Annotated in this window: 56 protein-coding genes and 3 pseudogenes (2 of these 59 running past the window's edge); 37 read left to right on the top strand and 22 right to left on the bottom strand. The window is 56.8% G+C overall.

Annotated features, from left to right (window positions below; all coding sequences use genetic code 11):
- Window positions 1-266, top strand: partial view of a phosphomannomutase gene (locus tag FHT77_RS20345; protein WP_183756711.1) — the end only. 1,159 nt of this gene lie to the left of the window's left edge; only the last 266 of its 1,425 coding nucleotides appear in the window; its start codon lies beyond the left edge, outside the window; its stop codon occupies window positions 264-266.
- 36 nt (window positions 267-302) lie between these two features.
- The gene (locus tag FHT77_RS20340; RefSeq protein WP_183756710.1) at window positions 303-1,730 is read left to right on the top strand and encodes a mannose-1-phosphate guanylyltransferase/mannose-6-phosphate isomerase; all 1,428 of its coding nucleotides are present in this window, start codon (window positions 303-305) and stop codon (window positions 1,728-1,730) included.
- A 17-nt stretch (window positions 1,731-1,747) separates the two neighbouring features.
- Here the strand turns inward: FHT77_RS20340 and FHT77_RS20335 are convergent, their stop codons facing one another.
- Window positions 1,748-2,440 carry a class I SAM-dependent methyltransferase gene (locus tag FHT77_RS20335; RefSeq protein ID WP_183756709.1) on the bottom strand — a complete coding sequence of 231 codons (693 nt, stop codon included), beginning with the start codon at window positions 2,438-2,440 and terminating at the stop codon, window positions 1,748-1,750.
- A gap of 503 nt (window positions 2,441-2,943) precedes the next feature.
- Between FHT77_RS20335 and FHT77_RS32295 the strand changes: the two genes are divergently transcribed.
- Entirely contained in the window at window positions 2,944-3,195 is a 252-nt protein-coding gene (locus FHT77_RS32295) for a hypothetical protein (RefSeq protein WP_405049520.1), read from the top strand.
- Between the two features lie 149 nt (window positions 3,196-3,344).
- Here the strand turns inward: FHT77_RS32295 and FHT77_RS20330 are convergent, their stop codons facing one another.
- From FHT77_RS20330 to FHT77_RS20315, 4 genes are all read right to left on the bottom strand, one after another.
- Window positions 3,345-3,908, bottom strand: coding sequence for a hypothetical protein (locus tag FHT77_RS20330; RefSeq protein WP_183756708.1), 564 nt, complete (start codon window positions 3,906-3,908; stop codon window positions 3,345-3,347).
- A 22-nt stretch (window positions 3,909-3,930) separates the two neighbouring features.
- Window positions 3,931-4,527: a hypothetical protein gene (locus FHT77_RS20325; protein WP_183756707.1), complete on the bottom strand. Its 597-nt coding sequence runs from the start codon at window positions 4,525-4,527 to the stop codon at window positions 3,931-3,933.
- Between the two features lie 131 nt (window positions 4,528-4,658).
- The gene (locus FHT77_RS20320; protein ID WP_183756706.1) at window positions 4,659-5,093 is read right to left on the bottom strand and encodes a SyrB-like regulator; all 435 of its coding nucleotides are present in this window, start codon (window positions 5,091-5,093) and stop codon (window positions 4,659-4,661) included.
- A gap of 223 nt (window positions 5,094-5,316) precedes the next feature.
- Window positions 5,317-6,402, bottom strand: a complete 1,086-nt coding sequence (locus tag FHT77_RS20315) for a YihY/virulence factor BrkB family protein (RefSeq protein WP_183756705.1) — start codon at window positions 6,400-6,402, stop codon at window positions 5,317-5,319.
- A 316-nt stretch (window positions 6,403-6,718) separates the two neighbouring features.
- On the opposite strand from FHT77_RS20315, the gene FHT77_RS20310 reads away from it, so the two are divergent.
- Window positions 6,719-6,913, top strand: coding sequence for a hypothetical protein (locus tag FHT77_RS20310; protein ID WP_183756704.1), 195 nt, complete (start codon window positions 6,719-6,721; stop codon window positions 6,911-6,913).
- 79 nt (window positions 6,914-6,992) lie between these two features.
- Here FHT77_RS20310 and FHT77_RS20305 read toward each other — a convergent pair whose 3' ends face one another.
- Window positions 6,993-7,196: a CsbD family protein gene (locus FHT77_RS20305; protein WP_183756703.1), complete on the bottom strand. Its 204-nt coding sequence runs from the start codon at window positions 7,194-7,196 to the stop codon at window positions 6,993-6,995.
- 521 nt (window positions 7,197-7,717) lie between these two features.
- Between FHT77_RS20305 and FHT77_RS20300 the strand changes: the two genes are divergently transcribed.
- The 4 genes from FHT77_RS20300 (at window position 7,718) to FHT77_RS20285 (ending at window position 11,093) form a co-directional block, all read left to right on the top strand.
- The gene (locus FHT77_RS20300) at window positions 7,718-8,581 is read left to right on the top strand and encodes an SDR family oxidoreductase (RefSeq protein ID WP_183756752.1); all 864 of its coding nucleotides are present in this window, start codon (window positions 7,718-7,720) and stop codon (window positions 8,579-8,581) included.
- Between the two features lie 339 nt (window positions 8,582-8,920).
- Entirely contained in the window at window positions 8,921-9,751 is an 831-nt protein-coding gene (locus FHT77_RS20295) for a phytanoyl-CoA dioxygenase family protein (RefSeq protein WP_183756702.1), read from the top strand.
- A gap of 156 nt (window positions 9,752-9,907) precedes the next feature.
- Window positions 9,908-10,423: a DUF4142 domain-containing protein gene (locus tag FHT77_RS20290; protein WP_183756751.1), complete on the top strand. Its 516-nt coding sequence runs from the start codon at window positions 9,908-9,910 to the stop codon at window positions 10,421-10,423.
- Between the two features lie 472 nt (window positions 10,424-10,895).
- Window positions 10,896-11,093, top strand: a complete 198-nt coding sequence (locus FHT77_RS20285; protein ID WP_183756701.1) for a hypothetical protein — start codon at window positions 10,896-10,898, stop codon at window positions 11,091-11,093.
- Window positions 11,094-11,135: 42 nt separating this feature from the next.
- On the opposite strand, the gene FHT77_RS20280 is transcribed toward FHT77_RS20285, so the two are convergent.
- Together FHT77_RS20280 and FHT77_RS20275 are read right to left on the bottom strand one after the other, a co-directional pair.
- Window positions 11,136-11,354: a hypothetical protein gene (locus tag FHT77_RS20280; RefSeq protein ID WP_183756700.1), complete on the bottom strand. Its 219-nt coding sequence runs from the start codon at window positions 11,352-11,354 to the stop codon at window positions 11,136-11,138.
- A gap of 495 nt (window positions 11,355-11,849) precedes the next feature.
- The gene (locus tag FHT77_RS20275; RefSeq protein ID WP_183756699.1) at window positions 11,850-12,080 is read right to left on the bottom strand and encodes a hypothetical protein; all 231 of its coding nucleotides are present in this window, start codon (window positions 12,078-12,080) and stop codon (window positions 11,850-11,852) included.
- A 705-nt stretch (window positions 12,081-12,785) separates the two neighbouring features.
- Between FHT77_RS20275 and FHT77_RS20270 the strand changes: the two genes are divergently transcribed.
- The 15 genes and pseudogenes from FHT77_RS20270 to FHT77_RS20200 all read left to right on the top strand — a co-directional run bounded on the left by FHT77_RS20270 (window position 12,786) and on the right by FHT77_RS20200 (window position 26,219).
- A complete protein-coding gene (locus tag FHT77_RS20270) occupies window positions 12,786-13,190 on the top strand; it encodes a PAS domain-containing protein (RefSeq protein WP_183756698.1) in 405 nt (134 codons plus the stop codon).
- Between the two features lie 312 nt (window positions 13,191-13,502).
- Window positions 13,503-13,826 (top strand): annotated as a pseudogene (locus tag FHT77_RS20265) (alpha-hydroxy-acid oxidizing protein).
- A gap of 387 nt (window positions 13,827-14,213) precedes the next feature.
- Window positions 14,214-14,564 (top strand): response regulator, encoded by a 351-nt coding sequence (locus FHT77_RS20260; protein WP_210280976.1) that lies wholly within the window; start codon window positions 14,214-14,216, stop codon window positions 14,562-14,564.
- A gap of 53 nt (window positions 14,565-14,617) precedes the next feature.
- The gene (locus FHT77_RS20255; RefSeq protein WP_183756697.1) at window positions 14,618-15,595 is read left to right on the top strand and encodes a PAS domain-containing protein; all 978 of its coding nucleotides are present in this window, start codon (window positions 14,618-14,620) and stop codon (window positions 15,593-15,595) included.
- Between the two features lie 6 nt (window positions 15,596-15,601).
- Window positions 15,602-15,991 (top strand): response regulator, encoded by a 390-nt coding sequence (locus FHT77_RS20250; RefSeq protein ID WP_183756696.1) that lies wholly within the window; start codon window positions 15,602-15,604, stop codon window positions 15,989-15,991.
- A 596-nt stretch (window positions 15,992-16,587) separates the two neighbouring features.
- Window positions 16,588-16,881 (top strand): hypothetical protein, encoded by a 294-nt coding sequence (locus FHT77_RS20245; protein ID WP_183756695.1) that lies wholly within the window; start codon window positions 16,588-16,590, stop codon window positions 16,879-16,881.
- Between the two features lie 32 nt (window positions 16,882-16,913).
- Window positions 16,914-17,081 (top strand): annotated as a pseudogene (locus FHT77_RS20240) (SDR family oxidoreductase); the annotation flags it as partial.
- Between the two features lie 76 nt (window positions 17,082-17,157).
- Complete coding sequence (locus tag FHT77_RS20235; protein WP_183756694.1) at window positions 17,158-17,796, top strand: UdgX family uracil-DNA binding protein; 639 nt, start codon at window positions 17,158-17,160, stop codon at window positions 17,794-17,796.
- A gap of 361 nt (window positions 17,797-18,157) precedes the next feature.
- Window positions 18,158-20,557: an FdhF/YdeP family oxidoreductase gene (locus FHT77_RS20230; RefSeq protein ID WP_183756693.1), complete on the top strand. Its 2,400-nt coding sequence runs from the start codon at window positions 18,158-18,160 to the stop codon at window positions 20,555-20,557.
- 26 nt (window positions 20,558-20,583) lie between these two features.
- Entirely contained in the window at window positions 20,584-21,174 is a 591-nt protein-coding gene (locus FHT77_RS20225) for a c-type cytochrome (RefSeq protein ID WP_183756692.1), read from the top strand.
- Window positions 21,175-21,185: 11 nt separating this feature from the next.
- Complete coding sequence (gene coxB, locus FHT77_RS20220) at window positions 21,186-22,154, top strand: cytochrome c oxidase subunit II (protein WP_312859762.1); 969 nt, start codon at window positions 21,186-21,188, stop codon at window positions 22,152-22,154.
- Window positions 22,151-24,058 (top strand): cytochrome c oxidase subunit I, encoded by a 1,908-nt coding sequence (gene ctaD / locus FHT77_RS20215; RefSeq protein WP_183756690.1) that lies wholly within the window; start codon window positions 22,151-22,153, stop codon window positions 24,056-24,058. Before coxB ends, ctaD begins: the two co-directional genes overlap by 4 nt.
- Window positions 24,055-24,657, top strand: coding sequence for a heme-copper oxidase subunit III (locus FHT77_RS20210; protein WP_183756689.1), 603 nt, complete (start codon window positions 24,055-24,057; stop codon window positions 24,655-24,657). Before ctaD ends, FHT77_RS20210 begins: the two co-directional genes overlap by 4 nt.
- A 286-nt stretch (window positions 24,658-24,943) precedes the next feature.
- Window positions 24,944-25,834 (top strand): cytochrome c oxidase assembly protein, encoded by an 891-nt coding sequence (locus FHT77_RS20205; RefSeq protein WP_183756688.1) that lies wholly within the window; start codon window positions 24,944-24,946, stop codon window positions 25,832-25,834.
- Window positions 25,835-25,853: 19 nt separating this feature from the next.
- The gene (locus tag FHT77_RS20200) at window positions 25,854-26,219 is read left to right on the top strand and encodes a c-type cytochrome (protein WP_246719956.1); all 366 of its coding nucleotides are present in this window, start codon (window positions 25,854-25,856) and stop codon (window positions 26,217-26,219) included.
- Here the strand turns inward: FHT77_RS20200 and FHT77_RS20195 are convergent, their stop codons facing one another.
- Window positions 26,220-27,134 (bottom strand): c-type cytochrome, encoded by a 915-nt coding sequence (locus FHT77_RS20195; RefSeq protein WP_405049522.1) that lies wholly within the window; start codon window positions 27,132-27,134, stop codon window positions 26,220-26,222.
- 313 nt (window positions 27,135-27,447) lie between these two features.
- Here FHT77_RS20195 and FHT77_RS20190 point away from each other — a divergent pair, with 313 nt between their 5' ends.
- The 3 genes and pseudogenes from FHT77_RS20190 to FHT77_RS20180 all read left to right on the top strand — a co-directional run bounded on the left by FHT77_RS20190 (window position 27,448) and on the right by FHT77_RS20180 (window position 28,770).
- Window positions 27,448-27,654, top strand: coding sequence for a hypothetical protein (locus tag FHT77_RS20190; protein WP_183756687.1), 207 nt, complete (start codon window positions 27,448-27,450; stop codon window positions 27,652-27,654).
- Window positions 27,655-27,693: 39 nt separating this feature from the next.
- Window positions 27,694-27,893, top strand: a pseudogene (locus FHT77_RS20185) (IS21 family transposase); the annotation flags it as partial.
- A gap of 688 nt (window positions 27,894-28,581) precedes the next feature.
- On the top strand, window positions 28,582-28,770 hold the full coding sequence (locus FHT77_RS20180; RefSeq protein ID WP_183756686.1) for a hypothetical protein: 189 nt from the start codon (window positions 28,582-28,584) through the stop codon (window positions 28,768-28,770).
- Between the two features lie 48 nt (window positions 28,771-28,818).
- Here the strand turns inward: FHT77_RS20180 and FHT77_RS20175 are convergent, their stop codons facing one another.
- The 3 genes from FHT77_RS20175 to FHT77_RS20165 form a co-directional block, all read right to left on the bottom strand.
- The gene (locus FHT77_RS20175; protein WP_183756685.1) at window positions 28,819-29,181 is read right to left on the bottom strand and encodes a response regulator; all 363 of its coding nucleotides are present in this window, start codon (window positions 29,179-29,181) and stop codon (window positions 28,819-28,821) included.
- Between the two features lie 18 nt (window positions 29,182-29,199).
- Window positions 29,200-30,453: a sensor histidine kinase gene (locus FHT77_RS20170; RefSeq protein WP_259186086.1), complete on the bottom strand. Its 1,254-nt coding sequence runs from the start codon at window positions 30,451-30,453 to the stop codon at window positions 29,200-29,202.
- Window positions 30,454-30,715: 262 nt separating this feature from the next.
- Window positions 30,716-31,138 (bottom strand): low affinity iron permease family protein, encoded by a 423-nt coding sequence (locus FHT77_RS20165; protein ID WP_183756684.1) that lies wholly within the window; start codon window positions 31,136-31,138, stop codon window positions 30,716-30,718.
- 1,195 nt (window positions 31,139-32,333) lie between these two features.
- On the opposite strand from FHT77_RS20165, the gene FHT77_RS20160 reads away from it, so the two are divergent.
- A complete protein-coding gene (locus FHT77_RS20160; RefSeq protein ID WP_405049519.1) occupies window positions 32,334-32,483 on the top strand; it encodes a DUF2382 domain-containing protein in 150 nt (49 codons plus the stop codon).
- A gap of 284 nt (window positions 32,484-32,767) precedes the next feature.
- The gene (locus FHT77_RS20155; protein WP_183756683.1) at window positions 32,768-33,013 is read left to right on the top strand and encodes a hypothetical protein; all 246 of its coding nucleotides are present in this window, start codon (window positions 32,768-32,770) and stop codon (window positions 33,011-33,013) included.
- Window positions 33,014-33,156: 143 nt separating this feature from the next.
- On the opposite strand, the gene FHT77_RS20150 is transcribed toward FHT77_RS20155, so the two are convergent.
- Both FHT77_RS20150 and FHT77_RS20145 read right to left on the bottom strand, forming a co-directional pair.
- The gene (locus FHT77_RS20150) at window positions 33,157-37,152 is read right to left on the bottom strand and encodes a PAS domain S-box protein (RefSeq protein WP_183756682.1); all 3,996 of its coding nucleotides are present in this window, start codon (window positions 37,150-37,152) and stop codon (window positions 33,157-33,159) included.
- A gap of 263 nt (window positions 37,153-37,415) precedes the next feature.
- Window positions 37,416-38,909 carry a murein L,D-transpeptidase gene (locus FHT77_RS20145; protein WP_183756681.1) on the bottom strand — a complete coding sequence of 498 codons (1,494 nt, stop codon included), beginning with the start codon at window positions 38,907-38,909 and terminating at the stop codon, window positions 37,416-37,418.
- Window positions 38,910-39,519: 610 nt separating this feature from the next.
- Here FHT77_RS20145 and FHT77_RS20140 point away from each other — a divergent pair.
- The 5 genes from FHT77_RS20140 to FHT77_RS20120 all read left to right on the top strand — a co-directional run bounded on the left by FHT77_RS20140 (window position 39,520) and on the right by FHT77_RS20120 (window position 44,144).
- Window positions 39,520-39,663, top strand: coding sequence for a hypothetical protein (locus FHT77_RS20140; RefSeq protein WP_183756680.1), 144 nt, complete (start codon window positions 39,520-39,522; stop codon window positions 39,661-39,663).
- A 312-nt stretch (window positions 39,664-39,975) separates the two neighbouring features.
- The gene (locus FHT77_RS20135) at window positions 39,976-40,209 is read left to right on the top strand and encodes a DUF6894 family protein (protein WP_183756679.1); all 234 of its coding nucleotides are present in this window, start codon (window positions 39,976-39,978) and stop codon (window positions 40,207-40,209) included.
- Window positions 40,210-40,729: 520 nt separating this feature from the next.
- The gene (locus FHT77_RS20130; RefSeq protein ID WP_183756678.1) at window positions 40,730-41,230 is read left to right on the top strand and encodes a ferritin-like domain-containing protein; all 501 of its coding nucleotides are present in this window, start codon (window positions 40,730-40,732) and stop codon (window positions 41,228-41,230) included.
- A gap of 74 nt (window positions 41,231-41,304) precedes the next feature.
- Window positions 41,305-43,464: a catalase C gene (gene catE / locus FHT77_RS20125; RefSeq protein WP_183756677.1), complete on the top strand. Its 2,160-nt coding sequence runs from the start codon at window positions 41,305-41,307 to the stop codon at window positions 43,462-43,464.
- Between the two features lie 155 nt (window positions 43,465-43,619).
- Window positions 43,620-44,144: a DUF2934 domain-containing protein gene (locus FHT77_RS20120; RefSeq protein WP_183756676.1), complete on the top strand. Its 525-nt coding sequence runs from the start codon at window positions 43,620-43,622 to the stop codon at window positions 44,142-44,144.
- A 246-nt stretch (window positions 44,145-44,390) separates the two neighbouring features.
- Here FHT77_RS20120 and FHT77_RS20115 read toward each other — a convergent pair whose 3' ends face one another.
- From FHT77_RS20115 to FHT77_RS20100, 4 genes are all read right to left on the bottom strand, one after another.
- Window positions 44,391-46,130 carry a GAF domain-containing protein gene (locus FHT77_RS20115; protein WP_183756675.1) on the bottom strand — a complete coding sequence of 580 codons (1,740 nt, stop codon included), beginning with the start codon at window positions 46,128-46,130 and terminating at the stop codon, window positions 44,391-44,393.
- A gap of 677 nt (window positions 46,131-46,807) precedes the next feature.
- Window positions 46,808-47,068 (bottom strand): hypothetical protein, encoded by a 261-nt coding sequence (locus FHT77_RS20110; RefSeq protein WP_183756674.1) that lies wholly within the window; start codon window positions 47,066-47,068, stop codon window positions 46,808-46,810.
- Window positions 47,069-47,223: 155 nt separating this feature from the next.
- Window positions 47,224-47,634: a MarR family winged helix-turn-helix transcriptional regulator gene (locus FHT77_RS20105; RefSeq protein ID WP_246719952.1), complete on the bottom strand. Its 411-nt coding sequence runs from the start codon at window positions 47,632-47,634 to the stop codon at window positions 47,224-47,226.
- 227 nt (window positions 47,635-47,861) lie between these two features.
- Window positions 47,862-48,143 carry a hypothetical protein gene (locus tag FHT77_RS20100; protein ID WP_183756672.1) on the bottom strand — a complete coding sequence of 94 codons (282 nt, stop codon included), beginning with the start codon at window positions 48,141-48,143 and terminating at the stop codon, window positions 47,862-47,864.
- Between the two features lie 818 nt (window positions 48,144-48,961).
- Here FHT77_RS20100 and FHT77_RS20095 point away from each other — a divergent pair.
- A complete protein-coding gene (locus FHT77_RS20095; RefSeq protein ID WP_183756671.1) occupies window positions 48,962-50,497 on the top strand; it encodes a sensor histidine kinase in 1,536 nt (511 codons plus the stop codon).
- Between the two features lie 193 nt (window positions 50,498-50,690).
- Here FHT77_RS20095 and FHT77_RS20090 read toward each other — a convergent pair whose 3' ends face one another.
- Window positions 50,691-52,463 (bottom strand): adenylate/guanylate cyclase domain-containing protein, encoded by a 1,773-nt coding sequence (locus tag FHT77_RS20090; RefSeq protein WP_183756670.1) that lies wholly within the window; start codon window positions 52,461-52,463, stop codon window positions 50,691-50,693.
- Window positions 52,464-53,583: 1,120 nt separating this feature from the next.
- Here FHT77_RS20090 and FHT77_RS20085 point away from each other — a divergent pair.
- Complete coding sequence (locus FHT77_RS20085) at window positions 53,584-53,886, top strand: hypothetical protein (RefSeq protein WP_183756669.1); 303 nt, start codon at window positions 53,584-53,586, stop codon at window positions 53,884-53,886.
- A gap of 74 nt (window positions 53,887-53,960) precedes the next feature.
- Here FHT77_RS20085 and FHT77_RS20080 read toward each other — a convergent pair whose 3' ends face one another.
- Window positions 53,961-54,371, bottom strand: coding sequence for a hypothetical protein (locus FHT77_RS20080; RefSeq protein WP_183756668.1), 411 nt, complete (start codon window positions 54,369-54,371; stop codon window positions 53,961-53,963).
- Window positions 54,372-54,473: 102 nt separating this feature from the next.
- The gene (locus FHT77_RS31440; protein ID WP_246712726.1) at window positions 54,474-54,656 is read right to left on the bottom strand and encodes a hypothetical protein; all 183 of its coding nucleotides are present in this window, start codon (window positions 54,654-54,656) and stop codon (window positions 54,474-54,476) included.
- A 1,419-nt stretch (window positions 54,657-56,075) separates the two neighbouring features.
- Between FHT77_RS31440 and FHT77_RS32290 the strand changes: the two genes are divergently transcribed.
- Window positions 56,076-56,219, top strand: a complete 144-nt coding sequence (locus FHT77_RS32290) for a hypothetical protein (RefSeq protein ID WP_348649630.1) — start codon at window positions 56,076-56,078, stop codon at window positions 56,217-56,219.
- A gap of 146 nt (window positions 56,220-56,365) precedes the next feature.
- On the top strand, window positions 56,366-56,956 hold the full coding sequence (locus FHT77_RS20065; protein WP_183756667.1) for a hypothetical protein: 591 nt from the start codon (window positions 56,366-56,368) through the stop codon (window positions 56,954-56,956).
- 18 nt (window positions 56,957-56,974) lie between these two features.
- Here the strand turns inward: FHT77_RS20065 and FHT77_RS20060 are convergent, their stop codons facing one another.
- On the bottom strand, window positions 56,975-57,058 hold the 3' end of the coding sequence (locus FHT77_RS20060) for a hypothetical protein (RefSeq protein ID WP_183756666.1). It continues 516 nt past the right edge of the window; 84 of the gene's 600 nt are visible here — the last part of the coding sequence; its start codon lies beyond the right edge, outside the window; the stop codon is at window positions 56,975-56,977.

Below are 57,058 nucleotides of genomic sequence, written 5' to 3'. Positions count from 1 at the left end.
TCGACACCAGCGGCCGCTTGATGGCGCATCTCCGTTCCGGGTCTTCCAACCTCGCGGCGTTTCTGGAGCCGATCGGCAAAGTTGGCAGCGTCAGCGATATCGACGGGCTGGGTGTCACGCTGAAGGACCGACGAATCATTCATTTCCGCCCCTCCGGCAATGCTCCGGAAATGCGCTGCTACGCGGAGGCGCAAAGCGAAGCAGCCGCTCAGGACTTGCTACATGCAGGCCTGGAACGAATCCTGTGGTGGGCGCAGGCGAATTGATTGGTAAAGCAAAGGTAGTTTTCGAGGACACACCAAATGACACAGAAGATCGTTCCCGTAATCATGGCTGGTGGCAGGGGCACACGTCTGTGGCCGCTATCGCGTGCCGCAGCTCCTAAGCAGTTCATCCAGTTCATCGGCGATAAGACATTGTTCCAGGAGACGCTTCAGCGCGTGTCCGATCCCGCGCTTTACGATGCACCTGTCGTGCTCACGAACGAAGAATTCCGGTTTCTCGTCGCCGAGCAGGCGCGTGAACTGGATATCGACCTCGCCGCGATCCTGCTTGAGCCAGTTGCCCGCAATACCGCTGCAGCTGTGGCTGCAGCAGCGGCCATTGTCGGCAAACGCTTCGATGGAAACACGATCATGCATGTGCTCGGCTCCGACTACGAGATCGTCGCCGACGACACCTATTTCGACTGTGTGCGCATCGCTGCCGCCACGGCAGCCCAAGGCAAACTGGTGACGTTCGGTATCCAGCCGACCGAACCGGCTACAGGTTACGGCTATATCGAAGGCGGCGAAGCGCTGGCGACAGGAGCCCGCACGGTAGCACGCTTCATTGAGAAGCCACCTCTCAACAAGGCAGAGGATATGGTGGCGACAGGCGGGTTTTATTGGAATTCCGGGATGTTCATGTTCTCGGTCTCATGCCTGCTCGATGAGTTGGGCACCCACGCTCCGGAGACGATCAGGGCCGCTGATGAAGCCGTTGAAAACGCAAAGACCGATCTCGACTTCATCCGTCTCGACAAGGCAGCGTTCTCCGCTGCCCCGAACATCTCGATCGACTACGCGATCATGGAGAAGACGAGCAACGCCGCCGTCGTCCCCTCGCCGTTCAAGTGGTCCGACCTCGGCAGCTGGGATTCCGTCTGGAAGAGCGGTAGCCGCGACGAATATGGCAATGTGGCAGCCGGCAATACGACGGTCGTCAACACCAAGAACTCGCTGATCATGACACATGGTGTACACCTCGCCGTCCAGGGCATGGACGATATCGCTGTCATCGCCAGCGAGGACGCCGTGTATGTCGGCCGACTGCAGGACAGCCAGGACGTCGGGAACCTCGTGAAGATGCTCGCCGCCGCGCCTAAGACATCGCAGCTGACCGAGACCCATCCGACCTCCTATCGGCCTTGGGGCGGCTATACCTCGGTGCTGAACGGCGACCGCTTCCAGGTGAAACGCATCTTCGTCACGCCGGGCAAGAAACTGTCACTACAGAAGCACCACCACCGCTCCGAGCATTGGATCGTCGTCAAGGGCACGGCCGAGGTGACCATCGGCGAGAACGTGCAGATGCTGAGAGAGAACGAATCCGTCTACATCCCGCTCGGCGAAATCCATCGCCTGGCCAACCCGGGCAAGATCATGCTCGAGCTGATCGAAGTCCAGACAGGATCCTATCTCGGCGAAGACGATATCATCCGTATCGTCGACGAGTTCGGCCGCAGCTGATTGACCGCCGATCGATCCTATTCTGCCAGGACAAGCAGAGAGTAGCCTCCGAGGACCCTGACCGTAAGGTCAGGGTTAAGGGGGAACAGAAGTTTTCTGGGCAGGCTCATTAGCCTGCTGCTGAAGGCCTGTTTCGGCAGCTCGATGCGGCTTGCGGTATAGGCATGATCGACAATCCTATATCCGCAATCCGTCAGGCTGGCGAGCGCCGTATCCTTGAAGAAATAGTGGAGATGGCCGACGTTCTTGCGAAGGTTTGTAATTGGCCAGCCTCTGAGGACAGACTGAACCGACAGATCCAGGGGGATGTGGAAGATCTTGTAGCGAGCAAGGCCACGCAGACCCTTGATGAAGGAAAGATAGTCCTCCACGTGCTCGATCACGTCGGCGATGACGAGAACATCGTAGTGTAGGTCCGGTTCCTGGAGAATATCTTTCAGATGGAAGGAAACATTGCTCGTCGTTTTCAGGCTGGCCCTTTGAAAGGCGTGGGGGGCGACCTCATAGCCGTCAAATTTTGCCTGGGGGTAGGTTCGGGCCAGGTTGAGCAGGATCTCGCCGGTACCGCAACCAACCTCGCAGAGACTGGAAAAGCTGATCCTGTTCTTGTCGATGATCTTGGAGATTTGTGCAGCTTTCCATGGTGAATCTTCTTCATGCCATGTTGGGTTCAAGTCGGCGTACTGATTTGAAATATAGATCTGCTCCACCGAACGCTCCCGTTTCACAACCTTCCACGGGTGCAGCCACGATTCTTTCGGGCAACACCGAACAAAGGCCCCAATAGCAAGTGCAACAATAGAGCGATTGAGGTTTCTCGAAGAAACGCGCCCTCGTCTCTATTGTGCAGAGCAGCATAACAACCCCGATAGAGACCGTCCAGCAATAAAAAACGAATTAAATGTCACGATCTATTGCAGTCGGATGATTACCGAAATGCTTTTATGTAGGTAACAGGTAGTGACGCACCTTCGGGCGTTCGACCAAAGGAGGCCGCCTCTCTGTTGGGAAGGCTTACCTATGGATGCAGAGGCGCCATCTCATCCGACAAGCGGCTCAAGCCACCGCGAGGCCTCATTAGACTACGACCACCTTCACAAGCTTACGCTTATGATCACCCGGGACAGTGGCGCTTTCCTGCGAATGTTTCAAACATAGTCATTAACGTTTACGCGAAAGATCGCGAGATCCGGCAGAGAACCACGCGTTCCTCATGAACGTCGAAGGTCGATGGTCACTGTCGCCGGCTTACGATCTTACCTTTTCGTCGGGGCCGGGCGGCGAGCATAGCACGGTTGTCGCAGGAGAAGGCAAAGTCCGGGCAGGACCATTTGCTGACGATTTCCCGGGAGCGTCAGTTTCCGATCAAGCTGCAAATGATATCATAGAACAGGTCCGAGCCGCTGTACGCTGCTGGTCGCACTTCGCTGAGAGCGCTCGTTCGTCGAAATCCAGTGCAGTATAACGCGATCGAATTTTGAACGGCAGGGAACCCCGCTCCCCTTAGACAGCGAAGGAACAAAGCAGCGTGGTCCATCCCCCTTGCCAAGAGCGGTTGGACGACTGTGGCAGCCTGCCCAGGAGGGAAAATCCCCCGGTCGCAACGTCGCCGATCTAGGCAGCCCTGTCCGCGAAACGCAGGAGCATATCCCGAAGCGCAGTGTTCTGTTGGCGCAGATGTACTGTCATCAGCGCTTTGAGCCTCTTGTTTTCATCCTCAAGCGCGACAAGATCGTCGGGCTGAACGGCCGCCGCAACGACTGGCGCCTTGCGGCCACCGGCGTTTGCTGTGCGTGCTGGACGGGAGCGCAATTTGCGCTGCTTTCGCGGCGGTGTCGTGGATGGCACCTCCGGATGCACTGTCACTGCCACTGCTGCATCTGGTTCAAATTGTGTCGCCGCTTCAACCGGCGCATCGGACGGTAGGGGTTGCGTCTTGTGGTCCTGATCCAAGGCGACAGTTTCGACTGGTGTTGGGCTTTCTACTGGTTCATGCTTTTGCTCTGGTCCAGTCTGCAACGCCGGCACTACCGGCTCGAACAGATGCGGAGCATCGGCTTCCGTCTCACGTGCCATGGCCTTGAGATCGGTGTTTCCCCAAATCGATTTCGCCTGATCCTTCGGACGGCGACGCGATGATTTGAATTCTACAACAAACGTGCGCGACTGTGTTTTCATAATTGTCCACTCTGCAATATGGTCATTCGAATCGCTCAAGCATCGCCCTGAGCTGAGCATTCTGCAAACGCAGCCGTTCAGCCAATTCGTTTCTCAAATGCTTGATCTCCCGATCCAGCTCCGTACCGTGGTCGACGACGGTCGGAGCGGGCGGGATGGGCGATTCTGTTTGCCCCTTATCTAATGAGGACGTGGTCTTAGCAACCACCTTTGCGTGGTTTTTCTTTGGCCGCCCTGCTCGCGTCGGTCGCAACGGATGGACGATTTCGCTCTTTGCATCGCTCACCGACACCGGTGTCGGCTTGTCCACAGTGTCGTCATTGCGGCTTTTGGACACCAGTCGATCATTCCCATCGGCCCCATCTGACAGGTGTGATGTCGCGACGTCCAAGTCATCTTTGGTTTCAAACGGGGTGCCGACGTCCATCTCCGGATCAGATAGCGGCTCGTCTCCATCGGCCGTTCCAGATGGCAGTGTGGCTTCGACCTCCCCCGATGACTGAAGTGCCTCGCCTTCCTCCGCCCTTTGTCCGGGACTGTCGTCGAGTGACCTATCTTCGTAATCGGCCGGCCGCTTTCGGGATGTCAATTGTGTCAGATATTTCCAGGGTGATTTCATAATGCTTCAATCTCGGGCAGACCGACGGCGACGTTGCCGCAGTTGCGAGCCGGGCCCGTTGACCGAGTCCGGCAACTTTGTTCTAATGAGAGTGCGAGGCGCTGTTACGCGTTTCTCACTATGTTTTGCGATCAAGCGATCCCGAGCCGCTTGCGAAGATCGGCATTTTCCGCCCGCAGTTTTTCTGCGAGTGTCTTGCGCAGACGCTTGTTCTCTTCCTCGAGCTGAAGAAGATCGGCCACTTCGTCAACTGCCGTAGCGACCACCGTGCCGGTTTTCTTTGCCTGTTTTGCCGCACCGTATTTCCGCGGGCCCCGGACGCCGGTCGGCACCAGGCCCTTTGCCGGGGCGGCTGCCTCGACGGAAGCTGGCTTTGTTTCGCTGATCAGCTCGCTGCGCTTCTGGCGCGTGCCCTTCGGTGACTTGGCAACAGGAACAGCTGAACCGGCTGCTTCTGTGGTGATCTTCTTGCGCGGGCCGCGCTGTTTTTTCGGAGCCGGCATTTCTGCAGGAGCGGTTGCGTTAACAACCTCGCTCGTCGAACTTCCATTATTGTCGTCAGCCATCAGTTATCTCCCTCTATAGCCACAAGTCTTTTCGACCGAGCGGCACACGGAGTCAACCTCTCGACCATCGCTGGATTGCGGGTTTGATACGCCTAGCAGATGATGGTGCAAAAAAAGCCCATCGCGCCAGATAAAGGCCACTTGCCAGCTCGGTGAACTACCCCCGTGTGACATGTTGGTTCGGAAATGTTTGTTGGTTTTCGAGCCACGCAACTCAAACTGATCAATCTTGCACTTCACCGACAGTATCGGCGACATAAGCTCCGCGCGCGCCCATAGGCAATGGTCGTCCCGTCGTGGTGTCAATTTCCGTCTGGTGCTCGAGCTCCGCGTTTAATGCCGCGCCGAGAATCAGGATCACGACTGACAACCACATCCACATGAGAAAGCCTATCAAAGCTCCCAACGTGCCATAGGTCGCACTGTAGTTGGCAAAGTGGTTCAGATAGAAGGCAAAGGCAGCGGACATGACAAACCAGCCGATCGCTGTAAAGCCGGCTCCCCATGTCATCCATCTCACGCGGGCTGGCGCGCGGCTTGGACCAAACCTATAGATTGCTGTCGATGCGGCGATGACAAGAAGCAAGAGTACGGGCCAACGCATCAACAGGACAATCTGTTCCTTAAATGCATCAATCCACATGAAGGATAAAGCAAGGGGCATGATGGCAACCAGAAAAATCATGAGCAGCGCCGCAACGACGGCGCACAAAGTGAAGCAAAGGGCGACGAGATTCAGCCTGACGAACCCGCGCTTTTCGTTCTCTTCGTACGCCACGTTCATGGCGTCAAACACCGCAAGTGTTCCGTTATGGGTGCTCCACAATGCGATGGCCAAGCTCACAAAGAATGCTATGCCCAGCGTGCTTGTTCCGCGCTGTACGATACTCTTGATTTGCTCAGCTATGAGATCAAAAGCTCCAGGCGGAAGTACCCACGAAAGCTCTCTCAGGTGGTCGGATATCGTGATAGGATCGGCAGCGAGCCCGTAAAGTGAGACGACGGCGCCAAGCGCCGGGAAAATGGCGAGTAGCAGATAAAACGACACACCTGCGGCGATGAGGGTGATGCGATGGCTCGAGATCTTGCCGACAACCCGCCAGAATACGTCACGCAATCCCTTTCTGGGGATGTCTTCGGGAACCTCAGCCTTGCGCCCCCGCACATCGATCGGATCGTCATGCGGTGTACCTGGAGGTTCCGGTTCCTTGCGTTCCGCGAAGGCTTTCAACAACACAGCTCCGGCTGCCAACGCAAACAGGCTTGCCGTTATCGAGTTGCCCGATTTGCTGAGGATTGGTTGTCTCATGATGCTTCACTCCGCCGATCCTCCCAATAACGCAGCTGGCGCCGGAAGGATGCATCCGGGATGCAGCGAGCAATGCACGAAGGTAGAGCGATGCAGCCCGGCAGGGCCTCTCTCCTCACGACTCAATCGTCAGGCAACCGCGCGCTCGGGCTCTTATGAGCGATGCAACACCTACGCATTTCGAGTGACACGGGAGCGAACCGTCGGGTGGTTACGCCCAAAGGTTCTCCGGGTTAGCCCTGTTTACTCACATTGAAGGGATTGCAACCGAGCGGGCATGCTTAATTATTTCTGGATTGCCTCAGGAGATCAGCCGGTGTCCATTTTCCAACGCTTGCCCCATAGGATCCGGGCAGAAAATTTGCGTATCGCCATCGAACAAATGCGCTCGGCGCAGAAGTTCCTGCCGGACTTCGAGCACTACGGCGACACGCGGTTTGTCACCGAGGACGGCGACGTCGTCACACACGTCGATGGCGATCACGTTCTGATCCTTCTCAAGACGGATTGAGACAGTAATGGAATATCAACGGGGGCGCCGTCTCTATGCATGACGGCCCGGACTGGGGTCCGGGCCGTCGATTGATTTATCACCAGGTTTGCCTGCCATACCAATCATCGATATCCTGCCGGGCGCGGTCACGTTCCAGCCCGTAGCGCTCCTGGATTTTTCCTTCGAGTTGGTCGCGCTTGCCAGCAATTTGGTCGAGGTCGTCATCCGTGAGCTTTCCCCACTGCTCCTTGACTTTGCCTTTGGCCTGCTTCCAGTTTCCTTCTATGCGGTTCCAATCCATTCTTTTCTCCATCGGGTTGGGACTGCGAGACAAACGACCAAGCAGCCAGACAGTTCCCTCTAAAAGAAGGTCGGGCCGCTGGCGTTTACGGGCCGAGTTTACTTACCTTCCAATCCAGGTATGGCCGCATGAGTTGTCCGGGCTGACGTCGTTCTATCTCGGTTTCGGTCAACGCTATCCTCGCAAGAATTTCGTCGACATCGCCGCGCTTTGGCGCCTCGCTCATTACCTCGAGAAGCTCCATAGTCTGGTACAGCTCGGCTGCAAGCCTGCTGGCAAAATCGTCAATGGAAGCGGTCAATATGTTGTCGCTGGACATCGGTGACGGATCCGTTCGAATTGAGACTTTGAAAACCTTTCCCGGCGAAGAAGGTTCCGGACGCGCGGGCCAGTTGGCGCTGCCTCGGACAACGTTAGAGGCGAGATGCTATCCCGCGCCAGGTTGCGAGGTCCGCACACGAGAAGGGAACTGTTCCCCTTTATGGCGGTTAATCGCCAGAGTATTCAACGAGGATATCGCAATGACTCACGCCCGTAGACCGCTACCACCATTTCCCAAGCAACAGCAGAAGCCGCCAGGCAGAACAGCCGACATGCAACCGCGTCCGGATCATGGTGAGCACGACTACAAAGGAACTGGCAGGCTTGAAGGGAAGGTTGCGCTCATCACGGGCGCAGATTCCGGGATCGGGAAAGCTGTGGCAATCGCATTTGCGCGCGAAGGAGCAGACGTGGTGATCTCCTATCTGAGCGAAGATGATGACGCTCGAGACACTGAAAGATGGGTCAGAGAGGCGGGCCGCAAGGCCGTCCTGATGGCAGGCGACATCAAGTCGGAGGCTCATTGCCAGGAGCTTGTCAGCCGTACGGTTGGTGAATTAGGGCGGATCGACATACTGGTCAACAACGCGGCTTTCCAGCGGACATACGCCGACATTGCCGATATTAGGGAAGAGGAGTGGGACGAAACGTTCAGGACCAATATCTACGCTCCCTTCTTTTTGTCGAAAGCCGCGATCCCACACATGAGGAAGGGGAGCGCCATCATAAACACGACATCAATTCAATCCAGACAACCCTCTTCCCAGCTTCTCGCCTATGCCTCCACGAAGGGCGCCATTTCGAACTTCACCGCAGCGCTCGCGGAGATGGTCGCCGAGAAAGGCATTCGAGTGAATGCGGTCGCACCGGGCCCCATCTGGACACCGCTCATTCCTTCGACGATGCCCGTCGAAAAGGCTTCGAAGTTTGGTGAGCAGACGCTTTTAAAGCGCGCCGGCCAGCCAGCTGAATTGGCGGGCGCGTATGTTCTCCTTGCCTCCGATCTTGGAAGCTACATGACAGGCGCTGTTGTTCCGGTGACCGGCGGTGAGATCATGATCTAAGAGATTGCTTGTCACGATTCATCGCAACGTCAGCCATTTCAGCTGGGATTACTCCGCCGCGACGTGAAGCGCCACGACGCTGATTCGCAGGCGATCAGTCGTGACATCCCCGAGCTTTTCGCCGGTGAGGGTTGCGATCCGTTCGTGACCTTAGTCAATGAGGGCCTTCGTCGCCCCAATCCGGTCGGCTGGGGACAGGTCGCTGCCCGTGCACATCTGCCATTGTAACTCGTCGCAAGGTCGTTACCTTGCGTTGCTTCATCGTGCCCTAATAATATACGGTTGATAGAAATTATTAGTAATCTTACTCTCCCACTTGGACAAGGAGGAGGAATTTCGATGGCAGGTGACGACCATTTCGACTTGGAATCCAACATTGCCGACCTGCGCAACGACGGAATTACCGGGCTGAAAGGCGCGTTCAGCCGCGACTGGGCCGACGACATGCGCGAGGACATGATGACGGCTTTCTGGGAGGCAATCCAGAGACCCGGCGGCGCGGTCGGTCGGGGCCCCAGAAGATGGTATGTCGAGATCCATCCCCAGAACTTCCGAGGGTTTGTTGACCTTGTCACGCATCCCTGGCTTGTTGGCATGTGTACCGCTGTGCTCGGTCAAGACTACCAAATCGTCGAGATTGGGCTCGACGTCCCCTTCCAAGGCGCCAAGTATCAGCCCTGGCATCGTGATTTTCCGTCGCCTATCGATACGTATCGCGATCGGAAAATTACTTCACTTGCCTTCAATCTCACCGGTGTCGATGTGACGGAAGATATGGGGCCATTCGAAATAGCTCCCGGTACGCAGTATGATGACGGCAGAGAATGGAAACATGAAATGTTTCCGGACAAATCCGAGTGGGCAAGATTTCAGGAGCGCGCGACCCGCAAGTATCCCAACCGCGGTGACATTTCCTGCAGATCCGCACTAACGGTCCATCGAGGCACGGAGCATGGGTCTCCGATCGCTCGTCCCGTCATGGTACTCGGTGTCGATGCGCCCGGTGCCGGCCACGCGGAACTTCATGACATGATGGTCACGCGCGAGTGGTACGACACACTTCCCCCCATCGCCCGAGACCATCTTGTTTGCCGTGTCGTGGATGACTTGCAGCCGATCATTCAAAAGCATGATATCGAAGGCCTGGTCATGGGGGCAGATCCGACCTGAAAAAGGACTGGGTCTAGTCGGGCGAAGGTCTTTGTCTTGGTTACAAAGGCGTTTCGCATCATTCTTGCGCTATCGGCTGTTCTGGAACATTCCCATCCTGATTGAGTTTGAGAATTTCTTCTCAACTGTCCAGGAGGACGACATGAAACACTTCTCATCGCCAGCGGATTCGCCATCGCGCTCGCATCTTCCGCCTTTGGCCAGTCCGCGGCGGAAAAAACCGGCGTGAACTCCCTGATCGGGGTAGCCCCAAAGACTGAGGACTTCGTCACAGAGGCCGCCGCGAGCGATATGTTCGAAATTGCCTCCAGCAAACTTGCTCTGGAACGCGCAGACAATGCCACGAAGACCTTTGCTCAACAGATGGTCACTGATCATCAAAGGACCTCTGAGGAGCTCAAGGCACTCGTGAGCGGGGGCAAGGTGAAGGCAACGCTCCCCACCGACATGAGCAAATCACAACATAGCATGCTCGATAAGCTCCAGAAGCTGAATGGTGATGACTTTGTGAAACAATATCATGCCGATCAGGAGGAAGCCCATGAAATGGCCGTAGACCTGTTCAAGCGGTACGGTGATGAAGGGGACAACGCCGATCTCAAGGCCTGGGCAGCAAAAACGCGCCCGGCATTAGAACACCACCTGCAAATGGCGAAGGATCTCAACAAATAGACCAGATCGCGCCTTGGCGAGCCAGCAGCAGGTCGCGGCTGGTTCACAAGTGACCACAGTTGGCGCGGGGGTGTAGGCTGCCACCGACGCGGATCGCGGGAAACATCCCCGGATCAAGTTGCCGACAAAATTCAGTTCGTCAAGAAGCACGTGGGAAAAGGGATCGCGCATCCATGGCCGGCCTGCAGGAACTCTTTCGCGTCAACCACAGCAAGGAGTACCAGAACCATGTCGAGAGCTTCTTCAGCTGCATCCAACGGGCCTACGTCGGCATCCGCTCTGGGGAATGATCCACTTCGCGATGTCCCGGAAGTCATCAAGGAACCTGTGCGGCTCTTGGCAGGGACGACATCCGCCCGACCTCGTCTCGGAGGACGGTCGAAGTCGCGACGTCCAGTGTCGTCCGCCTGCCGTCGCGAGCACTTCCTCGATCTGTGACTCATCAAGGCACAGCAGGGATGCTATCGACGACATGGAGACGCCTCTTGCGGCCATCCGTTTGATGGTGCTGGCGAGCGCGAGGGTTACCACGGTTTTCGGCAACATATCCTCCACCCCGCTGATCCACTGCGTCATCGTCACCATCTCCCGTGAGCTGACGCCATGGTGGTTGAAAAGCGTAGATGCCGACAAGAGGCTGCTACGCCGCGACTCCCAAAAATGGCGATGACCGTCCCAGCGCGTCGGACGCGATTTGCCTTGGCGAGCTAATTTAGTCGAGTGAGAACCGGCTTCCGGTCTGCTCGAGCCTGGCGTCATCTTCCTGAAGTCCGGTCTCACGGGCGAAGGCACAGGCACATTCCGCCGTCGTGATCGGCCGACGTGCCTCGCGCAATGTGCGCAAGACGAAGCCACGACGATCAATGTCCTTCAGGAGTTCTAAGGCTTCGTCGACGTCTTGGCGCTTGCGGCGCGTGATGAGTCGAGGCATTCCGGTTGGCGCAGCGTGTAGTCCGGCTCATAGGTTCGAATGACCACGTCGAACGCACCCTGCTGTCGCTCCAGGAGCCGATCTGCGTCCGAAGCTATGCGTCGGCGGCGGTTTCCACGATGTTGCGGGGAAGAGGGCGCCAGGTGGAGCAGAAACACCGAAGCAGTCGCAACGCGGCGTGGACTGGTGTAGCACAAGAGGCCTCTTGGCGGCCTGGCCCTGCGCCGATCCTGAACGACCTGTGCCACGGACAATACATATCCCGACAAACACACCGTCACATGCCTTATTTTTTTACCGGCTTTTCTTGGTTAATGCGCGACAAAGTCGATGGCAGCCTACTTAGGGTTTAGGTCACAACGTCGACGCATCGTCCGGCCGCGATGTGCACCTCAGCGGCCTGCGACGTTTACGCCCACCGATGAGCGGCGGGGCTGTTACATCGACGTCTAGGCCTCAGTACGCGTTGGATGCGCGGAACTCAACCGACCGTGGTCATTCCCACGGTTGCTGATAATGCCGAATCGCCATATGGGACCGAATAGCTTCGCCTAAAATAACTGCTGAGTGTTCGCCAGCCAGAACACGTTCGATCGCTGCCGCCATGACAGCTTTTCCCTGATCACTATTCGGGGACACGTGATATTTATGGCACCACTTCGACACCACCTTGGTGACAAGCTTCAGTTCATTTGGATTGAGGGCTTGGGCATTCGAGAGGGACATTCGTTACTCCGGTTGAACGTGCCGGCTACGCGCGGCAGATTGCTTTGCTAGATTTCCCTAGAACCGCTCAGGATACCGAAAGTTTCAAGTTTGGAGCGTGGGCCGCACGTGCGGTGCCGCGCCGTACATTTTTTAAAGGCGTAGATAGGTTTAATATGCCTCCGGCGGTCTGCGTCGCCTTCTTTCTGATCCTAGCTCTGCAGTACCGGAGGTCAACCAGGAACACCCGTACGATATCGTACATGGGTCGGCGATGATCCCGCCGGACTGTCTCTTGCGGCGGGTGCCAACTGAAGAGGCTCTGAGATATTCGCGTTGAGGAGGATTGAACAATGACGAGAAAGGAAAAGTTACCCCGCGTGATTTCGACTTCGTGCGCTGTTCGGGAGATGGCCGGGCAGCCGATCTGAGGCTCCCGAACATGACTTGTTTACTCATTCACTATGAACCCTGCCAGCGAACACCGTCAGACCGTGATTCTTGGCGGGGCAAAGCTTCGGGCTAGTCGTTGCCGCAGAGCGATCCGCGTCGGCAGACAAAACCTGCCTTCCATGGCAAGGGGCGCTTTAGTAGCCTGCGTTAAGCATTGTGAGAGGATCAATCCCTCCTTAAACCTCTGGACGTAGGCGATCCTCTCAAAAGACAGCTTGCATGGATACTAGGTGCGGGTCCATTCTAGTGGAAGGCTTTTGAATGGGAGGAACCATGGTACGGCGCGCGGAGCGGCTGTTTCTTACACAAATCTCGACTGAGCGAATGCCGGATGCAGGGTTGTTCACCTGGGATCTGAATAGCGACCTTGTCTACGCCGACAGCGCGCTGGCCGAGCTTTTCGGTCTCGACCCGGTTGAAACCGAACGTGGACTGCCCGTCCAGACCTATCTTGATCGCGTGCATCCGGACGATGCACCGACATTGGCCAAGCAGATAAACGACGCCATCATTGCGGAACACCCGACGGTGCAAGAATATCGATCACGCAAGGCAGATGGCTCATACATTCATGTTTCGGCATTTGGTCGCTGTTTCAGGGATCGCAATGACAATCCCGTCCACTACGCGGGGATCGTCATGGCGACGGAGAAAGCGCCAGCAGGCAGCACACACTGAGACAAAGCTGCAATGCCCGGCCGAAGCCTCAATTGTTGTCGCTCGGAAGACAAGAACATCTTTTGGCGATGCGCCGGTAGTAGTACGGTGGCGGGAGAGAAAAGCTACCGCTTGTGGACCTGTTCCTCGCAGTAATGCGTCAGCGCCATCAGCACAAACCAAGGGTGCTGCGTCGCTCAATGCAAGGCGAGGCAACTTTGGGCGTTCCCCACGAAAACCACCGAAACGCGGTGGTGGTGCTTATTTCGGTTTCTGTAATTGGCATCGATTGAACCACACCAAGTTCCTGCGCCGCCGGTAGGCGCCGACGGAGTGATCGTCTCGAACCACGGCGGACGGCAGCTCGATGGTGCCATATCCTCTGGCCGCACTCCCAGCGATCGTTGAACGTGTTGGCGGGCAGTAATGGTCGACGGTGAATTTCGACGTGGTACCGATGTCATGAAAGCGCTCGCTCTCGGTGCGCACTTCGTTTTTGCCGGCCGCCCCTTCCTTTACGCGGCCCCGGTTGCCGGACTGCCCGGTGTCATGAAAGCAGCAGAGATTTTCCAAGCGGAACTTCATCGGAATATGGCGCTCCTCGACATTTCGACAATTGATGAGTTCACCAGCGAGCATCTTATGCGCTTGGCATAATGCGCGTTAGCAATGTCGAAAACTCCCTCGATCGTGACTAAATGCAACGGTAGATCGTGAGATGCTACGACATATGGCGCTTCACTGCCAGTGATTGCATGATCTCGCCATCCGGTCGACGCCCTGGGTCGATGATCAAATGAACGAACCCTTCCGTAGTTAGTTCCCCGGCGGCCGATGGAGAACAATTTGGGATGGAGAGCTAGTTCGAACCCGAAGCAGTGGGCGTCGGTCATGGCGGCGCGGCGGCGAGTCATTGTCTGCTGCCGTACATTTCTGGGCCTTCATGGACAGGGCGCCACACATCTGCAATTGTGCGCCTGAAGCGGCACCAGCCGCGGTGAAAGCCATCTCGATCCTCGGGGTGCTGACGTGAGATAGACACCCGTGGCGCGTATCCTTATTATCGAAGATGAGATGCTGATAGCGGTGACGCTTGAAGCGATGCTCGCTGAACTTGGCCACGAGGTCGTCGGTATTGCTGGACGCCTCGACGAGGCGCTGGACATGGTCGGCTCGCTTGACTTCGATGTCGCCGTGCTCGATCTGAAGCTCGGGTCGGAAATGACCTTTCCCGTCGCGGACAAACTCGTTGAGCTCGGCAAGAAATTCATCTTCTCGACTGGATTCGGCGAGGCTGAGGTCGGTGGCCGCTACAGCCATCCTGTGCTTCAGAAGCCATACGACGAAGTCGCGCTGATGGAACTGATCACACGTGTCACCAATTCCAATCAATAAGTTCGCCGTGTGATCCGCAAATGGATAGACCGCAATTGCCGAGGATGACGCAGATGCAGCTTGAAGACCTATACCGCCTGATGAAGACGGGACACGTCCAGGCTCAGGGCGTTGTCGACACGATGACACAGCCTGTCGTCGTCATCGATGAGAACTTCTGTGTCACTACGGCCAACAATGCGTTCATCAAGGCATTCAAGGTCGAGCGGGACGACATCATCGGGCAGAGCTTCTTCGGCCTCGGCAATGGGCAGTGGGATATTCCCGAGCTGCGCCAGCTCATCTCGGTGGTCATCCCGCGGGCGGCCGCCGTCATTGGTTTCGAGGTGACGCACGATTTCCCCGCGATCGGGCCCCGCACCTTTCTCATTGACGCCCGCCGCCTCCTGCATCCGAACGACAATAGTCCCAACATCCTGATCATCTTCGACGACGTGACAGAGCGCCACCGTCATGATGCCGAAATGGATTTCATCGTCGCGGAAATGCGCCATCGGATGAAAAACATGGCGACGGTCGTCCGGTCGGTGGTTATTAACACGCGTGCCGACGATCCCGCGGTAGCGAATTTCAAGGAAGCGCTTGTCGGTCGGCTGGACGTCACGTTCAAGGCGCAGGACATCGCCGCGCGCGCTGAAACGGCCGATTTCGAGTTCCTTGTGACACAGGCGGTCGGCACCACCGTTTCGGAACGGCTGGAATGCTCCGGCCCGGCCGTGGATATGCCGAGCGCAAAGGTGCTTCCAGTGAGCATGATTTTTCATGAGCTTGCCACGAATGCTATTAAGCATGGTGCCATTTCCGCCTCGGCGGGGCGCATTCGTGTGAGCTGGTGTATGGAGACCGGACCAAATGGTCGGCAACTGCTCGCCTGCCAATGGCAAGAGGAAGGCGGCCCGTCGGTTTCCGCCCCCAAGCGGAAAGGTTACGGAACCGAGCTAATTGAAGGCCTCGGAGCACATATCGCTGGATCGGCGGAACTGTTTTACAAGACTGAAGGTTTAGCTGCGGTGATCAAAATCCCGGTGTGAGGACACGTGAGAGATCCCAAGCGAGAGAAACCCCAAGGGCGGACAGCCGTCCTTGTCGTTGAGGACGAATTCTTTATTGCGGACGACCTTCGACGCGTCCTGGTGGATGCTGGGTTCGAGGTACTTGGGCCTGCTTCTTCGGTTCAGGACGCCCTCGATTTGCTTGAAGCAGCGCGGCCGCACGCGGCCGTGCTCGACGTCCATCTCGGGCGGGAGAACGTCACCCCGGTCGCACTCGAGCTTGCGAAACTGAATGTTCCCTTCGTTATCGCGACCGCCTCACCCGCCCAGGAGCTTGCGCCCTTTCCCATTCTCGCCAATGCGGTCAACCTCGGCAAACCGACGGATGGAAGCCAGATGATCGACGCCATCCGTAAGCTTGTCGCTACCAGCTAGTGGGAGGTGACGACAAAGGCGTTTCCCGTTGCGGAGCGGCGATGGCATGCTTGGCATCCTCGCTCCGGACTGCGTTCTCTCTCGCATGGCCGACTTCGCGCCATCTCCCGAAAGCGAGCCTGACCGACGCCTCCGGTGCCCAAGAAGCCATTGATGGTCCCGGTCAGGCGGATGGAAAAAAATTGCGCGCGGTTCTGACTGGATGATTTTTGACGTCAAGTCACACACTCGGCGGTCACGGGTCAATGCAGCCGCTCAGAATCGAGCGGCCGTCAGCACAACTCGGACGCAGTCCAACCCCGCTTTTGAAAATGGCGTCCTGGATCCGGTCCGGATCTCAGTCGATCAACCTCAATGGGTTGGCTAGCAAGCTGCCGCCGCTCCGTCTTCGCCTCCGGGTGATCGCAACCGTTCCTGTTCCTTTGAGGAGCCATCAGCGGGAATTGCCCGCTTCCGATGGACCCGAATATGGCACTCGCTCAGTCCAACGCTTCCCCTCTCTGCAACGACATCGGGCTCTGGCAGGCGTGGAACAATGACGAAAGCCCGCAGTTTCAAAGGAAGTGCAACCAAGCAAAGCTCCAAAGGAGGAGACAATGCGCTTCAAGATCATCGGAACATCACTTCTCGCCATCGGGCTCGCTGGATCCGCATTCGCCCAGTCCAACCCGGCGCCGGCAGGCTCGACCATGGACAAGAACCATGGTGCCTCCAGCAGCACGACCAACGGAATGAAGATGAAGAAAGTCGATAAAACCACCACCGGCAGCACGCAGACTTTCAACAAGCAGAACTGCAAGTCTATCAAGGGCAAGAACTCGCTTCAGACGCAAGGGGGCAACAGCAACACGCAGAATGCCGAAGACACATGCGCCGACAACAACAACTAAAGCCGCCGGCGTAAGCGGGAAGGACGCGGTCGTCGACGATGCCGGCTGACGGTGTGAAGAACTTCGGCAAGCAGGTTCCTATGCAGCGGCCGGGGCAACCCGCAGAACTGGCGACGGCCTATGTGATGCTCGCTGATCCGCTCTCAAGTTACGTGTCGGGGGCGACAATCGCGGTTACCGGCGGCAAGCCAATCCTCTAGGCGCCACAAAGATATAAGCGCGCTCTGCACTCTAATGCGCAACCCTTGGCTTAGCGTCCGAGGTGGAGAAACAGGCATGGCAGAATTAGTCGGCCCGGCATTGACGCAGCCGGGCGCTCCCGGCGCGAGCCTCGATGAGATTCATAGAGAAGCGACCATCTGCACGCGATGCGAACTCTATAAACACGCAGCGCAGCTGGTGTTCGGGGAAGGTCCGAAAGGAGCCGAAGTCGTTTTCGTTGGCGAGCAGCCGGGCGACAAGGAGGATGTTGCCGGACAGCCGTTCGTCGGGCCTGCGGGAAAGCTGCTAGATCGCTGTCTGGAGGAAGCCGGTATCGAGCGCGCATCCTGCTATGTCACCAACGCGGTCAAGCACTTCAAGTTCGAACCCCGCGGCAAACGTCGTATCCATGCCAAGCCCACCAGGGGAGAGGTTCAGGTGTGCGCGTGGTGGCTCGCAGCCGAATTGCGCCTCGTGCGGCCGAAGCTCGTCGTGGCGCTCGGAGCGACGGCGGCGTACTCCCTGCTCGGGCCACAAGTTAAGGTCACCCGCGACCGAGGCTCCGTCTTTCGTTCACCCGTCGGACTGTCGGTGTTCGTGACCATTCATCCCTCGGCGCTTTTGCGAGTGCTCGACCAAGCGGCGGGGCGGCAAGACAGGGCGCGCTTCGTCAATGATCTGAAAGCCATAGCCACGCTTCTCGAGGACGGATAGCCGCGTGAGGGTCAAATCGAAGGAACAAAGTGGCGGCCTATCATTTGGCCTTGGAAGTACGGAGGAAAGCCGATGCAGCCGAAGGTCATTACAGACGCCAAAGGCCGGTTCGCACATCGCAAGCGGATCGAAAGATGTGGGCACGTCCCGTCCCTATTGGAACAAATGACCTTCGTCCACGGTTAGAAGCTCACTCCTCGATAAGGACCGCGTACGTCCCATGGGAGGCTTGGTCACGGAGGAGCCGAATGCAAATAACAGCCCCCTCTCCCTTCCGATTTTCTCTTGCCGAGGAGGAATCAGCCCTGGACAGCGGGAATGCTCACGAGCGTTCTTTTTCAGTTCCTAAAGGCCATGTCCCATGACCTCTCGCCCCCAGGATAAGCCTCATATTGGCTTCGACAGCGGCCCGGCCGGTGGATGGGGCTCAGCCAAGTCAGTGACGGAGATCGTTTTGCGGGAACATATCCCGCTGTCCGGACCGTCGCTGCTCAGGCACCAGAACAAACCCGAAGGCTATATGTGCGTAAGCTGCGCCTGGGCAAAGCCGGCGAAAACACACCCGCTGGAATTCTGCGAGAACGGCGCGAAGGCAACCGCTTGGGAAGTCACCAGCAAGCGCGCAGACGAAACCTTTTTCGCCGCGCATACGCTTGGCGAACTCGAGACTTGGTTGGATCACGACCTCGAGGAGCAAGGTCGCCTTACCCATCCGATGCGCTGGGATTCCGCCTCTGACAAATACATTCCGGTGGCCTGGGACACCGCATTCGACGAAATTGGTCGTGAGTTGAAGCAGATTGCCCCGGAAATGGTTGATTTCTACACATCTGGCCGCGCTTCGCTGGAGACATGTTACATGTACCAGCTCTTTGCTCGTATCTTCGGCAGTAACAACCTGCCGGATTCGTCGAACATGTGCCACGAGAGCACGTCTGTTGGGCTGCCTGAAAGTATTGGCGCCACCGTCGGCACGGCAGTTCTCTCAGACTTTCAGAACTGCGATTGTATCTTCTACATAGCGCAAAATGTCGGCACATCGTCGCCAAGACTCCTGCACGATCTTCAGGATGCCGTGCATCGCGGCGTTAAGATTGTCACGTTCAATTTGTTGAGAGAGCCCGGCCTGGAACGCTTCATCAACCCTCAGGCCCCAAGCGAGATGATTACCGGGTCCGAAACCCCGATCTCGAGTGAGTATTATCAGGTCCGAAATGGCGGCGACATCGCAGCATTGTTTGGAGTGTGCAAGGCGTTGATCGAGGCCGACGATGCCAAGCAGAGCCTCGGCTTGAGCAAGGTTGCAGGATCCGATGGAGAGGCGAGGAGCGAAAGCGCCGCAGCTGTCGCCTTCGCCGCAGCGATGACTGCAGCAGACAAGAAGCATGTACTCGATCACGATTTCATCAAAGAGCACACCTCTGGTTTCGAGGCATTCGCAACGGCAGCCCGCGCGCATTCCTGGGATAACCTGGAGGGGACTTCCGGACTTACACGCGAGCAAATGATCGCAGCTGCCAGAACTTACGCAGAGTCGGACGCGGTCGTGCTCGTCTATGGAATGGGGCTTACTCAGCAGGTAATGGGCGTTGAAAACGTCCATATGCTCGCAAATCTCGCGCTTCTTCGGGGCAACATCGGCAAACCCGGTGCCAACATCTGCGCCGTGCGGGGCCACTCCAACGTCCAGGGTCAGCGGACAGTTGGGATTACCGAAAAGCCGGCCCTAGTTCCCCTAGACAAGCTCGCGGAACTGTACCGTTTTGATCCTCCGCGATGGGAGGGGCGGAGCACCGTGGACGTCTGTGAGGCCGTACTGTCGGGAAAGAGCCGGGCTTTTGTGAGCCTCGGAGGCAACTTCATCCGGGCCGTTCCAGACACAGAAATAATGGAGGCCGCCTGGCCGAAGCTTCGTCTAACCGTGCAGATCGCAACCAAGCTCAACCGAAGTCACCTGATTCACGGCGAAATTGCATATCTGTTACCTTGTCTCGGACGGCTTGAGATCGATCAACAAGCCACGGGCCCCCAAGCTGTTTCAATGGAAAGCTCCGTTGCCCATTTCCACGGATCAAGAGGACGCGTCCAACCGGCCAGTCCTCATCTCTTGTCCGAACCAGCTATCATTGCAGGGCTGGCGAAGGCTACTTTAACGAGGGGTATCGTCCCCTGGGACGAATGGGTCGCAGACTATTCATTGATCCGAGATGCTATCGAAAATACCTATCCAGAAACCTTCAAGAAATTCAATGAGCGGCTGTTTCAACCTGGGGGCTTCGCGCGACCTGTTCCAGCTAGGGAGAGAAAGTGGGTCACGGCGAACAAGAAGGCAAACTTCATAACGCCTTCCCGCCTCTTTCCCGAATTCGACATCAGCAGCGTCGACGACAAGGTACTCAATCTTGCTACGCTACGCTCGAACGACCAGTTCAACACGACCATCTATGGATACAGCGACCGGTTCCGTGGTGTTGATGGAACAAGACAGGTTGTCTTTCTCAACGGGGAAGATATTGAGCGGCTTGGATTCAAACCAGGTGAGTTCGTCGACATGACAACGGCGATTGAACCGGGAGTTGTTCGCAGCATCCAGGGCTTCCGCATCGTCGAATACGACATTCCCAGAGGATGCTGTGCGTCCTACTACCCCGAAGCAAATCCGCTGTTTCCGCTGGGCCATCACGCCCCGAGAGCGAAGACGCCGTCCTACAAGCTGCTGCCGATCCGGCTCAGTCGATCGGACAAGGTACCTGTTGAGTAAGTCTTATCGATTTTTGGCGGGAGGCCATGTCGAGCATCACCACAACGATCGCTGCTACAACGGGGTTCTTCTGCCTTTGCGGCGCTGCAACTTTTATCGGATGGGCGAGAGAGCCCCGTCAATTCCGTGCTGATCCCCCGACGGCGGCAGCGCTTGACCATCTTCGTTTGATGCCGAACAACATCGGGGGCACGCCGCCTGAGGTCTATTTTAAAATGGGCAAGCCCTATGAAAGCACGGCCTATAATCTGAGCCAGGGCAAGCGGCTCTATGCGTGGTTCGGGTGTCCGCAGTGCCATGGCGATGGCCAGGGAAAGAATGGACCATCGTTTCTCGATGGTTGGTGGCTTTACGGGCCTTCGATGATATCGATCGTTGCCTCCATCCGAGACGGGCGCCCGCATGGTATGCCAGCGTTCAAGGGCAAGATGACGAGCGTTCAAATCTGGCAGCTGGCCGGCTACGTGAAGTCAATTGGGGCCTATTCTCCCAGCGTTGTGGCTCCCAGCCGCAACGATGACAAGACCAATCGACCAGCAGAAAACCGCGCGCCAGCGATAATCCTTTTCGATGAGGGGCCGACACCGGTGAGACCCGACCAGGGACCATCTCCGTGAACGCCCTCTTCGTGGCCGCCCTTCTGCTCCTTATCGCTGGCTGTAGCGGAAACCAGGCCGCACTCAATGCCCATGGCCACGCCGCCATTGCCCTTCAACAGCTCATCATCGTCATGGTCATTATCTGCTCTGTGATCTGGATTTCGGTGACGGGTTTTCTTGTGTGGGCCCTGCTTCGCCGAGGACAGATCCCAGACGACAGCGTTAACACCCGTAGAATGACAATATCCGTTCAGGCAGCGGCAACTGCGACGGTAGTCATCGTCGCGGCACTCACATTAACCAGCTTCTACACGACGCGGGCGCTGGATGCCCCTGGGCATCCCGCCGACTTTGTCACAGTCAAGGCACAGCAGTGGTGGTGGCAGTTTATCTACAAGGACCAGAACGGCGCGACGCTGTTTCAGACCGCCAACGAACTTCATGTCGCTGTCGGGAAGGACGTGCAGCTGGAGCTGGAATCCATGGATGTGATCCACTCATTTTGGGTACCAAGTCTCGCTGGGAAACTGGATTTGATCCCTGGTCGCCGCAACCTCCTGACGCTTCGAGCAGAGCGACCAGGGGTATATCGCGGGCAATGCGCGGAGTTTTGTGGCTTGCAGCACGGCCACATGGCCTTGCTCGTGATAGCACAGGAGGAGGCCGACTTCCAACGGTGGCAAGTCAATCAGGCAGCAGCAGCAATCGAACCAAGTATGCAGGAGGCAGATGCAGGCAAGACCGTGTTCAACAACAAGTCCTGCGCTGCCTGCCACACGGTTCGGGGAACGCCTGCGGCTGGAACAAGCGGTCCAGATCTGACCCATGTCGGTAGCCGGCAGACAATTGCTGCTGGCGTGCTCGAGACCACACGCGGCTCGCTTGCCGCATGGATAGCAGACCCTCAGACAATAAAGCCAGGGAATAACATGCCACTCGTTCCATTGACAAGCGATGAGCTGCGACACGTCTCAGCCTATATGGAAAGCCTGAAATGACCGGTGATCAGCGAGCCTTGACAGATATCGACCTCAGTGACGCAGATCTGGAATCGCGGTTAGCCAGAACATGGGCTTCTCCTTCTGGTGTAAGGGGCATTCTAGCGACCGTGGATCACAAGATCATCGCGCGACGCTATGTCGTCACCGCCTTTGTGTTTCTCATTCTTGGGGGAATCCTGGCACTTGCGATGCGCCTTCAGCTATCGCGGCCGGAGGCGCGCTACATCGGCCCTGACCGGTATAATCAGATCTTCACGATGCACGGGTCGAACATGATGTTCCTTTTTGCCGTCCCGATCATGGAGGCAATGGCGGTCTATCTTGTTCCTCTCATGGTCGGAACGCGAAACATTGCTTTCCCTCGCCTGAACGCGTTCTCGTATTGGATATTCCTGTTTGGTGGCATCCTGCTCTGGCTGTCATTTGCGCTAGACACAGCGCCTGATGTCGGATGGTTTGCCTACGTCCCGCTCGCCGGCCCGCAATACAGCCCCGGAAAGCGAGCCGATCTCTGGGCGCAGATGATTACCTTCACGGAGCTTGCCGCACTCGCTGTCGCTGTAGAGATCGTCGCTACCGTCTTCAAGCAGAGGGCACCGGGAATGTCGCTGGACCGAATTCCCGTCCTTGTCTGGGCGATGCTCGTCATGTCGTTCCTCATCATCATGGCGATGCCTGCGATCATGTTCGCCAGCTCAACACTAATACTGGACAGGCTGGTTGAAACGCAGTTCTACAACCCGGCCAAAGGGGGCGACGCGCTTCTTTGGCAGCATCTGTTCTGGTTTTTTGGCCATCCCGAGGTTTACATCATTTTCCTTCCTGCTGTCGGCATGGTTTCCACGATTTTGCCGACATTCGTTGGAAGGCCATTGTTTGGCTATCTGGCTTTGGTCACCGCGTTGATTGCGACCGGAATTTTGTCATTCGGTCTTTGGGTGCATCACATGTTCACCGTTGGCCTGCCAAGGGTCGGAGAAAGCTTTTTTACGGCTTCCAGCATGGCAATTGCCGTGCCAGCCGGCGTTCAGATTTTTTGTTGGCTTGCAACCCTTTGGGCCGGAAAGCCCGTATTCAAGACGCCCTTTCTGTTTGTTCTCGGCTTCATAGTGACCTTCGTGATGGGTGGGCTGACGGGGGTGATGGTCGCTTCCGTTCCCTTGGACACGCAAGTCCATGACACCTACTTTGTCGTAGCACACTTTCACTACGTGCTGATCGGTGGCGCAGTTTTCCCATTGCTCGGAGCCATTTATTACTGGTATCCCAAAGCGACCGGCCACATGATGAGCGAACGCCTCGGACGGTGGGCGTTCTGGCTCATCTTCATCGGCTTTCATCTTACTTTTTTTCCGATGCACATTCTCGGCCTAGCGGGAATGCCCCGACGGGTCTACACTTATCAGCCGGAGCTGCCTTGGGCGGGGCTGAATCTCTTTATCAGTTTTAGTTCTGTCGTCCTGGCTGCCGGTTTTTTTATCTTTTTTGTTGACATGGTGTGCAGTTGGCGAATGGGGTCGTTAGCCGGGCCAAACCCATGGAGCGCGACGACTTTGGAATGGGCGACGTCGTCGCCTCCCCCAGCCTTTAATTTCCGCCGCATCCCCGTGGTCAACAGCTTGGCTCCACTATCAGCTGACCAGGATCTTCTGCCTGTCGCGGCCGGGCTTCGCGTGGACCGTCGCGAACTTCTGGTAACACGAGTGGTGGATGCCGCGCCTGAGGCACGGGAATCGTCGGCACGAAATTCACTATGGCCCTTTTGGACCGCTGTTGCGACTGCTGTCATGCTGATCTGGTCGATCTTCTCCCCCTGGGCAATCATCTGGGGCGCGATACCGATCGTGGTAACCTTAATCGGATGGTTCTGGCCAAAGGGAGATCCGGAGGACGAGGCGTGAGGGATCGTATTGTACTCGACACGTCCAACTTGCCCCTTCATGGGATGGGGATGGCTAGCCCCACGTGGTGGGCGACCTGTGCATTCATGCTCATCGAAGGGACCGGATTTGCGCTAGGGATCGCTGTCTACTTCTACCTGATGGGCCTCGCGCCGGTATGGCCGATTGATGCGCCCCCGCCCGATCTCCAGGCAGGCACCTGGTTGACAGCCATCCTTCTGGCAAGCGTTGTTCCGAATGTTCTTCTCTCACGATGGGCTGAGCGAAAACAGATACGGCGTGTGCAAATTGGTCTGATCTTGATGACTATTCTTGGAATTATCCCCTTGCCGTTTCGCGTCTTCGAATTCTACGCCCTTCATACGATGTGGGACCAGAATGCCTACGGGTCGATCGTGTGGACACTTCTCGGCCTGCACACCACCCATATTGTAACGGACCTCGCAGATACTGTCGTCCTCACTTGTCTGATGTTCACTCGGCACGGGAACAACACGCGCCGCTTCGGCGACGTCCAGGACAACGCGCTTTACTGGAACTTCGTGGTCCTCATTTGGTTGCCGATTTACGGCTGTATTTATTGGGTTCCACGTCTATGACATCATCTTCACTCCGACACCGTCTCGTCGTTCTGCCTCCGTTTTTATGGGCGCTTAACACCCAGCTCGGCCTCTTACTTCCGTACAGGGATTGTCAGTTGGGCACGGATTGGACGCTCCTCGCGGCGTTGGCGATCGTGGCAATCTCAATCGCGACAACGATCGCTTTGAGAAGGCGGGCGACGTCACGCATTGGCATCTTTGGCAGCAGATCCGAAGTGCTTCTAGGCATGAGTTTTACATTTGCGCTCATCTTGCAGGGGGCAGCTGCCGTGCTGTTAGACCCATGCGTGCACTAATAGCGATCTTTATCTTCATCAACCCGCACTTTGCGGTGGCGCATGACGCCGACCAGCATACGGTTGCACCGTGGCCCATCGATCCGTGGATTATGGTGCCGTTGACAATTCTCGTTCTCCTCTACAGCGCTGGCGTCTTCGCCCTCACAAGTCGCAGACCTCGCGGCTCGTATCGGCTCCTGGGGGAAGCAACGCTCTTCTGGGCAGGCCTCGCGACCCTTGTCGTTGCGTTGGTCTCACCTCTACACGAGCTCGGTGAACACCTTTTTTCGGTTCATATGGTTGAACATGAGCTGGTCATGATCGTTGCAGCACCATGTCTTGTGCTGGCAAGGCCGATTGGATCATTGATGTGGGGCATGCCGCGCCGATTGCGCCATCTCGTCGGAAAGGTCCTTGTCACCCGCTTTCTTCAGACTGGCTGGCGATTACTAACCGTACCCTTCGTCGCGACTGTCCTCCATGGTCTGGCGATCTGGAGCTGGCATGTGCCTGCCTTATTCGATCCTGCGGTTACAAGTCCCCTGGTCCACCGCTTGCAGCATCTGAGTTTTTTCCTGACGGGGGTTTTTTTCTGGTGGGCCGTCATCTGGCGTTGCGACGGGGGTGCCGCAGCCTGGCACCTCTTCGTCACGATGATGCATACGACCATGCTCGGCGCATTGATCACCTTTGCCCCACGCGTCCTCTATGTTGTCCAAACGCGCTCGGCCCCTCACTGGGGGATGACCCCGCTGGAGGATCAGCAACTCGCGGGCGCCATAATGTGGGTACCAGGGGGACTGATCTATGGGGGCGCTGCGCTCTGGCTGATGGCCATCTGGATCCATAGGGCGGGTAAGGGAGGAAAGGATGCCCCTGGGTTTGATGTCGTATAGACTCGCGGCAATAACCGGAATGGTCGCTGCAGTGTTGCTTGTCGGATACCTGACAAATGCGTTCAAGGAACAATCAAAACGACAAACGATCGCCGAGGCACTTACAGGCGGCGATTCAACGCTCGCATTGCCCATTTTCCGTCGGTACGGGTGTGGTGGGTGTCACACCATTTCTGGTGTTCCCGGAGCAGATGGAAAAGTAGGGGCTCCCTTGGAGCAATTGTCCCAGCAGGTCTATATTGGCGGTGTCATCAACAACACGCCAGACAATCTTACGGCCTGGATTGTATCGCCGCAGCGCTTTTCACCGCAGTCCGCGATGCCAGCGACCGGCGTGACGGAGGCCGAGGCGCGGCATCTTTCGGCGTACCTCTACGGCAAATAATCAGGGCTTGGGGGTGTGACGAGATGGGAGGCTTTTGATGTAGCGGGCAATCGCTTGTAGGTCGGTTTCCGGGAGGGTTGATGTATTTTCGACTACGTCTGCCATTGAGGAGCCGACACGGCCGTGGTTAGGTGTTTCTCCCGTCGCCAACATTGTTGCGATATCGTTTTCCGTCCAGCTTCCTATCCTGCTTGGCGTGATATTCGGAACAAAGCCCGTTCCTTCGGGGTCTGGGCCGCCGGCAAAGCGCGTTGAAGGCTGGATCGCGCCCATAACGTTTCGTGTCGAGTGGCATTCGGCGCAATGTACGAGTGCCTCCACGAGGTAGCCGCCGCGATCGTGTAAAGCATCTCCGTTTTTTTCGCCTTGAGTTTGTCCCTCGATGAAGTAGAGCAGCTTCCAGAACGCGATAAAAGGTCGGAACCGCAGTAGGATCGGAATGTCGTGCGGCGGCGGGCGTCCCGTCACAGGTGGAAGAACGCGCATATAAGCAATGAGATCTCTGAGATCCGCCAGCGTTATGCCGGTATAGCTAGTGTAGGGAAACGTTGGGTAGTAGTGCTCCCGGTCAGGCGATATTCCGACCACCAATGCATTCCCGATGTCGGATGCAGACCAAGAGCCTATACCGTCAGTGCGATCCGAGGATATATTCGGGGCACGGAAAGTACCGTACGGCGAGGCAAGCGCTAGGCCGCCTCCGAGCTTATGACGGTCGGTTTGCCCCGGCGTAGCGTGACAAGACGAACAACTGGCCGCGGCAAAGACCAGGGCGCCGCGCCGTTCATCACCCCCTTCAAGCCGTTCGTCACCAGGCAGAAACGTTGGGACGGCTTTCGTGAAGTTCCAAGTAACGAGACAGAAAACGGCGACGAGACCGAACACAAGGACAGTTATTGCAACCTTGCTCGGCATACGGCCAACCCATGACATGGATGTTGAGAGGGCACTCATTCGTTCCCGCAAAGCTAACAACGCGTCGACGAGAGAAGATATACCCCTCTCCTTGGAACCCAACTGCGACGCGCTTGTTTGGTTCCGTGATCGACCCCAAACAGTCGATAGCTGTGGAACCCAAACCCCGCCCCCTTGGAGACCTCTGCCATTTAAGATTGTAGTGAGCGTATTGATCCTGTCTCGATGCCACAAACTTGCGAGCAGACAGACCGATAATGAGAGGAACCGAAGCTTCTCTGGTTTGTTTTACAGGGATCAAAGGAGATGAACAATGGGAATGAACACCCCTAAAGACGGAACACCAGGTACGACTGACCAGTCACCGCGTTGGGAAGGCCCTCGAGAAAATAAACCGCGCGGCTATTTGCCGGCCAAGGATGATCCTGACAAAACACCGGATTCCCAAGGTGAGACCAACGCCAATCCGCGCGTCAAGAATCTCTCAGATGGTCTCAAGCAACGGGGCGATAGTGAATAATCCGGAAGCTAGCGGTTCCATGGGCCGTGGCATTTGACCGCTGGAAATGCGGCGCATTATGGGAGCGCCGTCGTGCCGACGCGGCCACGCCGTTCTCGAGTAGAGGCGGCGGTTCGCATCGTCGCGCGCTGGCTGTTGGGCGGCCTTCGCCATCGAACATTCTACAGTCTGGCGGAGGTGAAGGCCGTGATCACCTATTTGCTGCTGATCTCAACGACACACGTTTTCTGCGCCGCGTTGCGGGTTCCTCCGGCGAAATGGCAATTGTCGCGGCGGTCCGTAGTCACTCGACAGGATTGCGCGGTAAGTAGGGTCTGCGCTGCTGAATCCCTTGGAGCTCAATCTTCCTGAGATCAATGCACCGATTTTCCAGCGGCCAAACGCAAGACCATCGAGTGCAACGATTGCGGCTTGCGACACCCAACGAATGCAGTGCGGTGCAGACAGCTCACAAAAACCCTTCTCGGTGAATGATTTCGTTTATCAAATCGTCCAACCGCGTCCGGGCAGCCCGCATATGCGGTCCGGGTCCAATGGATTTCCTCCTACGCTGAACCACTCATGGCCGCCAAACACCGAGCATGCGGGAGGTGGGGGCGCCACGAGGATGCCAAAGCATCAGCTGCGCCCCCATGCGCCAATTCCATGAAGAAACACGATCAACATCGACTGGTCGCAGGTTTCTTTCAGGCGAACAGGCGACGCCGAGCACTTCAGCGGGGGGCGTGGCTAACAATGCCAACATGTTTCTCCGCGGACGCCATCTCGGCTTTGCAAGGCGAGCCTCGCTTCAGATCGGCCAGGCACTCTTCGGTTCATCTGCAGCCAACGACAGTCGCCATCCACCAGCGCAGCTTGCTCCGTGGTAGGCGAAGGAACCTAGAGCCCTTATTCTGGTTTGGGGTTTCCAGAGAAGGGAGGTTAGAGATGGAAACAGCCCATTTACCGCTAGTGCTGGGTATAGTCGCTGTCATGAGCTTCATGGGTGCGGGCATTGCCGCCACGTTCGAGCGATCGAGACGACGTCGCGCGTCTGATATCGTGACCGTTGGGCTTGATGTACTTTGCTTGCTGACCGCCGCTATCATGATCGTACTTTTGATTGTGCTGCCGTAGCTGACTGAGAACATCGAACCACACTGTTTCGCAAAGAAAACCACTGCTCTAAGCCAGCATTTCACGGATTGTCCTGACAATCTGTCGCGGGTCGTAGGGCTTGCTCACAAAACGGCTTTCTGGAGGGATCTCATCTCTGTGGACCGTTCGGTAGCCTGAAACGACGATGATTTTCAGAGGCGGCCACCGATCCCTGACGTAGGTGGCAAGCTTGATGCCATCCATTGCGCCAGGCATGTCAACATCGGTCAGGACAAGCCTGATTTCTTGATGGTGAACGAGGGTATCCATCGCCTTGGCTGCATTATCTGCCTCCCAGACGATGAAGCCCTCGTCCGTCAGGAAATCAACAATGTCAAGCCGTAGGAGGGGCTCGTCCTCAACGACTAGAAGCGAAATAGCTGCGGTCATTCTGGCCTGGTACCTAGTCTAGAGCGCGTGAAAGCCATGCGTATTGCTCTCGACGTTCTCGAGAAATCCATCGAGAACGAAGCGAATGCCATCTGGCTCGAATAAGGTTTGCCCGGTGCCCTTGAAATACGAGGCAACGATCCTTTCGGTCAGTCGCGACCCAAATCCGGTTCGGTCGCGAGGTTTCGGTGGTGGTCCATCCTTTTCCTTCCATTCAAACCTGAAACGGCTGCCTTCCAATACCCATTGCATATGGACAACGCCCTTGTCAGAAGACAGCGCCCCGTATTTGGCTGCGTTTGTTGCGAGCTCATGTATGGCAAGCGAAAGTCCGAGGGCGCGCTGCCCTTCCAGCAAAAGATCCGGTCCCTCTATGGAAAATCTGCCATCACCATCTGCATGACCGTCGAGAGCACGGTCGATAATAGAACGAATGCCCATTCTGGAGGTGCTGCCCTGAAGCAGGAGGTCCTGAGCCCTTGCCATTGCAATCAGGCGACCACTAATCGTTTCGCTCGCCTCCTGTGTAGACGATGCGGTTCTCAGCGTCTGGGAGACAACAGCCTGCGTTATTGCGATCGTGTTTTTCATCCGGTGCGTAAGTTCGGACTGCAGCTCACGCTGGCGATGCTCGAGCTCGCTCTGGACGCGGATATGCTCCCGCGCCTCCTCCAGCGCCTGCCTCAGCCGCTGGCGTAGAAGGACATGCTCCGTCGCCTCAACCACGATATTCATTATACCTGCGACGGTTCCGTCGTCATCGAAGACTGGGGAGTATGAAAAGCTCCAGCTGGTTGGCTCTTCATAGCCATTGCGCGTCATAAGCAATGGCAGCTCCTCCCTGCGGACAGAACGCCCGGCGAGTGCTTCTTGGACCAAAGGGTGGACGTCGTCCCAGACATCCGGCCACAATTTCCGCGCCGGCTGGCCGAGCGCGCCGGGGGCTCTCGCTCCGAGCATTGGTGCATAGGCGTCATTGTGGAAATTGATCAGGTCGGTTCCCCACCACAAGCAGATCGGCTGCGTCGTATTGAGCACCAAACGCAGACTGACGACCAAGGAATGCGGCCAGGTGCCCGGAGGGCCCAAACTGGAATGCGACCAATCGAAAGTCCGGATGGCATTTGCCATGCGGCTTTTCCCAAGCCTGAGATCGATCTCGGTGGCTATTCCGGGGTCCTGCGACGTGTCTTGGGTGGCCATGGAAACGTTAACCTTCGAAAAGACAGCTGGTTCCGGCACGACGACAATCCTCAGCAGATCTGCGCTCACGGCACTGCCTGCAGCAGACTGCCGTGGTGCGAGAACGGTCAATCGCCGTTCCGGCGGACTGGGAGAAATCCGCTCACTTTGGAGAAAGCGATGCCGGAACGGCTGACGATAGAAATGCGTGTGCAAAGAAGTGGTTCCCAAGGGCTACGCAAATGCAAGCCAAAGCGGCCCCGAACAAGTTCGCTCCGATCTCCCGATCCTGTTTGACAGACCGTCTGGGAGCCATCCTCCGAGCTTCGATCTTGCATGTCGGTCAAAAAAATCAAAGTTGCGTTTGATCAAGGTTGCGTTCTTGCGCTTTGTCGGTTGCCTTGTCTTCTACGCATTCCGCTCGTTCGGAAAGGGTCCGGCTCAATTCACGTAGTTCCTGCTCGTCGAGTTTCTCGATCCCGACAAATTTATTCTGCGCCTGAGATGTCAGGATCAGTTCGTCAAGCTTGGCTTGCAGGGCTTTACCATCGCGGTTCTGCGAGTTCTGCAGAACAAACACCATGAGGAATGTGATGATCGTGGTACCAGTGTTGATGACAAGCTGCCAATTCTCAGAGAAGCCGAAGAGTGGTCCAGATGCGGCCCACACAACGACCAAGAACACCGCCGCAACGAAAGTGACCGGCTTGCCGGAAAACTCAGAAATGACAGTGGAGAATTTCGAAAAGATTTTTGACGCTTCGTGTTCGCTCATGGAGGTCTCGCTGTTGCCGGCCCATCACAAACGCGTGATTACAGAAACAGTTCCCCTTGGCATTAGCTCTGTACGCCAGGGGACGGACGGAGTGCAGCCGAAATCTCGTTTCAAGCCTGCTGACTTGTGGTGAGTGCGTTGGAAAATCTTCAGCGGCTCAGCACCCGGTGACCAGGACTGGCCGCCACCGCCCGCCGCGCCATAGACCTGCGGTTGCCAAGCTCGCCTGTGGATCAGCCAACTGTAGATGCACGCTGCTGGACTGGGTCTCGAATGCATTGAGCTCGACACGCCCCTTGAACTGGGGCCTGGACGGCTCGTCCGATCAGCGAGATTCGACGGGTGTGGCAGTGGTCCGACCATCCTGACTGGATTGCTGTCACCTCCATAACTGTCTTTCAAGATCGGCATTGTGTCAGTTGACCCGGACAGCCGGGTGCTTGAGGACATAGTAAAAGAAGCGAGGAAGCTGCCTCTTGCCAGCGATCTAATTTCGAGGGAACGAGGTCGGCGTCACCCCCGCCGTTTCACAAGTTCTCTATCAAAGGTCGTTGGGGCCATTGAGAGAACATTGCTGCAGAACGTAGGGCATTCCTCAGCGAAAATTACCCCGAGACCGTATCGAAAGTGCTCGCGCGGTTTGTGAAGGGCTAATGCATTAAGACGCAAGGTTCATGTTGCTGCTATATCCATGGTCCGCCACCTAACAGTTCATCCAATTTTCGGGACCATGCGGAACCGCATCCGTTTGCTGTTCGAAAGGTGGCACATGCAGCACCATGGACGGAAACTGGATGTCGTTGAGGAGCGTCAGAAATCATCAGAGAGGGTAGTGTTTCGGTTACCACCCGGACGGAAGCGAGCGTCGCGAGTGTCGCAGTCGAGCTCCGCGCAGGATGACGTGCAGGTCCAACGCGTGTCGGTGGACCGGTTTGTGGACGATTTTCCGAAGGTCAGGACAGAAGCCGATGTAAGCGGTTCTGGCCAATGCTTGAGGATTTCTTCCTTCCTGATGAAGATCGCGCGATTTACGCCGAAGGTCTCCGTCGCGGCGGGTTTCTGGTTTCCGTTTCCAATCTGAATGATACCCTTGTTGAAGTCGACAGACGTCCAGTCGACCGCCCACTGACCGACGCCGATCGCGGCTTCGAAGGATGGGACGGTTTCGGCCGAGGAGCATCATGAGGAGGCGCTCGTGCAGAAGGAAGCCCGTGTCGTCGAGGAGATTGGCATCCGAAAGACTGCCTCGAACCGCACCGAAACCATCGATGACGGCGTTCGCAAGACTGAGTTTGAGATCGACGACGAACGTTCCAAGGGCCTGTCGCAATCCCAAGGCGGATAGAACCAGGGTTTCCGCAAAGATTGAACTTCAGATGATTGCCGCATCCAGAGAGCCCGACGTGACGTCGGGCTTTTTGTTCGCGCCCTGCTTGCGTGAAGGCTCTGCTTCGATTATGTTTTCGCCACGTTCGAACCGGAGAAGGAGGCGTGCAATGGCAGACTTTTTGTCCCTTACGCCACCGTTGTCTGAGATCGAAGTGACGTTCCGGCCCAGGTCCGGCTAGCCCGTCACCAATCATTTTCTTTCGCGGTCTGGCGTCTTCACGCAGCGCGGCCATTTCAGTTTTGGATACGGCGCGGCTGCTTTCCCATCATTGGAAGAAGGCGCGGCGCATTGGCCGCGAAATCACCATGAAAAGAATTGCTTTGCTGAGCGCCCAATCACCGCTCTCCACTAAAAGGCACCGATCGAAATTCAAACTGCGCATCGTCGGGTGCGTCGCCGTCCTGATGCGACGGCCGGGCAGAAAGCTGGCAACAGTACCGGATCTTTCTCGCTGGCTCAAACGTGACATCGGCTTCGATCCCTGACCTGTTGGTTGCGCATGAAAGTAGAAAGGCCGGGCAAGCGCACCGGCCTTTTCCAATATTTGGCGATCGCGCGACGCGCTGATCGAACAGGCATACCGTATTTCCCTATCCGACCCGTCGCCGGTCGATCCTACCGAAGCGGCTCAACCGGCCAGGCTCAAAGCCTTTTCGAGGTCTTCTGTCCTGTAAGGCTTCAGAAGTAGGGCGGTTCTGGACGCGTCCTCCATTTCGGGAGTGCGATTGGATCCTGTTGCAAAGACAATGCCGAGGCCCGGCCAACGCTTGCGCACCTCCCTGCAAAAGTCGTGTCCTGACATCCCGGGCAGCCCAAGATCGGTTACCAGTATGTCCGGAACGCTTTTTTCGAGCAGCGCCAAAGCCTCTTCGGCCGACCCCGCTTCCAACACCTCGCAGCCAAGTTCCGTGAGCATGTCAGCCGCGGCCATCTGTATGAGCATATCGTCTTCAACAAGGAGTACACGCCTTGGCCGTTCCTCGGTGCGAGCAATGGGTTCGAGTTGCGCCGATTCGACGGGGCGCTTTCGCTCCAGCGCTGCCCTCGCCTGCTTTTCGTTGTTGAGGACGTGACGTATCTTCCGGGCAAGCGCTTCGCGGGTGTAGGGTTTTGATAAAAGTTGCACGCCGGGATCCAGGCGGCCTCCATGGACAATGGAATTCTCGGTATAGCCCGACGTAAACAGCACTGCGAGATGTGACAACCGCTCCTTCGCCTTGCGTGCCATTTCGCTGCTTTTCAATGGCCCCGGCATGACGACGTCTGTAAACAACATATCGATATGAACGCCACTTTCGATGATGGACAGCGCGGCAGCAGCGTCAGGAGCCTTGAGGACTCGGTAGCCGAGATCCTGCAGCATCTCGACAACCGTCATGCGCACGCCTTCGTCGTCCTCGGCGACGAGAATGGTTTCAGGGCCGCCTTCAACTGGCAGATCCATATTTCCGACCTCAAGATCCTCCTGCTGCATTGAACGGGGCAGATAGATCTTTACGGTGGTCCCATGACCAGGTTCGCTATAGATCTTGACGTGACCACCTGTCTGCCTGACGAAACCGTAGACCATGGAGAGCCCGAGGCCTGTTCCTTTTCCTTCCGGCTTCGTCGAGAAAAACGGCTCAAACACCTTCTCGACCAGTTCGGGCGACATTCCGGTGCCCGTATCGGTGACAGACAAGGAAACATATTGCCCGGGCTCTACATCCTGGTGCTGTCTCGCATAAATGTCGTCAATGAAAGTATTCCCCGCCTCAATCGTCAGCTTTCCGAAGCCATCCATGGCGTCACGGGCATTGATAGCAAGATTGAGGACCGCGTTCTCGATCTGCATGGGATCAATGAGCGTATTCCAAAGTCCTCCGGAAATAATCGTCTCGACTTCTATCCCCTCTCCAATCGTTCGACGAAGCATTTCGTCCATCGCACGAATAAGCCGTCCGACGTTGACGACCCGAGGATCGAGGGCCTGCCGGCGTCCGAAGGCCAGAAGCTGCGACGCGAGCTTGGACCCTCGGTCAACCCCGGCCAGTGCGTTCGCAATCTTGGTTTGCGCCTTGTCGTTTCCGGCTGTGTCCTTGGCAAGCAGCTGCAGGTTTCCTCCCACGATCTGGAGAAGGTTGTTGAAGTCGTGTGCAACACCTCCCGTCAGGTTTCCGATCGCTTCCATTTTTTGCGCCTGCTGAAGCGCGAGCTCGGTTTTTCTGAGAGCTGCGGCGGCTTCCCGCTCGTCCGTGACGTCGCGTCCGACGGCATGAATGAAGGTCTCGTCCGGCACCGCGGTCCACGAAATGATACGGTAGCTGCCATCCCGTGCCCGATACCGGTTCTCGAAGGAAAACGTGGTTGCACCTTTGCCCAGCCTTGCGACCTCTTTGAGCGTCCCCGCCCGGTCATCCGGGTGAACCAGATCCACGAAGGGTATGCCTACAAGGTCTTGCTCGTCCCAGGCGAAGATCGTCTTCCAGGCGGGGTTGACCGCCGTTATCCTTGCATCGAAATCAGCGACGAGCATGATATCGGTGGACAGGCGCCACATCCGATCCCTGTCTGCGGTACGCTCAGCGACACGTTGCTCGAGCGTCTCATTGAGCGCCTCCAGCTTTGCGCGTGTCTCACGCTGTTCCTCGATATCCGTATTGGTTCCGATCCAGCGGACGACCCGTCCCTCCTCATCACTTGTTGGGACGGCGCGGACAATGTGCCAGCGATAGTTTCCGTCAGCCCGGCGCAAACGGAATTCGGTTTCGTATGGCTGCCCCGATTTGAGCGAGGCCTGCCAGACACTCAGGACACCAGGAAGATCCTCGGGGTGGACGATCTTCGTCCACTGGTCGTTGTCCAGATCCCCCTGCAAAGTTCCGGCATATTCGTAGACCCGTTCATTGAACCAATCGAGCTGGCCATCGGGTCTTGCCGTCCACACGTGGTTCGGAATGGCTTGGGCAAGCGCCCTGAACCTGGCTTCACTTTCCCTCAGGTCGCGCTGAGCCTTTCGCCGATCTGTAACATCCTGCACGACCCCCACGAAACGGACTGGCACGCCGTCCGCATTTCGTTCAAATTCGCCGCGCCGGGCGATGAACCGCTTCTGCCCGGTGTCTGCGCGACGAATGCGGTACTCGACGTTCAAGGGAGAGTCTCCGACACTGCGTGTCCTCTCATTGGACGCTGTTTCCCGGTCTTCCTCGAGAACAAGCTTTTCAACCTGCTCGATCGAGACATCCTTGTCTTCGGGCAATCCGTAAATCTTGCAGAATTCCGGCGTCGCACTGAGCACATTTGTGACGAGGTCGAGCGAGAAAACGCCGACGCCTCCAGCTTCCTGCGCACGTCTCAATCCCGCTTCCGTATCCTTCAGAGCCTGAGCCGCCAAGTGTTCCTCTGTCCTGTCACGCAAGACTTTGACGAGACCCACAGGCCGGCCTTGCTCGTCGCGAATAACACTGATCTCGCCATTCGCCCAGAAACGTTCACCGGATTTTCGAACGTGCCATCGATCATGATGGGCGCTACCATCTTTGAGCGCGGCGTCCATGGCCTCACGCGCCTTGCCTGCGTCTCGGTCTTCCGGCGTGAACAACATGTCCCAGTGGACTGCAACAGTCTCCTCTTCCGTCCAACCGAAAATCCGTCTTGCGCCTTCGTTCCAGCGAAGAATCCGACCATTCAAATCCAATGCGAGAATTGCATAATCGATCGCTCCGTCCAGAATCTGGCGAGACTGCCGCTCGCTCGCGCGTAAGGCTTCTTCCGCAGTCACGCGGTCGGTCACGTCGGTGCCCTGAGCGAAGATCCCGACGATCGCTCCGTCAGCATCGAGTACAGGCTGGTAGACGAGGTCAACATATTTCCGTTCGACGTTCGATTGTGCGGACGGTTGAAAATCAACGGCCAGAGCCTGCCCCTCATAGGCAACGCCTGTTTGGTACACCTTGTCGAGGAGCTCGAAATACCCCTGCCCCCTGAGATCAGGGAGCGCATCCCTGGCCGTCTTTCCGACAATGTCACGATGCCCAACCAGTTGCTGGTAGGCAGCGTTGGTTAACTCGAACACGTGCTCTGGACCCCGCATCATCGCGATGAAGCCGGGGGCCTGCTCGAACATCCGCCGCAACCGGTCCTGCTCGCCGTGGCGCCACCGCTCGGCCATGACTTTCGCCGTCGTCTCCACAACAATCGCGATGACCCCGCACGGCCTGCCGTCCTCGTCCATGATCGGCGAGTAGTCGAGATTCATGAAGACCTGTTCCGGCCTCCCCTGCCTGTGTAGCGTCAGTTCCTGGTCCTGATAGGCAAGAGTTCCGCCGGCCAGCCCGACATTCATGACATTATCGTTGAAGTCGGCAATCTCGGCCCAGCCCTCACGCACCTTGGAGCCGAGCAACTGGGGATGGCGGCCTCCCGCAAACACGGAATAGGCGTCGTTGTAAATCATGATCCCGTCAGTTCCCCACAGGGTGACAATGGGAACGGGGGATTGAAGAATGGTACTCGTAGTCACCTTGACGGCTTGCGGCCAGCCCGACGGCGGTCCTAGCGACGTCTTTTCCCACTCGAAATTACGGATCAGGTTGGCAAGCTCGCCACCATGAGCAAGAAAATCAAAATCGTCAGCTATCATTGAAACCACAGTCGTTTTTCGCGACTTATGTAGTCGGAACATTCCGTTCGGGAAGTGCCCAGCAAGCCGAAAAATCAGTTTTGTTCGATGTGGTACAGGCCCCGAGCAACCAACACAACCCCGGCAAGGCGTTTGGCCACAAGCAGCACACGCTATGATTGCTGCAAAATCGCAGGCAGCCCAAGGAAGGGTGTGCAGGGAACAGCGAGCGGTGCGCTGTCTCGATCGCAGAACCATCTAGTCCAGCTGCTGTAGTCCTTCTCTTACGGCTGAGCGCGACTGGCGCTTGTTGCGGCAATCGCAGCCAACGTCTGCGCATCGCGACCATAAATGTCATCGAAGTAGTGAATGACGCCGTCGGCGGTCGGCCATGCCGTGAAATAGGAAACATAAACAGGAATTTCCTCAGGCACCGGCATGTCTTTCTTCTCGCCGCCGGCAATTTCCTGATCAACAAATTCCACGGAGGTCTGCAGGACGGCGGCGGCCATGGCGCGAGGATTTTCCAGTCGAACGCACCCATGACTGAACATGCGATCCTGCGACGCAAACTTTCCTCGTGCCGGCGTGTCATGCATGTAGATGTCATGAGGATTGGGGAAAAGGATCTTGAGTTGGCCAAGAGCATTGTCCGGCCCTGGTGGCTGGACAACCGAGATGTTCTCCAGCGGTTGGGCCCAGTCGACCTTTGCAGAAGACATCTCCTTCCCCTTCACGGCTACCTTATAGCCCTCTCGGTCCAAATAGGACGGGTCGCGCTTCAAGTGCGGCAGCATTTCATTTCGAATGATAGATTGCGGGACACCCCAATCAGGATTGAATTGCACGGTCTTTATCGTGGCATCGAAGAAGTTTGTCTGGTGGTCTTGTTGGCCGATGACCGCTTTCATTGACAGTGCCAATTCACCTCGGTCGAAATAGTAGGCCATGTAAGCAGGCTGGTTGATGAACACGTACTTTTCGGGAAATTCCTGCGGGAGCCATCGCATTTCCTCCATTGCCACGATGACCTTGTTGACGCTCGCGGATGCATCGCCTTCTCCCGATGTGCGTAGCCAGTGAAGTTCAGCGGCAAGCTGAGCGAATTTTGGGTTGCTCGGCATCAAGCGGTCAAAAATCCCCATCAGGTCGGGCGTCTTGGACAGTTGATAGAGGGTAGCCCTGAGATCGACCTGTTTGCGTTTGAAGTCGTAGTAGTTGGACAATTTGTTCGGATCGATCCGACCGCGAAAATTGTCCTGAAGGAACATCAGAAGCTTCTCTGACAGGGATGCTTCAAACAGGGCTACCGATCTGGCATAGTCTGAGGAATTCCTGGGGGCGCCTTGAAATGACAAGGCAACCTCATAGTCGGCCGGATTTAGTCCCCAATCGCCAGCCTGCTTCAACAGGCTGATTGCCTGAGCGGCTTTTGCGTTCGGACCCCTGCCGTCAACCCAGATCAGTTTCGCTTTTTGGTCGCTGTAATAGGCCTCGACAGCATCGGCTATGTCGCTATTCATCTCTTTCGAAAGGCCGCCCATTTCCTGCAGAACCCTCGATTGATTGTTCCCGACGGCAAACAGCGTCGTGAGTGGGCCGGCGCCGTTACGCGGGGAAATGTGGGCCGGACGGCGCGCTGGGACGGTGTACGGAATGGTCGAAATGACTTCTTTCGACAGGACGGGCTGAGGCTCTGCACGGAGGTCTCCCACAGCGGAAGCAAGAGCCATCGCACTGACAAGGGCAACCCATTTGGTCGTTTTTTTTCGGATCATCTACTTCCTTGAACCTCAAGTGCGACGCAGGCGCCGGAAAGCCGGACTACAACGCCACATTTGGGCAGAAGATAGGCGCGGCGACTTGGCCCCCATCTTGCAGCCCCGACGATCTTCGATCCACTTTACGGACACCGGCATTCCGGTGTTGCTGATAGACAAATGAAGGCGCCATATCTTCGAACTCTCAGCCGCGCTGGGAACTGCATCGGCGATCGTTCAAGAAGCCTCTGCCGGCTTAAAGTCGAACACGTAGAAGCCGCGGCTCCCTACCATCATATATTTAGATATCCTCGTAAAAAGATGATTGAAATGGTAAGCAGGATCAGAAGAACCCTGACCGTGTAGAAACGCACGCATGCGTTCGAAGGTACAAACAGGTTTGTCATGGAACAGCGGAACAGGAGCGGCGCCAGTGCGAGGAAAGACCGCGCGACTGCGAAAACTTCGAATGGCGGCCATCGCGGGCGCATCGCGCAAGGCATCCGGCCCAACTTCTCAATGACGAACTGTGAGCCGATGCGGTTTCGAAAGGCGCGATTGAGCTCAAGTCTTCAACTGGAACTCGTGCAATGGTTCTGAGTTTGCCTCCGGAAACGGAGGCCGAGCCATGACAGACAAGCCAATCCCGATTCTGCCAAGCTTCCACCGAAGTCACGAGGATACCCAAGGCGACGAGCTTCCCGACATCAATCGCTACAAGCAGCGCAAGCCGCCCGTCAGGATAAAATGCTCGAAACCGATGATGGCGTAACCGACACGGATCCCGAGACAGTCCGGGCGGAGACCATGGATCCCATTCCGCCGCCCCAATTCTCCAACCCCGAGTAAGTCCTCGTGACCGAACGCAAGAATTACCGCAATACCGATGAACTGACGTCTGAGGACCTTGAGCCGAGAATCGTGACCAGCGCAGTGGAAGCGATCTATGAGAGGAAAAGACACCCGCTGCAGCCGGACCCCATCTTCCCGAGTTGCGATCGAGGCGCTTTCGTCCACTCGCTGACTGAACGGTCGGAACAACGACCAGAGTTTGGGGGTTTCCTGCTCTAGGTGGAGGTCCAAGATGCTGTATTACTTCAACCTTTGCTCCGACGACGGAATTGATCTCGATCAGCAAGGCTTAGACTTACCAACATTGGACGATGCGAGACGGGAAGCAAACCGTGCTGCGAGAGAAATGGTCGCCGAACTTGTTCTCGAGGATCGCAAGATCGACGGCATGCGCTTCGAAATCGCGGACCACGCTGGCAACCGGGTGGAGACAATTTATTTTCGTGACGTTATCCGGTTTGAGTAAGGACGCAAAGCCAGATTGCGCTCAATTCGTTGCCCGATTGATCGAGTTATCCAGGGAACCTTCCGTTCTCCTATTTGTTCTTTCTACCGGGCACACGCAAAGCGAAAATGGACGACAACACAAACATTTCTTACCACCATCAACTCTACTTGACTCCACGCGCTCCCAGCCAGGTCGAGAAGCCTCAGCGTGGTTCGGCCTGACAACGATGCCCGGCGCGTTTACCTCGATCGTGTAAGAGCCTTCGACAACCGCGAGCAGCCGGTCAAGGCATGGAAAACCTTCTTCGGAGAAACGAAGCAGTCGCTGTCGAAAAGGCGAAGGAACTCGCCAAACGACTGGCCACTCATGCTTAGTGTGAGCAGGCCGGACGAATTTCGTCACTTGGCAAGAACGCGCTACAGCACCGGGTCCTCGCTCCAACAAGATGCCTCCGGCATGAAAAGGATTCGTGCCATGTGGAACAATCGGCGCAGGTCAAAGTTTAGTCGCGCTACCATTAAAGTGAAAGGACCACAGCATGGCAACGACGAAAACCCTTGACGATCTTTTTCTCGATACCCTCAAGGACATCTACTACGCCGAAAAGCAGATCTTGAAAGCCCTGCCTAAGATGGCCCGTGCGGCGCAGTCGGAAGAAGGCAGGGCAGGATTTCTGCAGCATCGCGATGAAACGCAGGGCCAGATTGATCGTCTTGAGCAGGTATTCGAGATCATCGGCAAGCCTGCCCGGGGAAAGACTTGCGAAGCGATCCAGGGTATCATCGCAGAAGGCGAGGAAATCATGGAAGAGTTCAAGGGATCGCCTGCTCTCGACGCCGGTCTCATCTCCTCCGCGCAGGCGGTCGAACATTACGAAATTGCGCGTTACGGCACCCTGATTGCTTGGGCGAGCCAGCTTGGTCTCAAGAACGCCATCCCGCTTCTGCAGACCAGCCTCAAGGAAGAGGAAGCAACCGACCAGAAGCTGACCCAGCTCGCCAAGGCGTCTGCGAACCCCAAGGGCACGAAAGCCGCCTGATCCAAATCGCGATCACTCGGGAAGGTCGTTCAAACGAGCGGCCCTCCTTTGCCTTTCACCAATCGGAGGGAACCATGGCCAAGAAGCCATCGGCATCGCCAACGTTATCCAAGAAAACCACCGTCTCCGACAATGTCACGATTCATGACCAGAAGATCCACCGCGGCGTCGGTGGTGAACTGCATCAATTTTCGGAGGACGGTCATGATATCCTGACTACCGCTCAGGGGTCGCCCGTCGCCGATGACCACAATACGCTGCGCGTCGGGGCTCGCGGACCTGCTGTTCTTGAAGACTTTCATTTTCGCGAGAAAATTTTTCATTTCGATCATGAACGCATTCCGGAGCGCGTTGTGCATGCCCGTGGCTATGGCGCCCATGGCTTTTTCGAAACATACGAGCCTCTCACCGATCTTACCCGCGCCGACATTTTCCAACGCGCCGGCGAGAAGACCCCCGCTTTCGTGCGTTTTTCGACTGTTGCAGGAAACAAGGGCTCGTTTGATCTTGCGCGCGACGTCCGCGGCTTTGCGGTAAAGATGTACACGAAGGAGGGCAATTGGGACCTCGTCGGCAACAACATTCCTGTCTTCTTCATCCAGGATGCGATCAGGTTCCCGGATCTCGTCCACGCTGCCAAACAAGAGCCAGATCGGGCATTTCCGCAGGCACAGACCGCTCACGACAATTTCTGGGACTTCATCAGCCTCACGCCGGAGAGCATGCACATGATCATGTGGATCATGTCGGATCGTGCGATCCCAAGGTCCTTCCGGTTCATGGAAGGGTTCGGCGTTCATACGTTCCGTTTCATCAATGCCAATGATCAATCGACATTCGTCAAGTTCCATTGGAAGCCGAAGCTCGGCCTTCAGTCGGTCGCCTGGAATGAGGCTGTCAAGATAAACGGGGCGGACCCGGACTACCACCGCCGCGATCTCTGGCAATCGATCCAGGCGGGCAGTTTCCCCGAATGGGAACTGTGCGTCCAGCTTTTCGATCAGGATTTCGCGGATAATTTTGATTTCGACATCCTTGATGCGACGAAAATCATTCCTGAGGAGGTTTTACCGGTCAGACCGATTGGTCGACTGGTGCTCGACCGGATGCCCGATAATTTCTTCGCCGAGACCGAACAGGTCGCATTCATGACGCAGAACGTGCCTCCTGGTATTGGCTTCAGCAACGATCCCCTGCTGCAAGGTCGAAATTTTTCCTACCTCGACACGCAACTCAAGCGGCTCGGCGGGCCGAACTTCACGCATTTGCCGATCAATGCCCCGAAGTGCCCCTTCCACACCTTCCAGCAGGATGGCCACATGGCAATGCGTAACCCGGTTGGACGTGTGAATTATCAGCCAAACTCGTTCAATCAGGGTCCGCGAGAATCCCCGCTGCAGGGCTATCGCCATTTTCCAGCCGAAGAACAGGGATCGATGGTCAGGCTTCGGTCAGAGAGTTTTGCGGATCACTATAGTCAGGCGCGCCAGTTTTTCATCAGTCAGACGCCACCTGAGCAGCGACACATTGCCATGGCTCTGACGTTCGAGTTGAGCAAGGTAGAGACACTGGCAATCCGAGAACGGATGGTTTCGCATCTGATGAACATCGACGATACGCTTGCCACAACGGTTGCGGAAAAGCTCGGTTTTCAGTCGATGCCCACACCCGCGGAGGCGGCGGTCCCAACCCGTCAGGATCTCGAGCCGTCGCCAGCGCTGAGCATTGTGGAACGTGGTCCGAAACGCTTCGAAGGCCGCAAGCTTGGTATTCTTGTCACCGACGGTGTAGATGCCAAGCTTCTGAAGGCTCTTAGCAAAGCTGTCACCACCGAGAAGGCAGTCTTTGAAATCATCGCACCCAAAGTGGGAGGCGTGACGGCTTCAGACGGAAGCTGGGTGGAGGCGCACCACATGATCGACGGCGGACCGTCCGTGCTCTTCGATGCCGTGGCACTGCTGACCGCACATCAGGCCATGGACGATCTCGTCAATGAAGCCACTGCCCGAGACTTCGTTGCTGATGCATTTCAGCATTGCAAGTTCATAGGCTACGACCAGTCGGCTCTCCCCTTGCTTGAGAAAGCGGGAATCTCTGGCGCGCTTGACGAAGGCACCATCGCCCTGCCGGGCGACAAGAGCGTGTCGGACTTCGTGCAGGAGATCGGTAAGCTGCGCGTTTGGGCTCGCGAACCCGCTGTGAAGCTCGGCAAGGCGTCTTCGCCGATCGTTTGAGCGGAAGGCGCGGCCTTGCAGCCGCGCCTCCAAAGCCCCTTGTCCCCAGAACAACCAAGCGGCCACACCACTTCTTTGCTCGTTTTTTTTGATTTTTTTTGTGCAACGGAACCGGCTCCCGCCTGCGGCGTTCGCCTTCCCAAAAGAGGCAGCACATGGATCAGGAAGCATACAACTGGATCAGCAGGCGCGCTCACGCCCTGTGGCAGGGCGAAGGATGCCCGCACGGGCGCGACCGCGATCACTGGTCACAAGCCGTGGCGGAATGGGGGACACTCGGTCAAGGCAATTCGGCGCAAACAATTGAGACGACTGTCAAAAAGGTTCTCGTGGTCGATGATGAGCCGCTGATTCGTTTTGCGGCGGTGGACGCCCTCGAGGCAGAGGGCTTCGATGTGCTGGAAGCGGGAAGCGCCGATGAGGCGTTGGTCATTCTTCAAAGCAACGAGATCGACGCAGTCTTTACCGACGTCAACATGCCTGGCTCTACGGACGGCCTTGGCTTGGTGAGCCGAGTGCGGGCACAGTTTCCCCGGACGCGGGTTATCGTAACATCCGGGCACGTCCGACTTGGCGCCTTTGACCTCGCGAGCGGCGTCTCCTTCATTTCGAAACCATATGCGCATGACGCGCTGATCGGGATGCTTCGGGCCCATGTTGATCGACCAGGCAACCGTTGATTCTCGGAGGTTAAATGAAATGGCAGGGACGTCGTCAGTCTGACAATGTCGAGGACGGCGCGACGAAGGTGGGACTCATGGAAACTGTCCGGTCGCGCTGGAGGCCTCAGCCTTCCAGTCGGCCGTCGCGGTGGCGGGCTCAGCATCGGTACCATCATCTTCCTGGTGGTGGTCTGGCTTAAAGGCCGTGGGCGTGGATCATGATTATACGCACTACGGGGACCGTAGCATCAGTTGTCGTCGAGCCTAGGGATCCATCACGAGCATCGGCATACGGAAGGTGAAACGCGTTTCGATTTCGTCGGAGAAAACATCGATCTGCCCTCCATGGGCTTTTGCGATCTGCGACGAAATATAAAGGCCGAGACCAAGCCCATGGGCAGGCGCCATCCCATCGGCGCCGGTGAAGGGCATGAACAGTCTGTCGATCCGATCTTTAGGAATCGGCCGACCTCCATTCGAAACGCAAACTTCAATTGCACCCTCAGCCGTAATTCCGGTGATGACAATCGGTTTGTCGGCGGATCCGTGCGTGACGGCGTTCGAAACCAGGTTCGAAAACATCTGCGCAATCCTAGGGTGGTCCGCAACGACCGGCGACGAAAAATTGAACGACGCTGAGATACGCCTTTCCGGATGCGCCACCTGAAGCTCGCCCACGACATGCTGCAGCGTATCGGTCAGATCACCATGGAAAACTGTCAGGGTTATTCCACCTCCAAGCCGTGCCCTGGCCAGATCCATAAGATTATCGACCAGCCCTGCCATCCTCGATATGCTCGATTTCATGAGCTTCAGCATAGCTGGGGTTCGGTTGGTCCATCCTTCCTGAAGCATGCGGCTTGCGCCTGCGTCGACGGCGGCGAGCGGATTGCGCAGATCGTGTCCAAGTATCGCGATGAACTGCTCGCGAAGCTCGGCAAGCTCCCGCTCACGTTCAAGAGATTCTTGCGCGGCCTGCAACCTTTCGCCGGCGTCGAGATGGTGCGCAATCAGTTCGGCAAAGAGCTTGAATGTTCCAATCACCATTGGGTCGTTGACCTTGGCCGGACTGGAGTCGATTGCGCAAAGCGTACCGAAGAACGTTCCGTTCGCCAATATGATTGGCATCGAGATATAGCTCCGCAGCCCGTAGATCTGCGGCGTATGGTGGTCGCGGTAACGTGGGTCAACCTCGGCGTCATCAAATACGATAGGCTGGCGGTGATCACGGATTTCGTTGCAGAGCGTTGTTTCTACTGGCAGCTCATCGCCTGGCTTGAGGCCGAAACCGACGTGATCCAGAGCCTGACAGGTGATCCATTTCGTCTCGGTAACCCGTGCCACGGCGGCAAACCCCATGCCAGTCATGCGCAGCACGATATCGAGGATAATCGGAACGGCATCGATATTGCCGACGAATTCGATATCCCTTGCAAAATCATCGACGAACTGTTGGCGGCCAGCCGGATCGGTGCCTTTCGCGTTCACCAGTTGATCCGAAAGGGACGCGATAAAGTCGACATTCTCGATAGCTGCCGCGGCGGCCTCTGCGAGTGCTTCGAGCGTCTCGATCTCCCACCGCGAGGGAGTGTATGCCTGCGACCAGTAGGCGCCAATCGCGCCGATAGGATCGCTCGGGCGAACAGGAGCCATTGCGAGTGCCCGGACAAAGGTGCCGGCATAGAGCTCGATTGGAATGCGGTCATCCTGGGCAATATCGGGGACAACAACTGTCTGGCGATTGATCATTGCCCAACCAGAGATACATGCGATCGCGGGGAATTTCTGCCCCTTCCAGAGTGGCTCGATCGCATCCTCCTCCACATAGCGGCAAAGGTCCCCTTCCCGTCGGATGACCGTAATGCCGTCGCAGCCAACCAGAGAGCGCGCCGTTCTGCGAATTGTCTCGATGACCTCTTTCACTGAACGTGCACGCGCGATCGCCGTCGTTGCTCTGGTCAAGCTCCCCAATGGAGTTTGAAAGATCTGGTCGTTAAGGGCCATATTTTCCTCCTCCAAGCCTGATGGATGACGAATCCCAACATTCCTTCTTCTACTGGATCAAACAAAACGTGTTGATGGCCGCCTGTGGAATCAACATTGGCGTCAGAAGCTGGCGCCAATTTCCGAGTGAAAATAACACGCTTGAGATAAATGCCGCATGAACCAGTTATGTCTTCTAGCGTACCAACTCCTGGCGGAAAAGTTGATTAATGTCATCGAGAAGTGAACCCCTGCCTCGCCTATCAGCTACGGTCCTTGTCGTGGAGGACGAACCGCTCCTGCGCCTTGCGATCGTGGCGATCTCCAGGATGAGGGCTTTACCGTCCTCGAGGCTTCGGGCGCCGCCGCGGCGATAGGCATCATCGAAAATCATCCCGAGATCACGCTGCTGTTTACCGATATCGACATGCCGGGAACAATGGATGGATTGTTGTTGGCGGCTTTCGTACGGGTCGGTGGCCACCAATCAAAATCATCGTCACATCGGGGCATCGTGTCCCCGATAGTAGCCAGCTTCCCATCGGCACGCCTTTCATGAGCAAGCCCGACGTTGCCAATGAGGTTGCCTCTGCGGTCCGGCTTTTGACCGGGGCATGATCTTTCGCGGCTTTGCGCCTAGAAGGAACGGAGAAACACTCAACTGCCGAGCGTGGCCTGAGGCCGGCATCCCTGGCGCTTCAGTTAAGCACCGGGCCGCGCTCGAGAAGCGTATGGCCACAACGGATGATGCCTGCCTGGACAGGCACGACATCAATCAGTGCGGCGATTGCAAATTCGTGCCGCTGGCCCCCAGCCTGAACAAGGACTTTACCGTTCGACAGAATGACTTCGTTGGCGACAATATTTCTTTCCTGCCCATTGTCCGAGACTGCCACGATGAACATGTTTGTAGTGCCTTTTCCCAATTGTCCGGAAAACCCTGCATAGAATTTCAGCATCAGGTTATCGAAAGGTTAGCAATTTTTTCTTTCGATTGCTTTCTCGTACAAATCACCAAAAAAGATCTACTAAAATGACTCTTATATAAACGCCGGCAGATACTTTATGCCTGCTCATATAGTAGGAATTTAGACGTTGCGTCCTCCCCCCCACACTACTTCACCGGTATGGTCTTCAGTCCTCGTCTCTGGACGAGTGATTTCAAAATCTCATCAAGCGCGACACGCTCCTGCCCGGTTAACACGTCGAAATACTCTGCGTCGTTTTGATCCGCCAGAGCCGCTAGGCGCGGAACCTTTTCACGTCCCGCCACAGTCAGGACCAAGCTGTGGGCGCGCCGATCCCGATCATTCCCGATGCGGTCGATGAAGGCTTTTGTCGCGAGGCGATCAGCGAGCTTGCTGACCGTGCCTTTGGTCATGTGCATTTTCTCTGCCAGGACTGACGGAGAGATTGGCCCCTCATCATAGAGCGAACGCATGAGTACCCACTCGGCGACCGTTACGTCCTCCACGGCAAGGCGTCGAGCGAACCCGTGTGAAACGGCATTGGATATCATTCTCATCCAATAGCCTGTATGGGAGGTAAGGTCAGATACCATTGAGCGGCAACCAATTCGTTGACTAGGAAACTAGACGAATTCGTTTCGTAGTCAACCAATGTTTTCGCATGATCGATGGGCATTGGAAAAGCAGCGCGTCGTCGACCGCCCACGGCGCCGGGAACGCCATCTGGGTTGGCTCGGGTTCCGAGAGCGTTGCCCCGAGATCCTGGACCCGCCGGGGCACGGGCCTAGTTGAGAAGAGTCTCGGGCTTCGATCTGTTGGAAAACTGGTGCATCAGCATAATACCCTGCTCAAGAAGCAATTCTGCGGCCGCCATCTCTCGGGGTGCGAGATCTCCGGATAAACCGCGAATGGTGTTTGCCAAGCAGGTGGAGTTGGCAACGAAACGTGCATCACCGTTTTCCTCTGCCTCACTTGCCGTCGCCTCGAGCGCGCTGGCGACCGCTTCCAGCAAGCTGGAACGCTCAACCCGCGTCATCTCGTCCAATGTCTTCGAAATGATGTTCACGATGCCTCCTTACGTGCAGCCCGATTGCCGGGTCGCGGCGTTTGTTCCAAGGTGAAGTCAACTGATTACTCCGCAAATAATGGTTGCGGCACGAAGACACAAATCATACCAGTCAAGCGTCGGATGCATGGGTTGAACCGCGACATCCCCTGCAAATGCTACATGTCGCGGCTGGTGCGCGCTTTCAACTCTCCCGATCGATAAATGTACCTGTGGCCTGTCTCGTGATCAGGATGGGAAATCTCGATCTCGATAGCTTCGGCAAGGGAAAGGCCTGCTTTGCGTTCATGATCCCCAGGGCCAGACGCTCGCCTTTCGAAGTGACCGCAACCTCGACGTCATCTTTTACTCCTTGTCGACTGTAATCAACAACGGTCGAGGAGTCGTCCGGTTCCGAAGAGATGGGAACGTATAGGGAACCTGACCGGCTAAGCGGGACCGGTCCTGAATGCCGATGGACGACGTCCATGCGCCCTCCTCGGGGGAAGTCCCTCGCTCGCCCGACGTTACACGGAAATCCGGCCTGATTGACCCGCCGGATGGTCTGGACATCCCTGATAACGCACAGAAGAGAGATCGGGGCCCCTCAGCTTCCCGCGTCTTGGTCAAAAACCGTACAAACGATAAGAGATTATTTACAACCCTCCCTATGTTTCTGAATTGGCAAGGATTTCGCGTTCCCCTGCCGGTCTCGCGCCGCCTTGAAAGCTCCTCGTTTCCAGGGAAGTCACGACGCTGACCGCAAACCCCGTTGCGCCGAACACCTAACACGTTACAACATTTATTACCGCCTCCATGTGATGAGCAAGACAGGATTGATGACGAAGCGCGACAAAGCTGAGACTTCACTGGGAAAGGCATCAGTTGCGATCATCGTTTTGATGTTTTTTGCCCTACTTGGCGTTTTGTCTGTCTGGCTGATAACGAGTTATCGAACGACCGTCCATCGCGGCGACGAACGGATCATCGCAGCGTCGAAGATTGTGGCGGCGAATGCCATATGGATGAATTCGCTGGCACGGGAAACGCTGCACCGGATCGATGATAGTCTTGGAGCAAACATTCCAGTGCCGGGCCCCGACCGTGTCCACGACCTGAACGCGGCTGTCGCGGATCTGCCCTCGCAGGTGACCGCTTATGTGCTTGGACCGGACGGGCGGACACTGTTTTCCAACGACCCCAACATCCGCAAGGTCGATGTCACCGACCGGGACTACTTCGTGCGACTTCGCAACGGGGCGGATGACTACACGTCCGCGTTGATCCAGAGCCGTCTTTCCGGTCGCCAGATCTTCGCTTTCAGCCGCAGACTGGAGCGCAATGGCATGTTTGCCGGCGCGGCCGTCATTGCTTTTGATGCGAGCATCCTGAAGCCGGTGTGGGACGCCGTGGCGCTGGGAAAAAACTCGACAGTGAGCCTGATCCGGCGCGACGGGCAGCTTGTCGCACGCCATCCGGAACCTGACGGGCCGGTCAACATGAAGGACTATGTGCTCTTCACCGACTACATGAAAAAATCGACGACAGGCGTCTACCGCGCGCGCTCCCCGGTGGATGACCAGGACCGGCTGGTCGCCTATCGAATAATCGAACGCACCCCCTTCGTGGCTATTGCGTCCGCAGATATGGCGCTGATCATGCAGCCCTTTTGGAATGACGTGGAGATCGCGATCGCCATGATCATTCTGGCCGTCATCGGCGCGCTTGCTGCAGCTTACTGGATACGCGGCCTCATTCGCGTCGATGCGGTGCACGTATTGGAACTCGCGGACGCAGTGAAGGCGAACGAGATGTTGATGCGAGAAATCCACCACCGCGTCAAAAACAATCTCCAGACTGTTATAGCACTCATTCGCATGCAGGGGTTCGAGCCCGAAGCTGTCAGCAAGGTCAATGAACGGATCTCCGCGATGTCGGCAGTGCATGAGCAAATGTACGGGTTTGACCAATTCGCGGGAGTGGCGGCTCGTGATTTCGTACCGGGATTTGTCGGGAAGCTTGTCAACATGCACGCCCTCAACATTGAAACGACGTTTGATGTTGATGATTTTGTTGTCGCCGCCGACAAGGCTACCCCGCTCGCCCTGCTTCTCAACGAACTCGTTGCCAACAGCATGAAATATGCGTTCAGGGGCCGGCAGACTGGGCGAATTCACGTGGGGCTGAAGGTTCTCGACAATGAGGTCTGCCAACTGGTCGTCTCCGATAACGGCATCGGTTACGGTGGACAGACGAAAAAACCAGGCATGGGAACGCGGCTGATCGCTGCCTTCGTCAAACAGCTCAAAGGATCGTTTGAATATACCAGATCCAACGGCACCCATTTTGTTGCGAGCCTGCACCTCATCAAGTGACGTCGGCTGTGCAGCACGCGTCTGATCATTGTAGCGCCCTGTCTTCAGGCCAAATCCTTTCGACGGCCATCGTGGGGCCGGCTCATTGATGACGCTATCACGCGCCTGAACAGGACGCGGGACAGATATGCGCGAGAGACTGGCCGATTGGCGGAGCCGCATGAAAGCTGGCGACGATCCCGGGCGATGACAATCAGTCGGTGAGGCCAGCCTTGCGCAAGCCGTCGACAATGCGCTCGAAATCGGCAGGGTTTTTGTAGGGTAGCACTTTTCGCCTGTGCTCCAGGGAATAATCGGGATTGATCCGGAACACTTCCTCCCACTCCCCGCGCGCTTCCGCGAAGCGGCCCAGGTGACCATAGCTCGCCGCCAGCAACACGCGTGAGATGTCGGTGAATGGATTGCGGACAAGCCGTCGCTTCAGGATGGCAACGGCCTCCTCGTACCTGCCCAGCTGGAACATTGCCTGTGCGTGGAAGTGCAGGAAGATGTCCGGATAATATGGATTTAGGGCCATTGCCCGCTCGAAACAAACGAGGGCTTCGTCGGGCCTGCCCGCATAGTGAAGCGCGTTCCCGAGGCTCTCGTGACCCTCGACAAGGTTGGGAGCAAGCGCGATCGCGCATTCAGCCTCCCGGATGGCCACGTCAAGCCGTCGCAGGTACAAATTGACGACGCCCATCGCCCAATGGGCGTACGGATATCGATCGTCGATCGCCACCGCCTGCGTCGCAGATCCGGACGCCTGTTCCAGCGATCTCAACGGCGATTCGCTCCACTGGTTGACGTAGGCGAGCGCGTGCGCGACGGCGAGGAACGCGTGGGCCGGGGCGAATTTTGGGTCCAGATCAATGGCGCGTTGCAACAATTGGCGGCCCTGAATGTTCTGCTCTCTCGTCAGTCGCCACATCTGTTCACGCCCCCGGAGGAAGAAGTCATAAGCCTCCAGATTTTGGGTCTGCTCGGTTGCGAGCCGCTGCTGATCCCCGGCCGCGAGCTTGACTTGCAGAGCACCGACGATCTGCTGGGTGACGTCATCCTGCACCGCGAAGATATCGCTGAGGTCGCGGTCGAAACGCTCAGCCCAATGGTGGCCGCCAGTGATCGCATTGATGAGCTGCGCGGTGATCCTCACCTTATTGCCTGATTTGCGCACGCTCCCTTCCAGCACGTAGCGCACATTGAGGCTGTGGCCCACCTCCTGCACGTTCACGTTCCGGCCCTTGAACGTAAACGACGAGTTGCGAGCGATGACGAACAACTGCGACAGCTTCGACAAAGCGGTGATGATATCTTCGCAGATGCCGTCGGCGAAGTACTCCTGCTCGGCATCGCCGCTCATGTTGACGAAGGGCAGGACGGCAATCGAGAGCTCGGGTGGCAATGGGGCCGGCGCACGAGCAACAGCGCCGGCGGTCACTGCTGGCTTTGCCTCCGCGGCCGCGCCGATCTGGAGCGAATAGATCCGGATTGGCTCGGCTATGTTCTTTAGATGCGTGTTGCCGAGATCGCTGACGGAGAGATCGAGCCTCGCCCTGACCTGGCGATAGGCGTCTTCGGACAGGCAAACGGCTCCGGGGGCAGCGATACCCTCCAGACGCGAGGCAATGTTGACGCCGTCGCCCATCAGGTCACCATCGCTTTCCTCCACTACATCTCCCAGATGGATGCCAATCCGGAACTCGATGCGCCGATCCTGCTGAACGCCGGCATTGCGCTCGACCATGCCGTTCTGCACCTCGATGGCGCAGCGCACGGCATCGACAACGCTGCGGAATTCAACCAGCGCTCCGTCTCCGGTGCGCTTGATGACACGGCCGTGGTGCACGGCGATGGTTGGATCGATGAGGTCGCTGCGCAGTGCCCGCAACCTTGCAAGGGTGCGATCTTCGTCCTCGCTGGCGAGCCGGCTGTATCCGACTACGTCCGCGGCCAGAATTGCGGCGAGCTTGCGGTTCTCACTCATGAGCCGTCCCTCATTTCCACGATAGCAGGAAGACAGAGTTAGGGGAACTTCTGCACGGAGCGATCTCGGCTGAGATGAAATTCTCCGGTGGATGCAACCTGCAGCGTGTTCGCCGCGATGTTTTCTTTCGGGCAACGGCAAAGATTCCCCGCAGAAGGCGCGAAGTTCTCTGCCCCACCTGACGCTTGTGACCGGCGAGGAATTTTCACGACCAAGCATTGGCCCTTAGCGCCAACAAATCGATACCTTGTCTGCCTGGTGACGCCGAGCTCGGCGCAAAGGTCGGCGGCCTTCGCCTTAGGCCCAGGGCAGCCCGGACGAGGCGCAGTTTTTCGCCGGTGTCATAAAAAGCGCCCGCCGTTCGACCGCGGGCGGTGCGGCATGAATCCAACCATCAAGCTCTACACTGCGGTCTCGGGCCGATAAGGGCTCTTTCATAGAGATCAGCGCCGCGGCCGCAAGCGACGCGGTTCATGTCCTCGACGCACTGATGGAATGCTGGTCTCGCCGTTACCGGGCCCCATGTCGATGCCCACGGTGTCAGCGATCCGGTCTTCGCATGCTGCCATGCACTCGGTCTCACCTGCAGCCCCGCCGACTCAGGCCTGTTTCCAATTGAGTGATCAGTCTGCGAAGCAACCCACCAGGCAAGCCCCGACATGATTTCGCTTACGCCTCATGTGCCGGGGCGACAGTCCAATACCGTTTCGGCTGAGGCATGCTTCTATCCTTGCGGGCCACGGCCGTTCCTCCAGGCCCTCGTCGGTGGACTGAGCGACGCCGGCATCGATCGAAAGCATATCCTGTTCGGACCCACGGATGAACAGATTTCGGCGTGAATTTCAAAAGGATGGAAGTTGCTCGAGTGCCCGGAGTGCCTTGTTTCCCTGGCGTGCAGGATGCCCCCATTCTTTCCGAGGCCACCCGGCTTTCGTATCGGTCTTTGACCGATATACCGCTGCCGATCTTGTTCGCAGAAAGGCGGATCTCAGGGTCTTGCTCGCATCCTGATTACCCATCTCAGACAAACGCTCGGGACCGGCTCAGAGGGCGACGAACGGGGTTAAAGTGATCCATAGCTTTCCCTGTCTCGTAGAATGCGGTTTGCGGGAGGCAAGGCGTGGAATCTCCAAAACATCAGAGTGTACGTGAGTTTCACGACCTTTCGCTGGAACAGCGGAAGGTCGTGGTAGCCGAAGCCCGTGATCGCATGCGGGAGCTGTCACGCAACATGCGGAGCATTGGCAGAAACGATATCGTTGAACTTCTCGACAAGATTTGTGAGGGCCTTCACGTCGCGAGTTTTCTGTCCGATCCCGATGGTGCTGGATTGTTGCAACGTGCACTGACTATGATGGACGCGGTCGAATCCGAGATCGCCGCTGTGGCGGCCGCGGCAGGCAAGTGCACAACGAGGCATTGAAGGGAACCACCTGCTCAGCGAAGGGTGCTCTTACGTTTTTTTTAAGCCTTGCTAAGGACGCAGCGTGCTGCCTGTCAGATCCTGAGCGGCCCCGCTTCGAGATTAACCGTCTGCTGTAAAACGCATACCATGCGGCCCTCCTTGTCGCTCATCTGCAGGTCCAATTCAGCGGTAGCGGGCACATCGACGGCAATTTGCACCACTGCCATCGCCCCACCTTTGATCTGATTGGTTTGACGGGGCTGAGACGTACCGGAGGACGAGTGTTTGGACACCGCAATTTCGTATGACCCGTCAAAATCGGCGTTCGCCTCCAGAAATGGAACGATCAGGCCGGAAGAGATACGAACACCGCACTCAGCGATTCGGGGATCGGATATCTTTCCGTTCACAATCTGATCGGTTGTCTCCTCAGCCGAGACCAGGAAGGAGGACCAAAGGGATGCCATGGTACAAAGGCAGATAAGTTTTAGACGTTCACGCATTGGTCCGCCTCCGGTTGAGCCATTCTTTTCATGCACGTGAAAAAGCGAGGTTGAAATGAGACTGGCATTGTCGACGCGACAGGCCTTTGCATATGATGGCTCTTAGAATGGCGCCCCCGTTACGGGATTTACCACAGGACGCTCACTTTCGTCCTTGGCGCCCGAAGGCTGAACCGTTGTCGGCGCAAGGGATTCCCTGTCCGCGGGCTCTGGTTTTTCAGGGACCGGTTTGACACCCTTTGGTCGACGTTGTTCGGCCGTAGCGTTCGTGTCGTTCGTCTTCATGAACTTACTCCAATGAAATATGTCATTGAAGAACGGATGACGTAAGGCTCTGTTCCCCGCGGTGTGACCGCAGCCCTGCGAAGACATTGAGGCCAAAAAACAATTTGAACATACCACCGGAGCGGTGTCGGAAGGCCCGCAGCCCGCATCGTTCTGCTATGCCAGAAAGCAAAAGAGCGGCATGAAGGAGGTGTTGCCACCAAGCTGATTACACGAGGACTGCGATCTCCCGCTGCAGCTCTTCCGTAAGGCCGCCGATCTCGCCCAGCTTCGCTTCCAACTCCCCTGCACCTTCGACCATACGCAGCCCTCCCGAGGCACCCTCAGGAGATAGAATCAGCGTTCATCGGAATCTTGTGGCAATTGTTCCATAATGCCGCAAAAAAGCCTGCCGCGGGAGGAGGTGCGGCAGGCTCTTCTGAAAGAGTAGAACAGCAACTGGGAGGAGGATTGTTGCTGTCCAATGCAAAGAGCCATGGGAGGAGGGTTGGCCCTTCACGTAACGCAGCGCTACGGGAGGAGGTGTAGTGCGTCGTTGAAATTGTCATACCAACCCGATCGCACAAATAGTACGCAAATCTTCGCAACGTAGACATGCGCTCAGCGCATATCCGAAAATACACGCCAGAAAACAATGAAACGCCCGCGACTTGAGCGCGGGCCTTTTGAAGTTCACTCATGACCTCGGAGTTTGGCTGCTCAGCGAGGCTCTCGATATTTGCGATCTCGGAGCCTGCCATACCGAAATCGTCGAGTTCGCGCTTACTCATACGACCAAGCTTGGAAACCGCCCGACGGTACTTGCGCCAATGCGACAAGCACCCGCCTTTTTGAGCGCGAGCTTGCGATCTCAGCCATGATTCGATTGCATAGCTTTCCGTCGAAGGTTTCGAGTTCGCCCGAACAAGAAAAGGCTCGTCACGCGAAACGGGAGACGAGCCTTTGTCATTTCCGTGTTGCCTGTCACGATAACCTGTCCGTGACAATGACGACGATAGCGAAGACAGGTTAAGCAATCCCTAATATGTTAGGCCGAGTATCGCGCTCCATTTCGGCAGGTTGCCGGCAACATCAGGCGGGCCGGCCGCAAAGCCGCAAAGGTCAGGCGGCCCTGGCCGTCAGCTTGTCTTCCCGACCAAACATCCTCTCGAGGTGCAGGAAACAGATCATTCCGTCCGGCTGTCCAACGACACTGTCGGAAAAGCGTGTGCGAATGTCGTCGGCGACATCAGGGCGGCATTGGCGTTTCTCGTCAAGGACGCAGGAGCCTTGGGAGGCGGGCTTCAATGCAACGCCACAGAATGCGATTGCGACCGGAGCGGCGGACTTCCTTGCCCCATCCCCCTGCCCGATACAGCGTCTGGTCGAGGTGGCGCACAGCAAAGAAGTGGTCCGCTCGCTCGAAATGACGGGCCGCAAATGATCTTCGCCGCATCGTTGCATTGCTGCGTGCCCGCACAGGGCCATGATTTTTTTGCCTACGAACGCGCTATGGTCATGCACCGGGTGGCTCGCCGCATGCAGGCCTGCCGCACAGATACGCTTGCTGACTATACCGATTAATCTGCTGACCACCCCCGAGGAGGGCACGTTGGACCGATTGAGCGCTAGCGTACAGTTCTTCCGAAAGGCAGATGATCTGTTGATTCGCGAATCACAGCATGAAACAAAATGGAGCTCTGCTTGTCGCAAGGTTCGGAGCACCATTCATGTCGATTCCTGGCTTCTTGTATGGGACGTTTGACGGAAATGATCTTGCAATCATGCAAGGTGTATTCGACTGCATCAGTGCCGAGAGCTGGTTTACATCGCAGCAGGATCAGCGCGAGGAATTTGCCCGATTTGTCATCGTTATGTATGGACGGGGCCTTATCATTCCTGATCGGCTCGAGAGCCTTTGCCGTGTGGTCGCGAGAAAACAATTTAGCCGCGAGGAGCGCTTTTGTGAGTTGTCGGGAAAACGGATCTTGCTTGTCGAGGATGAATTTCTCGTCGCACTGGACGCAGAAGAACGGCTAAGGGAATTGGGCGTGACCGTTGTGGGGCCGGTCAGCACCGTGAGCGACGCGCTCAGAATTGTCGACACCGATGATGAACCGCTGGATGGGGCGCTTCTTGATATCGTACTCAACGGGCAGACCGTCTACCCAGTCGCCGCCTTCCTGGCGATGAAGCAGATCCCGATTGCATTTGTCACAGGATATGAGGGGCGGCAGGTTCCGGCCTTCTATCGGTCGGTTCCCACCTTCCTCAAGCCGGCCGACTGGGGCTTGATGGCCTCAGCAGTCTCGAGGGCTTGAACCGCGGAATTTGGCCGCCTATGCCAAAATGATCAGATCGACATTCATCGAATAGGGTGACATGACGCCAGCCGGCAGGAGGTCACCGGATGCGGCAAGGAA

Source organism: Rhizobium sp. BK181, from assembly GCF_014193305.1.
Taxonomy (GTDB): Bacteria; Pseudomonadota; Alphaproteobacteria; order Rhizobiales; family Rhizobiaceae; genus Rhizobium.
This window is presented reverse-complemented; position numbering and strand designations above follow the sequence as displayed.

Bases quoted from the DNA above. Each gene is read 5' to 3' on its own strand.
- FHT77_RS20340 (WP_183756710.1), top strand. From the start codon at position 303: ATGACACAGAAGATCGTTCCCGTAATCATGGCTGGTGGCAGGGGCACA.
- FHT77_RS32295 (WP_405049520.1), top strand. From the start codon at position 2,944: ATGAACGTCGAAGGTCGATGGTCACTGTCGCCGGCTTACGATCTTACC.
- FHT77_RS20330 (WP_183756708.1), bottom strand. From the start codon at position 3,908: ATGAAAACACAGTCGCGCACGTTTGTTGTAGAATTCAAATCATCGCGT.
- FHT77_RS20325 (WP_183756707.1), bottom strand. From the start codon at position 4,527: ATGAAATCACCCTGGAAATATCTGACACAATTGACATCCCGAAAGCGG.
- FHT77_RS20320 (WP_183756706.1), bottom strand. From the start codon at position 5,093: ATGGCTGACGACAATAATGGAAGTTCGACGAGCGAGGTTGTTAACGCA.
- FHT77_RS20315 (WP_183756705.1), bottom strand. From the start codon at position 6,402: ATGAGACAACCAATCCTCAGCAAATCGGGCAACTCGATAACGGCAAGC.
- FHT77_RS20305 (WP_183756703.1), bottom strand. From the start codon at position 7,196: ATGGATTGGAACCGCATAGAAGGAAACTGGAAGCAGGCCAAAGGCAAA.
- FHT77_RS20300 (WP_183756752.1), top strand. From the start codon at position 7,718: ATGACTCACGCCCGTAGACCGCTACCACCATTTCCCAAGCAACAGCAG.
- FHT77_RS20295 (WP_183756702.1), top strand. From the start codon at position 8,921: ATGGCAGGTGACGACCATTTCGACTTGGAATCCAACATTGCCGACCTG.
- FHT77_RS20285 (WP_183756701.1), top strand. From the start codon at position 10,896: ATGGAGACGCCTCTTGCGGCCATCCGTTTGATGGTGCTGGCGAGCGCG.
- FHT77_RS20280 (WP_183756700.1), bottom strand. From the start codon at position 11,354: ATGCCTCGACTCATCACGCGCCGCAAGCGCCAAGACGTCGACGAAGCC.
- FHT77_RS20275 (WP_183756699.1), bottom strand. From the start codon at position 12,080: ATGTCCCTCTCGAATGCCCAAGCCCTCAATCCAAATGAACTGAAGCTT.
- FHT77_RS20270 (WP_183756698.1), top strand. From the start codon at position 12,786: ATGGTACGGCGCGCGGAGCGGCTGTTTCTTACACAAATCTCGACTGAG.
- FHT77_RS20255 (WP_183756697.1), top strand. From the start codon at position 14,618: ATGCAGCTTGAAGACCTATACCGCCTGATGAAGACGGGACACGTCCAG.
- FHT77_RS20245 (WP_183756695.1), top strand. From the start codon at position 16,588: ATGCGCTTCAAGATCATCGGAACATCACTTCTCGCCATCGGGCTCGCT.
- FHT77_RS20235 (WP_183756694.1), top strand. From the start codon at position 17,158: ATGGCAGAATTAGTCGGCCCGGCATTGACGCAGCCGGGCGCTCCCGGC.
- FHT77_RS20230 (WP_183756693.1), top strand. From the start codon at position 18,158: ATGACCTCTCGCCCCCAGGATAAGCCTCATATTGGCTTCGACAGCGGC.
- FHT77_RS20225 (WP_183756692.1), top strand. From the start codon at position 20,584: ATGTCGAGCATCACCACAACGATCGCTGCTACAACGGGGTTCTTCTGC.
- ctaD (WP_183756690.1), top strand. From the start codon at position 22,151: ATGACCGGTGATCAGCGAGCCTTGACAGATATCGACCTCAGTGACGCA.
- FHT77_RS20205 (WP_183756688.1), top strand. From the start codon at position 24,944: ATGCGTGCACTAATAGCGATCTTTATCTTCATCAACCCGCACTTTGCG.
- FHT77_RS20200 (WP_246719956.1), top strand. From the start codon at position 25,854: ATGGTCGCTGCAGTGTTGCTTGTCGGATACCTGACAAATGCGTTCAAG.
- FHT77_RS20195 (WP_405049522.1), bottom strand. From the start codon at position 27,134: ATGCCGAGCAAGGTTGCAATAACTGTCCTTGTGTTCGGTCTCGTCGCC.
- FHT77_RS20190 (WP_183756687.1), top strand. From the start codon at position 27,448: ATGGGAATGAACACCCCTAAAGACGGAACACCAGGTACGACTGACCAG.
- FHT77_RS20180 (WP_183756686.1), top strand. From the start codon at position 28,582: ATGGAAACAGCCCATTTACCGCTAGTGCTGGGTATAGTCGCTGTCATG.
- FHT77_RS20175 (WP_183756685.1), bottom strand. From the start codon at position 29,181: ATGACCGCAGCTATTTCGCTTCTAGTCGTTGAGGACGAGCCCCTCCTA.
- FHT77_RS20165 (WP_183756684.1), bottom strand. From the start codon at position 31,138: ATGAGCGAACACGAAGCGTCAAAAATCTTTTCGAAATTCTCCACTGTC.
- FHT77_RS20150 (WP_183756682.1), bottom strand. From the start codon at position 37,152: ATGATAGCTGACGATTTTGATTTTCTTGCTCATGGTGGCGAGCTTGCC.
- FHT77_RS20145 (WP_183756681.1), bottom strand. From the start codon at position 38,909: ATGATCCGAAAAAAAACGACCAAATGGGTTGCCCTTGTCAGTGCGATG.
- FHT77_RS20140 (WP_183756680.1), top strand. From the start codon at position 39,520: ATGACAGACAAGCCAATCCCGATTCTGCCAAGCTTCCACCGAAGTCAC.
- FHT77_RS20135 (WP_183756679.1), top strand. From the start codon at position 39,976: ATGCTGTATTACTTCAACCTTTGCTCCGACGACGGAATTGATCTCGAT.
- FHT77_RS20130 (WP_183756678.1), top strand. From the start codon at position 40,730: ATGGCAACGACGAAAACCCTTGACGATCTTTTTCTCGATACCCTCAAG.
- catE (WP_183756677.1), top strand. From the start codon at position 41,305: ATGGCCAAGAAGCCATCGGCATCGCCAACGTTATCCAAGAAAACCACC.
- FHT77_RS20120 (WP_183756676.1), top strand. From the start codon at position 43,620: ATGGATCAGGAAGCATACAACTGGATCAGCAGGCGCGCTCACGCCCTG.
- FHT77_RS20115 (WP_183756675.1), bottom strand. From the start codon at position 46,130: ATGGCCCTTAACGACCAGATCTTTCAAACTCCATTGGGGAGCTTGACC.
- FHT77_RS20110 (WP_183756674.1), bottom strand. From the start codon at position 47,068: ATGCTGAAATTCTATGCAGGGTTTTCCGGACAATTGGGAAAAGGCACT.
- FHT77_RS20105 (WP_246719952.1), bottom strand. From the start codon at position 47,634: ATGAGAATGATATCCAATGCCGTTTCACACGGGTTCGCTCGACGCCTT.
- FHT77_RS20095 (WP_183756671.1), top strand. From the start codon at position 48,962: ATGACGAAGCGCGACAAAGCTGAGACTTCACTGGGAAAGGCATCAGTT.
- FHT77_RS20090 (WP_183756670.1), bottom strand. From the start codon at position 52,463: ATGAGTGAGAACCGCAAGCTCGCCGCAATTCTGGCCGCGGACGTAGTC.
- FHT77_RS20080 (WP_183756668.1), bottom strand. From the start codon at position 54,371: ATGCGTGAACGTCTAAAACTTATCTGCCTTTGTACCATGGCATCCCTT.
- FHT77_RS31440 (WP_246712726.1), bottom strand. From the start codon at position 54,656: ATGAAGACGAACGACACGAACGCTACGGCCGAACAACGTCGACCAAAG.
- FHT77_RS32290 (WP_348649630.1), top strand. From the start codon at position 56,076: ATGATCTTCGCCGCATCGTTGCATTGCTGCGTGCCCGCACAGGGCCAT.
- FHT77_RS20065 (WP_183756667.1), top strand. From the start codon at position 56,366: ATGTCGATTCCTGGCTTCTTGTATGGGACGTTTGACGGAAATGATCTT.